The sequence below is a fragment of the Streptomyces sp. KM273126 genome (assembly GCF_004337435.2).
Lineage (GTDB): Bacteria > Actinomycetota > Actinomycetes > Streptomycetales > Streptomycetaceae > Streptomyces > Streptomyces acidicola.
The window spans coordinates 573,642-629,878 of the sequence record NZ_SJXB02000002.1 but is presented as its reverse complement, the minus strand read 5'-3'; the positions used below and the strand labels follow the sequence as shown (position 1 = coordinate 629,878).

54 protein-coding genes and 4 pseudogenes (2 of these 58 cut by a window edge) are annotated in these 56,237 nt (G+C 70.5%); 28 read left to right on the top strand and 30 right to left on the bottom strand.

Annotated elements, in window-relative coordinates; all coding sequences use genetic code 11:
• Together uvrC and E0500_RS33390 are read right to left on the bottom strand one after the other, a co-directional pair.
• Positions 1-972, bottom strand: the 5' end (the start) of a protein-coding gene (uvrC, locus tag E0500_RS33395) for an excinuclease ABC subunit UvrC (protein WP_131562295.1). It extends 1,098 nt beyond the left edge of the window; the window shows 972 of its 2,070 coding nt (coding positions 1-972); the start codon lies at positions 970-972; its stop codon lies beyond the left edge, outside the window.
• A gap of 89 nt (positions 973-1,061) precedes the next feature.
• Positions 1,062-1,256 (bottom strand): hypothetical protein, encoded by a 195-nt coding sequence (locus tag E0500_RS33390; protein ID WP_131562293.1) that lies wholly within the window; start codon positions 1,254-1,256, stop codon positions 1,062-1,064.
• A gap of 223 nt (positions 1,257-1,479) precedes the next feature.
• Here E0500_RS33390 and E0500_RS33385 point away from each other — a divergent pair, with 223 nt between their 5' ends.
• The 3 genes from E0500_RS33385 to E0500_RS33375 all read left to right on the top strand — a co-directional run bounded on the left by E0500_RS33385 (position 1,480) and on the right by E0500_RS33375 (position 4,574).
• A complete protein-coding gene (locus E0500_RS33385) occupies positions 1,480-2,448 on the top strand; it encodes a hypothetical protein (protein WP_131562291.1) in 969 nt (322 codons plus the stop codon).
• A 153-nt stretch (positions 2,449-2,601) separates the two neighbouring features.
• Complete coding sequence (locus E0500_RS33380) at positions 2,602-3,666, top strand: LacI family DNA-binding transcriptional regulator (protein WP_131562289.1); 1,065 nt, start codon at positions 2,602-2,604, stop codon at positions 3,664-3,666.
• Entirely contained in the window at positions 3,663-4,574 is a 912-nt protein-coding gene (locus E0500_RS33375; RefSeq protein WP_131562287.1) for a carbohydrate kinase, read from the top strand. The genes E0500_RS33380 and E0500_RS33375 overlap by 4 nt, the downstream gene beginning before the upstream one ends.
• 123 nt (positions 4,575-4,697) lie before the next feature.
• Here E0500_RS33375 and uvrA read toward each other — a convergent pair whose 3' ends face one another.
• Positions 4,698-7,736: an excinuclease ABC subunit UvrA gene (gene uvrA, locus E0500_RS33370; protein ID WP_131562285.1), complete on the bottom strand. Its 3,039-nt coding sequence runs from the start codon at positions 7,734-7,736 to the stop codon at positions 4,698-4,700.
• A gap of 224 nt (positions 7,737-7,960) precedes the next feature.
• Between uvrA and E0500_RS33365 the strand changes: the two genes are divergently transcribed.
• The 5 genes from E0500_RS33365 to E0500_RS33345 all read left to right on the top strand — a co-directional run bounded on the left by E0500_RS33365 (position 7,961) and on the right by E0500_RS33345 (position 12,285).
• A complete protein-coding gene (locus E0500_RS33365; RefSeq protein ID WP_131562283.1) occupies positions 7,961-8,689 on the top strand; it encodes a maleylpyruvate isomerase family mycothiol-dependent enzyme in 729 nt (242 codons plus the stop codon).
• Between the two features lie 10 nt (positions 8,690-8,699).
• On the top strand, positions 8,700-9,356 hold the full coding sequence (locus E0500_RS33360) for an MBL fold metallo-hydrolase (protein WP_131562281.1): 657 nt from the start codon (positions 8,700-8,702) through the stop codon (positions 9,354-9,356).
• 366 nt (positions 9,357-9,722) lie between these two features.
• A complete protein-coding gene (locus E0500_RS33355; RefSeq protein WP_131562279.1) occupies positions 9,723-10,619 on the top strand; it encodes an ABC transporter substrate-binding protein in 897 nt (298 codons plus the stop codon).
• Positions 10,616-11,524: an amino acid ABC transporter permease gene (locus E0500_RS33350; protein ID WP_131562277.1), complete on the top strand. Its 909-nt coding sequence runs from the start codon at positions 10,616-10,618 to the stop codon at positions 11,522-11,524. Before E0500_RS33355 ends, E0500_RS33350 begins: the two co-directional genes overlap by 4 nt.
• Complete coding sequence (locus tag E0500_RS33345; protein WP_220141439.1) at positions 11,521-12,285, top strand: amino acid ABC transporter ATP-binding protein; 765 nt, start codon at positions 11,521-11,523, stop codon at positions 12,283-12,285. Before E0500_RS33350 ends, E0500_RS33345 begins: the two co-directional genes overlap by 4 nt.
• Positions 12,286-12,317: 32 nt before the next feature.
• Here E0500_RS33345 and aroQ read toward each other — a convergent pair whose 3' ends face one another.
• Positions 12,318-12,791 (bottom strand): type II 3-dehydroquinate dehydratase, encoded by a 474-nt coding sequence (gene aroQ, locus E0500_RS33340; RefSeq protein ID WP_131562274.1) that lies wholly within the window; start codon positions 12,789-12,791, stop codon positions 12,318-12,320.
• Between the two features lie 353 nt (positions 12,792-13,144).
• Here aroQ and E0500_RS33335 point away from each other — a divergent pair, with 353 nt between their 5' ends.
• Positions 13,145-14,428 (top strand): MFS transporter, encoded by a 1,284-nt coding sequence (locus tag E0500_RS33335; protein ID WP_131562327.1) that lies wholly within the window; start codon positions 13,145-13,147, stop codon positions 14,426-14,428.
• 213 nt (positions 14,429-14,641) lie between these two features.
• Here the strand turns inward: E0500_RS33335 and E0500_RS33330 are convergent, their stop codons facing one another.
• The 5 genes from E0500_RS33330 to E0500_RS33310 all read right to left on the bottom strand — a co-directional run bounded on the left by E0500_RS33330 (position 14,642) and on the right by E0500_RS33310 (position 21,904).
• A complete protein-coding gene (locus E0500_RS33330) occupies positions 14,642-15,667 on the bottom strand; it encodes a TerC family protein (protein ID WP_131562272.1) in 1,026 nt (341 codons plus the stop codon).
• Between the two features lie 285 nt (positions 15,668-15,952).
• Entirely contained in the window at positions 15,953-18,046 is a 2,094-nt protein-coding gene (locus tag E0500_RS33325) for a TerD family protein (protein ID WP_131562270.1), read from the bottom strand.
• A 46-nt stretch (positions 18,047-18,092) separates the two neighbouring features.
• The gene (locus E0500_RS33320) at positions 18,093-18,671 is read right to left on the bottom strand and encodes a TerD family protein (RefSeq protein ID WP_131562268.1); all 579 of its coding nucleotides are present in this window, start codon (positions 18,669-18,671) and stop codon (positions 18,093-18,095) included.
• Positions 18,672-18,852: 181 nt separating this feature from the next.
• Positions 18,853-20,982: an excinuclease ABC subunit UvrB gene (gene uvrB / locus E0500_RS33315; protein WP_131562266.1), complete on the bottom strand. Its 2,130-nt coding sequence runs from the start codon at positions 20,980-20,982 to the stop codon at positions 18,853-18,855.
• Between the two features lie 40 nt (positions 20,983-21,022).
• The gene (locus E0500_RS33310; protein ID WP_131562265.1) at positions 21,023-21,904 is read right to left on the bottom strand and encodes an MHYT domain-containing protein; all 882 of its coding nucleotides are present in this window, start codon (positions 21,902-21,904) and stop codon (positions 21,023-21,025) included.
• 279 nt (positions 21,905-22,183) lie between these two features.
• Here E0500_RS33310 and E0500_RS33305 point away from each other — a divergent pair, with 279 nt between their 5' ends.
• Both E0500_RS33305 and E0500_RS33300 read left to right on the top strand, forming a co-directional pair.
• Positions 22,184-23,056, top strand: coding sequence for a glycerophosphodiester phosphodiesterase family protein (locus tag E0500_RS33305; RefSeq protein WP_131562263.1), 873 nt, complete (start codon positions 22,184-22,186; stop codon positions 23,054-23,056).
• Between the two features lie 97 nt (positions 23,057-23,153).
• Entirely contained in the window at positions 23,154-23,708 is a 555-nt protein-coding gene (locus E0500_RS33300; RefSeq protein WP_131562261.1) for a methylated-DNA--[protein]-cysteine S-methyltransferase, read from the top strand.
• Positions 23,709-23,777: 69 nt separating this feature from the next.
• Here E0500_RS33300 and E0500_RS33295 read toward each other — a convergent pair whose 3' ends face one another.
• Positions 23,778-24,206 carry a VOC family protein gene (locus E0500_RS33295; protein WP_131562324.1) on the bottom strand — a complete coding sequence of 143 codons (429 nt, stop codon included), beginning with the start codon at positions 24,204-24,206 and terminating at the stop codon, positions 23,778-23,780.
• A gap of 99 nt (positions 24,207-24,305) precedes the next feature.
• Here E0500_RS33295 and E0500_RS33290 point away from each other — a divergent pair, with 99 nt between their 5' ends.
• Positions 24,306-25,214, top strand: coding sequence for a pseudouridine-5'-phosphate glycosidase (locus E0500_RS33290; protein ID WP_181587316.1), 909 nt, complete (start codon positions 24,306-24,308; stop codon positions 25,212-25,214).
• Positions 25,215-25,261: 47 nt separating this feature from the next.
• Positions 25,262-26,257: a carbohydrate kinase family protein gene (locus tag E0500_RS33285; RefSeq protein WP_399120467.1), complete on the top strand. Its 996-nt coding sequence runs from the start codon at positions 25,262-25,264 to the stop codon at positions 26,255-26,257.
• A gap of 18 nt (positions 26,258-26,275) precedes the next feature.
• On the opposite strand, the gene E0500_RS33280 is transcribed toward E0500_RS33285, so the two are convergent.
• Positions 26,276-27,070 (bottom strand): class I SAM-dependent methyltransferase, encoded by a 795-nt coding sequence (locus E0500_RS33280; RefSeq protein ID WP_131570181.1) that lies wholly within the window; start codon positions 27,068-27,070, stop codon positions 26,276-26,278.
• Between the two features lie 273 nt (positions 27,071-27,343).
• On the opposite strand from E0500_RS33280, the gene E0500_RS33275 reads away from it, so the two are divergent.
• On the top strand, positions 27,344-28,471 hold the full coding sequence (locus E0500_RS33275) for a magnesium and cobalt transport protein CorA (RefSeq protein WP_131570180.1): 1,128 nt from the start codon (positions 27,344-27,346) through the stop codon (positions 28,469-28,471).
• A 174-nt stretch (positions 28,472-28,645) separates the two neighbouring features.
• Here E0500_RS33275 and E0500_RS33270 read toward each other — a convergent pair whose 3' ends face one another.
• Together E0500_RS33270 and E0500_RS33265 are read right to left on the bottom strand one after the other, a co-directional pair.
• Positions 28,646-29,074: a CBS domain-containing protein gene (locus E0500_RS33270; protein ID WP_131570179.1), complete on the bottom strand. Its 429-nt coding sequence runs from the start codon at positions 29,072-29,074 to the stop codon at positions 28,646-28,648.
• A gap of 217 nt (positions 29,075-29,291) precedes the next feature.
• The gene (locus E0500_RS33265) at positions 29,292-29,933 is read right to left on the bottom strand and encodes a uridine kinase (RefSeq protein ID WP_131570177.1); all 642 of its coding nucleotides are present in this window, start codon (positions 29,931-29,933) and stop codon (positions 29,292-29,294) included.
• Between the two features lie 153 nt (positions 29,934-30,086).
• Between E0500_RS33265 and E0500_RS33260 the strand changes: the two genes are divergently transcribed.
• The 3 genes from E0500_RS33260 (at position 30,087) to E0500_RS33250 (ending at position 33,147) form a co-directional block, all read left to right on the top strand.
• Positions 30,087-30,809, top strand: coding sequence for a DUF2293 domain-containing protein (locus E0500_RS33260; RefSeq protein WP_131570175.1), 723 nt, complete (start codon positions 30,087-30,089; stop codon positions 30,807-30,809).
• A gap of 105 nt (positions 30,810-30,914) precedes the next feature.
• A complete protein-coding gene (locus tag E0500_RS33255; protein ID WP_131570173.1) occupies positions 30,915-31,394 on the top strand; it encodes a DUF1772 domain-containing protein in 480 nt (159 codons plus the stop codon).
• Positions 31,395-31,659: 265 nt separating this feature from the next.
• The gene (locus E0500_RS33250) at positions 31,660-33,147 is read left to right on the top strand and encodes a glutamate synthase subunit beta (RefSeq protein WP_131570171.1); all 1,488 of its coding nucleotides are present in this window, start codon (positions 31,660-31,662) and stop codon (positions 33,145-33,147) included.
• Positions 33,148-33,430: 283 nt separating this feature from the next.
• On the opposite strand, the gene E0500_RS33245 is transcribed toward E0500_RS33250, so the two are convergent.
• From E0500_RS33245 to E0500_RS33235, 3 genes are all read right to left on the bottom strand, one after another.
• Positions 33,431-34,234 carry an SAM-dependent methyltransferase gene (locus E0500_RS33245; RefSeq protein ID WP_131570170.1) on the bottom strand — a complete coding sequence of 268 codons (804 nt, stop codon included), beginning with the start codon at positions 34,232-34,234 and terminating at the stop codon, positions 33,431-33,433.
• Positions 34,235-34,335: 101 nt separating this feature from the next.
• Positions 34,336-34,611, bottom strand: coding sequence for a DUF397 domain-containing protein (locus tag E0500_RS33240; protein WP_131570168.1), 276 nt, complete (start codon positions 34,609-34,611; stop codon positions 34,336-34,338).
• Positions 34,612-35,472, bottom strand: a complete 861-nt coding sequence (locus tag E0500_RS33235) for a helix-turn-helix transcriptional regulator (protein WP_131570166.1) — start codon at positions 35,470-35,472, stop codon at positions 34,612-34,614.
• A gap of 248 nt (positions 35,473-35,720) precedes the next feature.
• On the opposite strand from E0500_RS33235, the gene E0500_RS33230 reads away from it, so the two are divergent.
• From E0500_RS33230 to E0500_RS33220, 3 genes are all read left to right on the top strand, one after another.
• Positions 35,721-36,440, top strand: a complete 720-nt coding sequence (locus E0500_RS33230; protein WP_131570164.1) for an ATP-binding protein — start codon at positions 35,721-35,723, stop codon at positions 36,438-36,440.
• Between the two features lie 17 nt (positions 36,441-36,457).
• Positions 36,458-36,892 (top strand): hypothetical protein, encoded by a 435-nt coding sequence (locus tag E0500_RS33225; RefSeq protein ID WP_131570183.1) that lies wholly within the window; start codon positions 36,458-36,460, stop codon positions 36,890-36,892.
• Positions 36,893-37,390: 498 nt separating this feature from the next.
• Entirely contained in the window at positions 37,391-39,253 is a 1,863-nt protein-coding gene (locus E0500_RS33220) for an ABC transporter ATP-binding protein (RefSeq protein ID WP_131572034.1), read from the top strand.
• Between the two features lie 38 nt (positions 39,254-39,291).
• On the opposite strand, the gene E0500_RS33215 is transcribed toward E0500_RS33220, so the two are convergent.
• From E0500_RS33215 to E0500_RS33195, 5 genes and pseudogenes are all read right to left on the bottom strand, one after another.
• Entirely contained in the window at positions 39,292-39,465 is a 174-nt protein-coding gene (locus E0500_RS33215) for a hypothetical protein (RefSeq protein WP_165935261.1), read from the bottom strand.
• 201 nt (positions 39,466-39,666) lie between these two features.
• A pseudogene (locus E0500_RS33210) lies at positions 39,667-40,534 on the bottom strand (amidohydrolase family protein); the annotation flags it as partial.
• A 39-nt stretch (positions 40,535-40,573) separates the two neighbouring features.
• Positions 40,574-42,472 carry an FUSC family protein gene (locus tag E0500_RS33205; RefSeq protein WP_131572033.1) on the bottom strand — a complete coding sequence of 633 codons (1,899 nt, stop codon included), beginning with the start codon at positions 42,470-42,472 and terminating at the stop codon, positions 40,574-40,576.
• A 252-nt stretch (positions 42,473-42,724) separates the two neighbouring features.
• Positions 42,725-43,534 (bottom strand): nucleotidyltransferase domain-containing protein, encoded by an 810-nt coding sequence (locus E0500_RS33200; RefSeq protein WP_131572307.1) that lies wholly within the window; start codon positions 43,532-43,534, stop codon positions 42,725-42,727.
• Entirely contained in the window at positions 43,531-43,959 is a 429-nt protein-coding gene (locus tag E0500_RS33195) for a hypothetical protein (protein ID WP_131572308.1), read from the bottom strand. The genes E0500_RS33200 and E0500_RS33195 overlap by 4 nt, the downstream gene beginning before the upstream one ends.
• 194 nt (positions 43,960-44,153) lie before the next feature.
• Here E0500_RS33195 and E0500_RS33190 point away from each other — a divergent pair, with 194 nt between their 5' ends.
• The 4 genes from E0500_RS33190 to E0500_RS33175 all read left to right on the top strand — a co-directional run bounded on the left by E0500_RS33190 (position 44,154) and on the right by E0500_RS33175 (position 47,103).
• A complete protein-coding gene (locus E0500_RS33190; RefSeq protein WP_181587315.1) occupies positions 44,154-44,918 on the top strand; it encodes a hypothetical protein in 765 nt (254 codons plus the stop codon).
• Entirely contained in the window at positions 44,887-45,240 is a 354-nt protein-coding gene (locus tag E0500_RS33185; RefSeq protein ID WP_131563801.1) for a hypothetical protein, read from the top strand. Before E0500_RS33190 ends, E0500_RS33185 begins: the two co-directional genes overlap by 32 nt.
• A gap of 120 nt (positions 45,241-45,360) precedes the next feature.
• Complete coding sequence (locus E0500_RS33180) at positions 45,361-46,491, top strand: asparaginase (protein WP_181587314.1); 1,131 nt, start codon at positions 45,361-45,363, stop codon at positions 46,489-46,491.
• A gap of 198 nt (positions 46,492-46,689) precedes the next feature.
• A complete protein-coding gene (locus E0500_RS33175; RefSeq protein WP_131563803.1) occupies positions 46,690-47,103 on the top strand; it encodes a RidA family protein in 414 nt (137 codons plus the stop codon).
• A 45-nt stretch (positions 47,104-47,148) separates the two neighbouring features.
• Here the strand turns inward: E0500_RS33175 and E0500_RS33170 are convergent, their stop codons facing one another.
• Positions 47,149-47,910, bottom strand: coding sequence for an aspartate/glutamate racemase family protein (locus tag E0500_RS33170; RefSeq protein WP_131563804.1), 762 nt, complete (start codon positions 47,908-47,910; stop codon positions 47,149-47,151).
• Between the two features lie 2 nt (positions 47,911-47,912).
• Positions 47,913-49,397, bottom strand: a pseudogene (locus E0500_RS33165) (NCS1 family nucleobase:cation symporter-1).
• Between the two features lie 189 nt (positions 49,398-49,586).
• On the opposite strand from E0500_RS33165, the gene E0500_RS33160 reads away from it, so the two are divergent.
• Positions 49,587-50,336, top strand: a complete 750-nt coding sequence (locus E0500_RS33160) for a GntR family transcriptional regulator (RefSeq protein ID WP_258573702.1) — start codon at positions 49,587-49,589, stop codon at positions 50,334-50,336.
• Positions 50,333-50,740, top strand: coding sequence for a (2Fe-2S) ferredoxin domain-containing protein (locus E0500_RS33155; protein WP_131563806.1), 408 nt, complete (start codon positions 50,333-50,335; stop codon positions 50,738-50,740). Before E0500_RS33160 ends, E0500_RS33155 begins: the two co-directional genes overlap by 4 nt.
• A gap of 29 nt (positions 50,741-50,769) precedes the next feature.
• Here E0500_RS33155 and pip read toward each other — a convergent pair whose 3' ends face one another.
• On the bottom strand, positions 50,770-51,738 hold the full coding sequence (gene pip / locus E0500_RS33150) for a prolyl aminopeptidase (RefSeq protein ID WP_131563807.1): 969 nt from the start codon (positions 51,736-51,738) through the stop codon (positions 50,770-50,772).
• 105 nt (positions 51,739-51,843) lie between these two features.
• Positions 51,844-52,563 (bottom strand): uracil-DNA glycosylase, encoded by a 720-nt coding sequence (locus E0500_RS33145; RefSeq protein WP_131563808.1) that lies wholly within the window; start codon positions 52,561-52,563, stop codon positions 51,844-51,846.
• Positions 52,564-52,661: 98 nt separating this feature from the next.
• On the opposite strand from E0500_RS33145, the pseudogene E0500_RS33140 reads away from it, so the two are divergent.
• Positions 52,662-53,230, top strand: a pseudogene (locus E0500_RS33140) (RNA-binding S4 domain-containing protein).
• 46 nt (positions 53,231-53,276) lie between these two features.
• Here the strand turns inward: E0500_RS33140 and E0500_RS44495 are convergent.
• Both E0500_RS44495 and E0500_RS33135 read right to left on the bottom strand, forming a co-directional pair.
• Positions 53,277-53,396: pseudogene (locus tag E0500_RS44495) on the bottom strand (DoxX family protein); the annotation flags it as partial.
• Between the two features lie 60 nt (positions 53,397-53,456).
• Complete coding sequence (locus tag E0500_RS33135; RefSeq protein WP_131563810.1) at positions 53,457-54,149, bottom strand: bifunctional 2-polyprenyl-6-hydroxyphenol methylase/3-demethylubiquinol 3-O-methyltransferase UbiG; 693 nt, start codon at positions 54,147-54,149, stop codon at positions 53,457-53,459.
• A gap of 179 nt (positions 54,150-54,328) precedes the next feature.
• Between E0500_RS33135 and E0500_RS33130 the strand changes: the two genes are divergently transcribed.
• Complete coding sequence (locus E0500_RS33130) at positions 54,329-54,595, top strand: DUF6343 family protein (protein ID WP_131563811.1); 267 nt, start codon at positions 54,329-54,331, stop codon at positions 54,593-54,595.
• Between the two features lie 18 nt (positions 54,596-54,613).
• Here the strand turns inward: E0500_RS33130 and E0500_RS33125 are convergent, their stop codons facing one another.
• The 3 genes from E0500_RS33125 to E0500_RS33115 form a co-directional block, all read right to left on the bottom strand.
• Positions 54,614-54,994: a tetratricopeptide repeat protein gene (locus E0500_RS33125; protein WP_131563812.1), complete on the bottom strand. Its 381-nt coding sequence runs from the start codon at positions 54,992-54,994 to the stop codon at positions 54,614-54,616.
• 50 nt (positions 54,995-55,044) lie between these two features.
• Positions 55,045-55,665 (bottom strand): dephospho-CoA kinase, encoded by a 621-nt coding sequence (gene coaE / locus E0500_RS33120; RefSeq protein ID WP_131563813.1) that lies wholly within the window; start codon positions 55,663-55,665, stop codon positions 55,045-55,047.
• Between the two features lie 103 nt (positions 55,666-55,768).
• Positions 55,769-56,237, bottom strand: partial view of a PAC2 family protein gene (locus tag E0500_RS33115; protein ID WP_131563814.1) — the final stretch only. It continues 470 nt past the right edge of the window; only the last 469 of its 939 coding nucleotides appear in the window; the start codon falls outside the window, past its right edge — the gene reads right to left on this strand; it ends in the stop codon at positions 55,769-55,771.

Here is a 56,237-nt window from a genome sequence, read left to right as displayed (position 1 = left end):
GGGGACCAGCACCTCCTTGGGGACGGCGTCGCCGGTCTCCTCGCCGTAGAGCTGCTGGAGGGCGTGCTCGACGAGGTCACCCGTGGTGACCGCCTCGACCTTGTCGGTGACCCAGCCTCGCTGGCCGCGGACGCGTCCGCCGCGCACGTGGAAGATCTGCACGGCCGCCTCCAGCTCGTCCTCGGCGACCGCGATCAGGTCCGCGTCGGTCGCGTCGGCGAGCACGACCGCGTTCTTCTCCATGGCCTTCTTCAGGGCCTCGACGTCGTCGCGCAGGCGGGCGGCCCGCTCGTACTCCATCTCGTCGGCCGCCTGCATCATCTGCTTCTCAAGCCGGCGGATGTACGTGCCGGTGCGGCCGGTCATGAAGTCGCAGAACTCGTCGGCCAGTTCGCGGTGGTCCTCGGGGGAGATCCGCTCGACGCAGGGGGCCGAGCACTTGCCGATGTAGCCGAGGAGGCAGGGCCGGCCGGTACGGGCCGCGTTCTTGAACACGCCCGCCGAGCAGGTGCGGACGGGGAAGACGCGCAGCAGCAGGTCCACGGTGTCGCGGATCGCCCACGCGTGCGCGTACGGCCCGAAGTAGCGCACGCCCTTTTTCTTGTGACCGCGCATCACCTGCACGCGTGGGAACTCTTCGTTCATGGTGACCGCGAGGTACGGGTAGCTCTTGTCGTCGCGGTACTTGACGTTGAATCGGGGGTCGAACTCCTTGATCCAGGAGTACTCCAGCTGAAGAGCCTCCACCTCCGTGGACACCACGGTCCACTCCACGGACGCCGCCGTGGTGACCATAGTGCGGGTGCGCGGGTGAAGGCCCGCCAGGTCCTGGAAGTAGTTCGCCAGGCGCTGGCGCAGGCTCTTTGCCTTCCCGACGTAGATCACCCGGCGGTGCTCGTCACGGAACTTGTAGACCCCGGGTGAGTCGGGGATCTGTCCCGGCTTGGGGCGGTAGCTGGAGGGGTCGGCCATGTTCCACACCCTACTGGCGGGGACCGACATCGCGGCGGGCCTGTGGACAGAGCCCCGCCGTCCCCGCGGGCACCGCTCACCCGTCTCGCTCACACCCCGTGCCGGCCCGGCTCCGGGAGGGCCGGGGCGGTCAGGACGGCCGTGGCTGCCAGCACAGCCGGGACGGCCAGGACAGCCGGGGCAGCCGGGACGCGGCGGTGGTCGTCGGCGCCGTCCGTGTCCTCGCCTCCGCTCGAACCGCTTCGTCCGACACGGAGTTGGGGGGCCTGGTCGCTCGCCGCCACCGGCCCGGGGTCGCCGACTGCTTGACGAGTGAGCGGGTATTGCGCACCAGGTGTTGTCGGAGCATGGTCAACACGCTTCAATGCGGGGTGGCCCGGCGCGGTGAACAGCCCACATGAGGGCACGAAGTGCCGGCGCACCGAGCCCCGGCGCCCACCGGGCGCCCGGCCGACGCGCGCGAACGGTCCGAGCAGCCGTCGAACCTCCGGACAGAAAGGCCCCTGCATGCGGCACGGCACAGAGCACGCGGACGTCGTCACGACGGAGGCGGACCTCACCGCGGCGGAACTGGAGACGGCCTTGCGATGCGGCCCTTTCCATGTGGCCCTGCGCGCCGCCATCGCCGCGCGCGGACTGCCCCTGCAACGCGTCCAGCACCATCTGTCGCGCTACGGAGTCAAGGTCGGCGTGACCAGCCTGAGCTACTGGCAGCAGGGTGCCCGTCGGCCCCAGCGCCCCGAGTCCCTGCGTGCCGTGCGCGCCCTGGAGGAGATCCTCCACGTCCCCGACGAGTCGCTGATCCGGCTGCTCGCCGAGACCGAGGAACGCCTGGGCCCGGAACGTCCGGCGGGCCGCTCGTACCGCTCCCTCGTGGAGGCGTCGGGCGTACTGGAGCAGCTCCTGGCCGAGCTGGAGGCGCCGCTCGACGGCGGCCTGCACACCATCGGCCACCACGAACGCGTATGGATCGGGCCGAGCCGTGAACTGCTGGCCCGCGAGTCCCACCACATAGTCCGGGCCCATAAGGACGGCGTGGACCGCTATGTGGCCGTACACCACGGCGACCCGGGATGCGCGCCGGAGCGCATGACCGTGCGCGCCCTGGAGAACTGCCGCACCGGGCGTGTGCGGTGGCACCACGACACCGGAGTGCTCGCCGCGGAGCTGCTCTTCGACATCCGGCTGCGTACGGGGGACACCTGCCTGTTCCGGTACCGGGTCGAGGACGGCACGGCCGGGGTGTCCCACGAGTACGTCCGCGGGTTCGGCTGCTCGGGCGGGCAGTACGCGCTCCAGGTCGGCTTCGACGAGCGGGCCCTGCCCGCTCGCTGCCACCGCTTTACCCAGCACACGGCGGCAGCCCCGCGCAGTGGCCACCACGAGCTGGCCCTGAGCCGCCGGCACCGCTCGGTCCACCTGGTCGAGCCCCGCGTCCGCTCCGGGATCCTGGGCATCGGCTGGGACTGGGAGTGACCTGTCCCGGCACCCCCTCCTCCCGCTGAAGCCGTCTGGATGCGCGGGCACCTGCGCCCGGAGACGTAAACGCTTGCGTAAACGTTTACGTCCCTCTCCGAATGCGATAGCTTCCCGCCCAGGCAGCCCACTGGGTCCGGGAAGGGGACACTCTTGGCCACGATGGTCGACGTCGCACAGCACGCGGGTGTGTCCGTGGCGACCGTCTCGCACGTGCTGAACAACACGCGCGCGGTGCGGCCGGGGACCCGCCGACTGGTCCTCGACGCCATCGAGGCGCTCGGCTACACGCCCAACACGCTGGCCCGTTCCCTGGTCACCTCACGGACGCGGTCCATCGGGCTCGCCGTGTCGGCGGTCAGCAACCCGTACTTCACAGAGATCCTCCAGGGCGTCGAGGCCGGCACGCTGGAACACGGTTACAGCCTGCTGATCGCCGATCCGCACGACGACCCGGAGCACGAGCGGAAGGTCGTCCAGCTCCTGCACGAGCGGCGGGTGGACGGCATGATCGTCGCGCCCTCGGCACGCCCGGAGGGGCTCCTGGACTACCTCCGCCGACACGACGTCCCGACCGTGTTCCTGGACCGGCTGGTCGCCACACCGGGCGACCCGTTCCGCTTCGACCAGGTCTGCACCGAGAACACCGAGCCCATGGCACAGCTGGTCAGGCATCTCGCCGGCCTCGGGCACCGGCGCATCGGGCTGGTCTCTGGCCTGCCCGGCCTCAGCACCACGGACGAGCGGACCACCGGCTACCGGCTCGGCCTCCGGGCCACCGGACTCCCCTACGACGAGTGGCTCGTGGCCCGAGGCGACTCCGACGCGGAGGATTCCCGGCGGGTCACCCGTGAGCTGCTCACCCGGTCGAGCCCTCCGACGGCGCTCGTCACCGGCAACAACGCCATGACCATCGGCGCCCTTCGTGCCCTGGGCGAGCTGGGCGTCTCCGTTCCGGACGATGTCGCGCTGTGCTGCTTCGACGACTTCGCGTGGGCGGATCTGTTCCACCCACGGCTCACCGCCATCGCCCAGCCCAGCAAGGAGATCGGCGCGCAGGCCGTGCGGCTGCTGCTGGAGCGGCTGGCCACGCCGGAGCACCCCGCTCGCACCGTCCGGCTCCCGTCCACGTTCGTCCACCGCAGTTCGTGCGGCTGTCCGGAGAACCGCGAGAGCACCACGCGTCCGGAGAGTCCCGAGAAAGGATCCCTCTCGTGATCGTCGTCGCCGGTGAGGCCCTGATCGACCTGGTGCCGCAGGGCGCGGGCGCCCTCGTGGGCCTGCAGCCCGCTCGCGGCGGCGGGCCCTACAACACGGCGGTGGCCCTCGGCCGCCTCGGCTCGCCCACCGCCTTCTGTTCCCGTGTCTCGCGCGACACCTTCGGTGAGGCGCTGCTGGACGGGCTGCGCGCGGCGGGTGTCGACGTGACCCCCGTGCAGCGCGGCACGGAGCCGACGACCCTCGCCGTGGCCTCGATAGACGCCAGCGGCTCGGCCGCGTACTCCTTCTACGTGGAGGGCACCGCGGACCGTTTGTTCGAGGCCCCCGATCGCCTGCCCGCCGGCACGAGGGCGGTGTCCTTCGGCACCTGCTCGCTCGTCCTGGAGCCCGGCGCGAGCGCGTACGAGGAGCTGATGCGGACCGCTGCCGCGCAGGGGGTGTTCACCGCGCTCGACCCGAACATCCGGGCAGGGCTGATCCCGGACGCGGACGCCTACCGCGCCCGGTTCAAGAGCTGGTTGCCGTCGGTGTCCCTGCTGAAGCTCTCCGAAGAGGACGCCAGGTGGCTCGGCGGCACCCCCCGCGAGTGGCTGGCGTCCGGTCCCTCGGCCGTCGTGGTCACCCACGGCGGCGACGGGCTGACGGTCTTCACCCGCGACGGCGCCGAGCACTCCGTACCGGGCGAACGCGTCGACGTCGTGGACACCATCGGTGCGGGCGACACGGTCAACGCGGCCCTGCTGCACGGGCTGTCCACGTGGGACGCCCTGTCCTCGGAGGCGCTGGCGGGTCTGGGTGCCGACGGCTGGAGGCGGCTCCTGCGGTTCGCGGCGCGTGCGGCTGCGGTCACCTGCTCCCGGGCCGGCGCGGAACCGCCGTACGCCACGGAACTGGGCGATCTTTAACCGTCACCACGCTGCCGCACCGCAGGTGGTTGTCAGCGCAACGGGCGGCGTCCCGCGGGGAGTTCCCGCGGGACGCCGCCCGTGTGTGCGTCTCGTCCGCCTCGCGCGTCCCGGTGAGCCCCGTCAGGCCTTGCGAGCCCTCGTGGTCTTCGCCGCCTTCTTCGCGGGCGACGTCTTCTTCGTGGCTGCGGCGGCCTTCTTGCTCGCCGTGCTGTTGGCGGTCTTCGCCGTCGCCGTCTTCTTGGCCGTCTGCGTGGCCGCGACCGTCTTCCTGGCCGAGGCCCTGCGCGGGATCTTCACCTGGGCGGCGTCGCTGACGCGCTCGGCACCCAGAACCTCCCGGAGGAACTTGCCGGTGTGGCTGGCCGGAACCCCGGCGACCTGCTCGGGCGTGCCCTCGGCAATGACGAGGCCGCCGCCGCTGCCGCCCTCGGGGCCCATGTCGACGATCCAGTCGGCGGTCTTGATGACGTCGAGGTTGTGCTCGATGACGATGACCGTGTTGCCTTTGTCGACCAGGCCCGACAGCACCGTGATGAGCTTGCTGATGTCCTCGAAGTGCAGACCGGTGGTCGGCTCGTCGAGCACGTACACCGTGCGCCCGGTGGACCGCTTCTGCAGCTCGCTGGCCAGTTTGACGCGCTGCGCCTCGCCGCCGGACAGCGTCGGCGCGGGCTGGCCGAGCCGGACGTAGCCGAGGCCGACGTCGTTGAGCGTCTTCAGGTGGCGGGCGATCGCGGGCACGGCCTCGAAGAAGCCGAGGGCCTCCTCGATCGGCATGTCCAGGACCTCGGAGATGGACTTGCCCTTGTAGTGGACCTCCAGGGTCTCCCGGTTGTAGCGCGCCCCGTGGCAGACCTCGCAGGGGACGTACACGTCCGGCAGGAAGTTCATCTCGATCTTGATGGTGCCGTCGCCGGAGCAGTTCTCGCAGCGACCGCCCTTGACGTTGAACGAGAAGCGACCGGGCAGGTAGCCCCGCACCTTCGCCTCGGTCGTCTCGGCGAACAGCTTGCGGACGTGGTCGAAGACTCCGGTGTACGTCGCCGGGTTGGACCGCGGGGTCCGGCCGATGGGCGACTGGTCGACGTGGACCACCTTGTCGACGAGGTCGTCGCCGTCCACGCGCGTGTGCCGCCCGGGCACGGTCCGGGCGCCGTTCAGCTCGCGGGCCAGGTGCGTGTACAGGATGTCGTTGACCAGAGTCGACTTGCCGGAGCCCGACACGCCCGTGACGGCCGTGAGGACGCCCAGGGGGAAGGACACGTCGATGTCCTGGAGGTTGTTCTCGCGGGCGCCGTGCACGGTGAGTCCCCGGCCCGGGTCGACGGGGCGGCGGATGTCCGGGAGCGTGATCTCCTTCTTGCCGGACAGGTACTGCCCTGTCATCGACTCGGCGTTGGCCAGCAGCTCCTTCAGGGGACCGCTGTGCACGACCTTTCCGCCGTGCTCGCCGGCGCCGGGGCCGATGTCGACGACCCAGTCGGCGGTCTTGATGGTGTCCTCGTCGTGCTCGACGACGATGAGCGTGTTGCCCATGTCGCGCAGGCGGACCAGGGTCTCGATCAGCCGGTGGTTGTCGCGCTGGTGCAGGCCGATGGACGGCTCGTCGAGGACGTACAGCACGCCCACGAGGCCGGAGCCGATCTGGGTGGCCAGGCGGATGCGCTGGGCCTCGCCGCCGGAGAGGGTGCCGGCCGCGCGGTTCAGCGAGAGGTAGTCCAGGCCGACGTCGACCAGGAACCGCAGCCGTTCGTTGACCTCCTTCAGCACCCGTTCGGCGATCTTCTTGTCGCGGGCGTTGAGCTTCAGCTCGCCCAGGAAGTCCGCGCAGTCGCTGATGGACATCGCGGAGACCTCGGCGATCGACTTCTCCATGACGGTGACCGCGAGGACGATCGGCTTCAGGCGCGTGCCCTCACAGGTGGGGCAGGGCACCTCGCGCATGTAGCCCTCGAAGCGCTCACGGCTCGCGTCGCTCTCGGCCTCGCTGTGCCGGCGCTTGATGAAGCGGACGGCACCCTCGAAGGACGCCATGTACACGCGCTCACGCCCGTACCGGTTGCGGTAGCGGACCTCGATCTGCGTCTTGTGGCCGTGGAGCAGGGCCTTCTTGGCGCGCTGCGGCAGGCCCGCGTAAGGGATGTCCGTCCGGAATCCGAGGGCGTCCGCGAGGGCACCGATCTGGCGGTCGAAGTAGTCCTTGGTGTGCCCGTGCGACCAGGGGTGGATGGCGCCCTCGTCGAGGGACTTGTCCTCGTCCGGGACGATCAGCTCCGGGTCGACCTCCATACGCGTGCCGATGCCGGTGCAGTCCGGGCAGGCGCCGAAGGGCGAGTTGAAGGAGAAGGAACGGGGCTCCAGCTCCTCGAAGGACAGGTCGTCGTACGCGCAGTACAGGTGCTCCGAGTACATGCGCTCGCGCTCGGGGTCGTCCTCGGGGAGGTCGACGAAGTCGAGCACGACCATGCCACCGGACAGGCCGAGGGCGGTCTCCACGGAGTCGGTGAGGCGGCGCTTGGCGGAGTCCTTCACCGTGAGGCGGTCGACGACCACCTCGATGGTGTGCTTCTCCTGCTTCTTCAGCGTCGGCGGCTCCGACAGCTGGATCGTCCGGCCGTCCACGCGCGCGCGTGAGTAACCCTTGGTCTGGAGGTCCGCGAAGAGGTCGACGAACTCACCCTTGCGCTCGCGGACCAGCGGCGACAGCACCTGGAAGCGGCTCCCCTCCGGAAGCTCCAGGACCTTGTCGACGATGGCCTGCGGCGACTGGCGCGAGATCGGGCGGCCGCACTCGGGGCAGTGCGGCTTGCCGATGCGCGCGAAGAGCAGGCGCAGGTAGTCGTAGACCTCGGTGATGGTGCCGACCGTCGAGCGCGGGTTGCGCGAGGTCGACTTCTGGTCGATGGAGACAGCCGGGGACAGACCCTCGATGAAGTCCACGTCCGGCTTGTCCATCTGGCCGAGGAACTGCCGTGCGTACGAGGACAGCGACTCCACGTAGCGACGCTGTCCCTCGGCGAAGATGGTGTCGAAGGCCAGCGAGGACTTGCCCGACCCCGACAGGCCCGTGAAGACGATGAGCGAGTCACGCGGCAGGTCGAGCGAGACGTTCTTCAGATTGTGCTCGCGCGCGCCACGGACGATGAGACGGTCGGCCACGCCGGTCCGCACCTTTCTTGAGTGAAGTAGCAGGGGCGAAGCCCCCGCCCTTCACAGACTAGGGGGAGCCACTGACAGCGCCGGTCCTGTTTCCCTGTTGAACAACAATCCCGGGCCTTCCAGCATGCCCGACGCCGCACCCGACCATATAGCACGTGCATTCGATTTGCTGGGGTGGGCCCACCTCCTTCACCCCATCGAGTGGCGGGGCTAGGGTCGGCCTCATGATGGATCACGCGCGCGACCTGGCATCTGTACGTGACGCGACCAAGCGGCTCCTCACCGCAGCCGCCGAACTGGACAACGCCCGCACCCCGGAGCCGTCACGGCTGCCCGGCTGGACCCGGGGCCACATCCTCGCCCACCTCGCCCGCAACGCCGACGCGCTCGTGAACGTCCTCCAGGGGCGCCCCATGTACGCCTCCGGGGCCGCCCGGGACGCCGACATCGAGCGGGACGCACCGCGCCCCCTGGACGTCCAGCTCGCCGACGTACGCGAGAGCGCGGACCGCTTCCAGGACGCCGCCGCGGTCTTCGCGGACTGGTCGCGCACTGTGGAGCTGCGCAATGGCGTGACCGACCAGGCCGCGAGGGTGCCGTTCCGGCGCTGGATCGAGGTGGAGCTCCACCATGTGGACCTCGGCATCGGGTACGAGCTGGAGGATCTGCCGGAGGAGTTCACGCAGCGCGAGATCAACTTCCTGGCCGCCCGGTTCCGCGGCCACCCCGACGTCCCCGGACTGCTGATCAAGCAGGACGACGGGAGGATGATCCCCAGCGGAGCCGTCGAGTCCGTCTCCGCGGAGCAGCTCGCCGGCGGCTACGAGCCACCGCTTCCCACGCTCACGGTCAGCGGCCACCGGGCCGACCTCCTCGGGTGGCTGGCGGGCCGCCGCGACGGCTCCGCGCTGCACGCCGAGGGAGGGGCGCTCCCGTCGCTGCCCCCGCTATAGGCTTGCAGCCATGACGTACAGCGGAGCGGTGACGGTCGGCGGCCCTGCGGATGTGCACGAACTGCAGGACCTGATGATCTCCAAGGTCGCGGTGGGCCCGATGGACAACAACGCGTACCTGCTGCGCTGCCGGGCCACCGACGAGCAGTTGCTGATCGACGCGGCGAACGACGCGCACACGCTGCTCACGCTGATCGGCGGCGACGGCATCGCGTCCGTCGTCACCACCCATCAGCACGGCGACCACTGGCAGGCGCTCGCCGAGGTCGTGGCGGCCACGGGCGCGCGTACGTACGCGGGCCGGGACGACGTCGCCGGCATCCCGGTGCCGACCGACGTCCCCGTCGATGACGGCGACACGATCCGGGTGGGGCGCGTCGAGCTGACCGCGCGCCATCTGGTGGGCCACACTCCGGGTTCGATCGCACTCGTCTACGACGACCCGCACGGGCACCCCCATGTGTTCACGGGGGACTGCCTGTTCCCGGGAGGTGTGGGCAACACACGTAAGGACGCGAAGGCGTTCGCCAGCCTGATCCACGACGTCGAGACGAAGATCTTCGACGCGCTCCCGGACGAGACGTGGGTCTACCCGGGCCACGGCAACGACACGACGCTGGGCGCGGAGCGTCCGCACCTTCCGGAGTGGCACGCACGGGGCTGGTGACCCCCGGCAGTCCCGCCTCCTGAAGTCCCTCCCTGAAGTCCCCGGTGCCGGGGCGGCAGTTGACGCGCCGCCCCGGCGCGCGCTGTTGAGCACACACCGCACGCACCCCGTGTGAACCGAACACACACGCCGGTGTCATTCGCGCGCTCCCGGCGCAGTCAATGGCGCAGTCCACTGGAAGTGGTCCCGCACAGGATGACGGCTCCTGCGCGGCATGGGCCGCCGGCCGTTCAATCCCCGCCCTCGGCCGGCGGCCCCTCGGGGTTCTCGTCCAGCGTTCACGAAACGGCAACACCCGTTCCCGATATGCGGACAAACGCCTCCGTGATCTCGACAAACGGGAGGCCGCACTGTCACTCTCCCGCCATGCATGCCGTCCCTGGAACGTCTCGCGCCCTGCGCCGCGCCGCGTCCGCCGCCGCCGCTGTCGCCCTGCTCGCCGTCGCCGTGGGCTGCGCCCCACAGCCGGAGGACGACGCCTCCGACAAGGCCTCCGGATCCGCTCAGGAGTCCTGTGCCAAGGGCGAGTTGAGCACCGAGACGTCCGGCAAGCTGACGATCGCGACCGACAAACCGGCGTACGAACCCTGGTTCAAGGACGACGATCCCGCGGGCGGCGAGGGCTTCGAGTCGGCGGTCGCGTACGCCGTGGCGAAGCAACTCGGGTACGACAAGGCCGACGTGGTCTGGCAGACCGTGCCCTTCAACAAGGCCTTCGCGCCGGGTGAGAAGACGTTCGACTTCGACATCAACCAGGTGTCCATCAGCGACGAGCGCAAGAGGGCCGTGGACTTCTCGTCCGGCTACTACGACGTGCGCCAGGCCGTCGTCGCCCTGAAGGACTCCCAGGCCGCGAAGGCGACGAGCATCGACGGCCTCAAGGACGTGAAGCTGGGCGCCCAGGTCGGCACCACCAGCCTCGCCTACATCAACGACGTGGTGAAGCCCCGTCAGGACGCCGCCGCCTTCGCGAAGAACGACCAGGCCAAGTCCGCGCTGAAGAACGGCCAGGTCGACGCCATCGTGGTGGACCTGCCGACCGCCTTCTACATGACCGCGGCCGAGGTGACGGACGCGGAGATCGTGGGGCAGTTCGAGAACCGGGGTGGCACGCCGGAGCAGTTCGGCCTCGTCCTCGACAAGGGCAGCGCGCTCACCTCGTGCGTGTCGGACGCCGTGGACGTCCTGCGCGAGGACGGCACGCTGGCGCAGATCGAGAAGCAGTGGCTGTCCGACGCCGTCGACGCCCCGGTGCTCAAGTGACGGTCGTGAAGGAGGAGTCCGGGCAGGACGACCCGGGTGACATGCGCGACGGGCACGACGCGTACGTCCCCTCGCAACGGCGGATCGAGCGCGAGGCCTACAAGCGTGCCCGTGCCCGCCGCGCGACGGCGATCGCCGCGCTCTCGACCCTGGGCACAGGTGCGCTGCTCTACCTGATCGTCGTCAACGCGCCCGGCTGGCCGCGCACCAAGGAGACGTTCTTCGACTGGGGGTACGCGCGCGAGGCGTTCCCCCAGGTCCTCGAAGGACTGTGGCTCAACGTCCGGCTGCTCCTGGTGTGCGGTGCTGCGGTGCTCGTCCTCGGCATGCTCATCGCCATCGCGCGCACCCTGCCCAGCCCGGTCTTCTTCCCCGTGCGGGCGCTGGCCGCCGCGTACACCGACTTCTTCCGCGGACTGCCGCTCATCATCACTCTGATGATCGTCGTCCTGGGCGTCCCGGCTCTGCGGCTGCAGGGTGTGACCGTCGATCCGGTGCTGCTGGGCGGTACCGCACTGACGCTGACCTACTCGGCGTACGTCGCCGAGGTGTTCCGTGCCGGCATCGAATCCGTGCACCCCTCGCAGCGGTCGGCGGCACGCTCCCTCGGCCTGACCAACCGGCAGGCACTGCGGCACGTCGTCCTCCCTCAAGCGGTGCGCCGCCAGGTGCCGCCGCTGCTCAACGACCTGGTGTCGCTGCAGAAGGACACCGGGCTCGTGTCGATCGGCGGCGCGGTCGACGCCGTGCGCGCGGCCGACATCATCGTGGGCCGCAGCCTCAACTACACGCCGTACATCGTCGCCGGGCTGGTCTTCGTCGCGCTGACCATCCCGATGACCCGCTTCACGGACTGGGTCACGGCCCGCATGGACCGGCGCCGGGCCCAGGGAGGCACGCCATGAGTGAGTCCCCGGAGCAGTCCTCGGTGTTGCGGATGGAGTCCGTCCGCAAGACCTTCGGCGGTACGGTCGTCCTGCGTGACGTCGATCTGGAGGTCGCCCCGCACACGGTGACCGCGCTGATCGGCGCCTCCGGGTCCGGCAAGTCGACCCTGCTGCGCTGCGCCAACCTCCTGGAGGAGATCGACGACGGGGCGATCTGGCTGGACGGCGAGGAGATCACCGACCCACGGGCCGACCAGGACGCCGTGCGCCGCCGGATCGGCGTGGTCTTCCAGGCGTACAACCTCTTCCCGCACATGACCGTCCTGGAGAACATCACCCTCGCCCCGCGCCGCGTCCACGGTGTGGCCCGCGCGGAGGCCGAGGAACGTGCCCGGGAGCTGCTGGAACGGCTCGGGCTCGGCGCCAGGGCGGGCGAGTATCCCGACCGGCTGAGCGGCGGGCAGCAGCAACGGGTCGCGATCGTCCGCGCGTTGGCGGTGCGGCCCCGGCTGCTCCTCCTCGACGAGATCACCGCCGCCCTCGACCCCGAACTCGTGGGCGAGGTCCTCACCGTCGTCCGCGATCTGAAGGGCGAGGGCATGACCATGGTGCTGGCGACGCACGAGATGGGTTTCGCCCGCGAGGTCGCGGACCAGGTGTGCTTCCTGGACGGTGGTGTGGTCCTGGAGCGCGGCACCGCCGAGCAGGTCTTCGGGGAGCCGCGACAGGAGCGCACACGGCGCTTCCTGCGGCGGATCGTGGACGCCGGACGTCTCTGAGGCGGGGCCTGAGGGCGCTGTCCGGGGCCGACTCAGGTGTCCGTCTGCCCCGCCCCCACCAGCGCCGCGACGCGCTCAACCCCGAACACGTACCCCTGGATTCCGCAGCCCGCGATGACCCCGTCCGCGCGAAGCGAGACGTACGAGTGGTGCCGGAACTCCTCGCGCTTGTGGATGTTGGAGATGTGGACCTCCAGCACGGGCAGGCCGTCACAGGTGTTGAGCGCGTCGAGGATCGCGACCGAGGTGTGCGAGTAGGCGCCGGGGTTGATGACGATGCCGACGTGGTTCAGGCGCGCTTCGTGGATCCAGTCGACCAGCTCGCCCTCGTGGTTGGACTGCCGGAAGTCCACCGTGCCACCGTGTGCGGCCGCGGCCTTGGCGCACAGGGCCTCCACGTCGGCGAGCGTGTCGGAGCCATAGATCTCGGGCTGGCGCTGGCCGAGGAGGTTCAGGTTGGGCCCGTTGAGGATCATGATCGGGGCGTTGGCGAGGGTGCGGGGCACGGTTCCTCCGGTCCGGTGGGCGGGAGCGACCCGGTGAAGGCCACTGCTCAGACCCGGTTTATCACGGTGCACTGACACGCCACGGGCCCGGACCACATGCCGACAACCGCTCACCGTTCCCGAGCAGTCAGCGGGAGGCCGTCCTGCGCGCGCAGCGGATCTACGCCCCCGACATGACCGATCGTCATCCTCTATGGGGGGCGCGATTCGCGTGGACGGGCCCGCCCGGCGCATCACGGTGACGTACTGAGACGTACGCACGTCGTACGGGCCACCGTGCGCCCCCGTAACCGCCGATCACCGTGGGTAGTTGTCGCGGCATGCGCCATGCACACACCGTGAAACCGCCCTCCATGTTGCGGATCGCGTCCGCCTCACTGGCCGGGACGGCCATCGAGTTCTACGACTTCTTCGTGTACGGCACCGCGGCCGCACTGGTCCTGGGGCCGCTGTTCTTCCCGACGTTCTCGCCGGTGGCGGGCATGCTCGCGGCCTTCGCGACCTTCGGCGTCGGCTTCGTGGCACGCCCCCTGGGATCGGTGCTGTTCGGGCACATCGGGGACCGGCACGGGCGACGGCCGGTCCTCGTCGCCTCGCTGTTGCTGACCGGCGCGGCGACGGTCGCCGTCGGCTGTGTCCCGACGTACGACTCGATCGGTGTGGCCGCTCCCGCGCTCCTGCTCGGCCTGCGTTTCCTGCAGGGGCTCGGCCTCGGTGGGGAGTGGGGCGGCGCCGTGCTGCTGACGGCGGAGCACGCGCCCGCCGAGCGGCGCGGGTTGTGGTCGAGCTTCCCCCAGATCGGCCCGGCGGTGGGGTTCTTGCTGGCCAACGGTGTGATGCTGCTGCTGTCGTCGACGCTGTCGGACACCCAGTTCGCGGCCTGGGGCTGGCGGGTGCCGTTCTGTGCGGCGGGAGTGCTGGCCCTCGCCGGACTGTGGCTGCGCTCCTCGCTCGCCGAAAGCCCTCAGTTCCTCCGTATCGACGACCCCGCGCGCGTGCCGCTCGCCGAAGTGGCGCGCGGCCACTGGCGGCTGGTGCTGCTGACGGCGGGGGCGCTCGCGATCGGGTATGCCGTGTTCTACGCGGTGACGACCTGGTCGCTCGCGTACGCCACCGAACGGCTCGGCGTGGACCGTACGGTCATGCTGGCCTGCATCATGGCCGCCGTGGTCGTGAAGGGCGCGCTCACGCCGTTGGCTGCAGTCCTCGGTGACCGGTTCGGCCGGCGGCCGATGTGCCTTATCGGCTGTACGGCGTGCGCGCTGTGGATGTTCCCCATGGTGGGTCTCCTGTCGACCGGTGAGCCGCTGCTGATGTTCTTCGGCTTCCTGGTGGCGATGCTCGCGTTCATCACCATGTTCGCCGTGATCGCCGCGTATCTGCCGGAGCTGTACGAGCCCCGTGTGCGCTGCACGGGGGCCGCCGTGGGTTACAACCTGGGCGGAGTGCTCGGTGGTGCGCTGACGCCGATCGTGGCGACTGCCGTGGCCCAGGGCGAGGGGGTTCCCTGGGGCGTGGCCGCGTATCTGACGGGGATCGCTCTGCTGAGCCTGGGCTGCTTCGCGCTGTTGCCGGAGACGCGGCCGGTGCGGGTGGTCGCGGCAGAAACCACCGCTGGTGAGGCGGCAGCCGGCTGACACGGGCGCGGACTGCCGCGGCTGTCGGCTGATGCCAGCACTCGCAGCACCGGCTCAGGTGCCCTGAGGCGCAGCCGCCGGCTTGGCCGTCTCGGGGACTCGCTGTTGCGCCTGGCGTCGTGGCACCTGGTGGCCTCGTACGACTCGAAGACCGGCAAGCACCGGGAGCGGTGGTCGGCATTCGACCAACGGCGCTCCCGGTGCTGGTTGTCGCTACGCCTGAGGCCGTCCGGCCTCGACGCTGTCCTGCGGACCGCCTTCGGTCTCCTTCTGCGCAGTCTGCGCCGCCTCGGCCGCGGCCTGCTTCTTGGAAGCCATCAGGCTGGTGATCGTGGTGACGATCAGGACCGAGCAGATCACACCGAGCGAGACCGGTATGGAGATCACGGGGACATGGACCCCGGACTCGTGCAGGGCGTGCAGCACCAGCTTCACGCCGATGAAGCCGAGGATCACCGACAGGCCGTAGGAGAGGTGGACCAGCTTCTTCAGCAGGCCACCGATGAGGAAGTACAGCTGGCGCAGGCCCATCAGCGCGAACGCGTTGGCTGTGAACACGATGTACGGGTCCTGCGTCAGACCGAAGATCGCCGGGATGGAGTCGACCGCGAAGAGCACGTCCGTCGTCCCGATGGCGAGCATCACGACCAGCATCGGCGTCATGACGCGCTTGCCGTTCCGCTCGATCCACAGCTTGGTGCCGTGGTAGCGGTCGGCCACTCCGAAGCGCCTCTCGGCGGCCTTGAGCAGCTTGTTCTCCTCCCACTCCTCCTCGGACTCGTCGGCCCTGGCCTCCTGAATCAGCTTCCAGGCGGTGTAGATCAGGAAGGCGCCGAAGATGTAGAAGACCCAGGCGAAGCTGGAGATGATCGCCGCACCTGCGGCGATGAAGATCGCGCGGAGCACGAGGGCGATCAGCACACCGATGAGCAGTACCCGCTGCTGGTACTGCGAGGGCACCGAGAACTTCGCCATGATCAGGACGAAGACGAAGAGGTTGTCGACGCTCAGCGACTTCTCGGTGATGAAGCCGGCGAAGAACTCCCCGGAGGGCTGGCCGCCGGAGAAGACGAGGAGGCCGAGCCCGAAGAGCACGGCCAGGACGATCCAGACGACCGTCCAGATCCCGGCTTCCTTGATCGATACGTCATGGGGCTTGCGGCCGATGAAGAAATCGACCGCGATGAGGGCGGCAAGGCCCACGATGGTCAGGACCCACAGGGTCGTGGAAACATCCACTGCGCCTCCGGCAGTACGTAACGGCAAAAGTCAGCGTCGTCGCTGCCGGAGGTCTCTTCCACCCGTGCCACCGCTGGCGTCTGACACGCCTGGTGCCGCCGGGCCGACGCCCCGGGATCTGGCCAGATCCGTATTGACGGGTACGCCGCAACTGGTAGGGAGTACTCCCCTCCGTACGGAAAAGACTACTCGAATCACCAAGGAAAGGTAAAGTGATGAGTAAAAGAAGATCAAAAATGGCTGGTCAGCAGGCTTTGCTCAGGCTTGCCGCATCACTCGGTCGGGTCAACGGTTCCAGGAGCGGCGAGCCGTCGCGACCTGGGTGAGGACGTGCTGCAGGACCTGGCTGCCGGGCGGGACGAGCGCGGGCTCGTACGTCCACGCATGCCCCACCCAGGGGTCGGCGAGGTGGTCGTCGGGCACGGGAGTGAGTCGCATCAGCGAACGCCAGAGCGGGTCGAGCAACGGTCCGTACGCGGCGGCGTCCTGACGGTCGGCGACCATCATCAGATGCACACCCACGGCCGGGCCCTCGTCCGCGAGGTAGCGCAGCTGTGTGACGGCCCGGTCGTCGAAGCCGTGCGGGAAGTCGTTGACGATCAGCAGTTGCTCGGACACGTCGATACCAGGGGGCAGCGCATCAGGTGCGCCGCCGCGCACCGCCATCTGCACCAGGTCGACGCGCTGGGTGAGCCGCGCGAGCACGTCGGCCACGCCCGCGGCGCCGGCGGCGGGCGGAGCCGCGAGCACACCGGTCTGCACCAGCGGCGCGAGCGCGGACGCGCCCGTACCGGCGGGGTCGATGACGTGCACCGAGAACTCGCCCGGCGGGTGGACCGCGAGGATCCGCGCGGCGAGTGCGGCCGCCGTCTCCAGGGCGAGGGCGCGCAGTTCACCGGAGTCGACGAGCGATGCGTGGCCGGATTCCGAGTAGCCGCTGTCGATCCACAGGCCCCGCTCCAGGGGCAGGCGGACCAGCATCGGGATTCTCACGTTCTCGCTCTCGGGCAGGTGGAGGTCGCCCAGGCGCAGGGCCATGGGGATCTCCATCGGGACCCGGTAGCCGTGCCAGACGGGGTTGTCCCAGCGCGCGTATGCCGGGGGCAGCGCGGGCTCGACGACGTCCGCCTCGGCCCTGAGCTGGGCGAGGTCCCGGTCGAAGGCTTCCCTGGCGCGGTCGACGAGCTGGGTGTGCTTGGCCCGGGCCGTCTCGCGCGCGGCGTCGCCCTGACCGCCGATGCGGCTGCGCGGGTCGGACAGGACCGTGTCGAGCTCCTGCTCCATGCGCGAGTCGGCGAAGTCGACGGCGCTGCGGTAGGCGGCCGTGGTGCGGGCCAGGTCCTCGAACATGCCCCACACCTGGTTGTAGAGCCGCTCCTCCATGGACCAGCCGGTGGCGTCGCCGGCGACGGGCTGCGCGGACTGTCCCGGCTGGGCCACAGGCGCTGTCGGCGGAGGCGGCGGAGGCGCCGCGGTCTGTCGGCCGGGGTGCGTGTAGTTGATGGGGCCGCCCGCGGTGGCTGCGGCGGACGGGTCCGTCGGCGCGGGGCCCTGCTGCGATCCCGCACCGTGATCGGTTCGTGTGGCGTCCTGCGGGCCGGCCGCGTAGGGCGACGAAGCGTCCTGAGCGGCTGCCGCCGAGTAGGGGGAGGGGGCGCCCTGGGGGTCCGAGGTGCCGTAAGGGCTCTGCTGCGGCGATGCGCTCCCGGGAGCGCCCTGGGGTGCGGTGCCGCCGTGGGTCTGGTCAGGGCCCTGTGCGGGTGCGGCGGCGGGCCGGTGGCGGTCGGCGTCGGAGGTCCGCGGCGGGGGTGCCGCCACCGAGCGGGCGAGCCCCTGGGCCACCGCCTCGTTGATACTGCCCGCGAGTTGCCGGGCCTCCGGCAGGCCCTGGTCGGTGAGGAGTTCGGCGAGGCCGCCCGCGTAGCCCTGGCCGACCGCGCGGACCTTCCAGGCGTCCTGCCGGCGGTAGAGCTCCAGGGCCACCACGGCCGACTCGGAGTCCAGACCGGTGATGGTGTAACTGGCGACCTCGGTGCCGTCCAGGCCGGTGACGGCGAGGAAGGGAGCGGCGACCGTGCCGAACCGGACCGGGCCCCCGACTCCGGACGGCAGCGCTAGCAGCACGCTCACCCGGTGCACGGCCTGCGGTATGGCGTCCAGGTCGACGGCGAGTCGGTGGTCAGCCGCCGCTTGCCCGGACACCTCGAGACCGGGCAGCGTGGGTGCGCCCGGGTGGGCCACCCAGTCTGCTCCGTGTATTTTGCCGTGCTCGTCGCTGAGCGTGGCACCGGCCACGATCGGCTTGCCGGCCGAGACGCGGACCTCCAGTCGGACCTCGGGGAGCGGATGGTTCTGCCCCCGGACCAGCTCGGCCGTCATCGCCTTCGTCCCCCTGTGTCGCTGTGTGCGCTGTGCGTCGGGCTGCCTACAGGACCGGCAGGATCGCCGGCATCAGGTCCTGGAAGGTGCGGCCGTTGGCCGCGGAGCCGAGGGCCGTCATGTTCCAGCCCTGGCCCACCCTGTGCACCTTCGCCATGATCTGGGCGGTGTAGTTGCCGCCGCCGTCCAGCGTGTAGCGCGCCAGCTCCTGGCCGTTGGTCTCGTCGACCAGGCGGCAGAACGCGTTCTGCACCTCCTGGAAGGTCTGGCCCGTGAAGGAGTTCACGGTGAAGACGATCTGGTCGATGTGCACCGGGACACGCGCCAGGTCGACGAGGATGGCCTCGTCGTCGCCGCCCTGGCCGACACCGCCGACGAGGTTGTCACCGGTGTGACGCACGGAACCGTCGTCGCTGACGAGGTGGCGGAAGAAGACGACGTCGACCGGCTGCTTGTCCGCGAACAGCACGGCCGAGGCGTCGAGGTCGATCTCCCGGGTGCGGGAACCGAACAACCCACGCCGCGGGGCGGCCTGCCAGCCGAGCCCCATGCGCACTGCGGTCAGCGTGCCCCCGTCGTTCTTCTGCAGGCTGATGGCCTGCCCCTTGGTCATGTTGACCGTCACGCGCTGTCCCCTCTCGAACTTTCCCCTGTTGCCGCGGAGTCCGCGGTTGTCCAGCACCCTATTGTTCGGCGCGGACAGTGCCGAACCCTGGGTCGCACTTTGTGTCGGTCTTGCAACACAGCGCGCCCGCGCCGGTGGCGCGGGGCCCTCTCCCGGTACCCTCCTCGCCCCTGGCGGGCTCTCAGGACAGACCCGCCTCCTGCATCTGCCGCAGCTCCTTCTTCATCTCGGACACCTCGTCGCGCAGCCGGGCGGCGATCTCGAACTGGAGGTCGGCGGCCGCCGCACGCATCCGCTCGGTCATCTCCTCGATCTGCTCGGCGAGTTCGGCCGCCGGACGGTCGGTCGGCACGGCTTCCTTGCGCTTGCCCTTGGCGGACTTGGCGCCCTTGGCCGCCTTGCCGGGAACGGGGGTCTTGGCCCCCTTGCCGTCCGCCCCCTTGCGGTAGCCGGTGCCGAGCAGTTGCTCCGTGTCGACGTCCTCGCGGGCGATCTGCGCCACGATGTCGTTGATCTTCTTGCGGAGCGGCTGGGGGTCAATCCCCTTCTCCTTGTTGTACGCGACCTGCTTCTCCCGGCGGCGGTTGGTCTCCTCGATGGCCTTCTCCATCGCCGGGGTGATCTTGTCGGCGTACATGTGGACCTGACCGGAGACGTTGCGGGCCGCGCGGCCGATGGTCTGGATGAGGGAGGTGCCGGAGCGCAGGAAGCCCTCCTTGTCGGCGTCGAGGATCGCCACCAGGGAGACCTCCGGAAGGTCAAGGCCCTCCCTGAGGAGGTTGATGCCGACCAGGACGTCGAACTCGCCGGAGCGCAGCTCCCGAAGCAGCTCGACGCGGCGCAGGGTGTCGACGTCGCTGTGGAGATAGCGGACCTGGATGCCGAGTTCGAGGAAGTAGTCGGTGAGGTCCTCGGCCATCTTCTTGGTGAGCGTGGTGACCAGGACGCGCTCGTCCTTCTCGGTGCGCCCCCGGATCTCGTGCACCAGATCGTCGATCTGGCCCTCGGTGGGCTTGACGACTACCTCGGGGTCGACGAGGCCGGTGGGGCGGATGATCTGCTCCACCGGGCCGTCCGAGCGGGACAGCTCGTACTGCCCGGGGGTCGCCGACAGGTAGACCGTCTGGTCGATGCGCTCCTGGAACTCCTCCCACTTGAGTGGGCGGTTGTCGAGCGCGGACGGCAGCCGGAAGCCGTGGTCCACGAGGGTGCGCTTGCGGGAGGCGTCGCCCTCGTACATCGCGCCGATCTGGGGCACGGTGACGTGGGACTCGTCGATGACGAGGAGGAAGTCGTCGGGGAAGTAGTCCAGCAGCGTGTTCGGCGGGGAGCCGGGGAGGCGGCCGTCGAAATGCATCGAGTAGTTCTCCACGCCGGAGCAGGAGCCGATCTGGCGGAGCATCTCAAGGTCGTACGTGGTGCGCATGCGCAGGCGCTGGGCCTCCAGGAGCTTGCCCTGCTTCTCCAGCTCGGCCAGGCGCTCCCCCAGCTCCTTCTCAATGTCGTTGACGGCGCGCGCCATGCGCTCGGGGCCCGCGACGTAGTGGGAGGCCGGGAAGACGTACAGCTGCTCGTCGTCGCTGATGACCTCGCCGGTGAGGGGGTGCAGCGTGGAGAGCGCCTCGATCTCGTCGCCGAACATCTCGATGCGGACGGCCAGCTCCTCGTAGACCGGGAAGATCTCGATCGTGTCGCCCCGGACCCGGAAGGTGCCTCGGGTGAACGCCATGTCGTTGCGCGTGTACTGGATGTCCACGAAGCGGCGCAGCAGGTCGTCACGATCGATCTCGTCGCCGACCTTGAGGGGGACCATCCGGTCCACGTACTCCTGTGGAGTACCGAGGCCGTAGATGCAGGACACCGAGGCGACCACGACGACATCGCGGCGGGTGAGCAGCGAGTTGGTCGCGGAGTGGCGCAGGCGCTCCACCTCCTCGTTGATCGAGGAGTCCTTCTCGATGTACGTGTCCGACTGCGGGACGTATGCCTCTGGCTGGTAATAGTCGTAGTACGAGACGAAGTACTCGACGGCGTTGTTCGGCAGGAGCTCGCGGAACTCGTTCGCCAGCTGGGCGGCCAGGGTCTTGTTCGGCGCCATCACGAGGGTGGGGCGCTGAAGCTTCTCGATCATCCACGCGGTGGTGGCGGACTTGCCGGTGCCGGTCGCGCCCAGCAGGACGACGTCCTTCTCACCTGCTTCGATACGCCGGGCAAGCTCGGCGATGGCCGCGGGCTGGTCGCCACTCGGCTGGTAGGGGCTGACGACCTCGAAGGGCGCCACCGTGCGTTCGATCTTTGATACGGGCCGCATGGAATCCACCGTACGACCCCGCACTGACAACGGGCCCTGATCACCAGTTCTGCGGGGTGCGGGAGCTCGACCGCCGGGGGCGCCGGTGGTGCTGGCGGGAGCTGGACGTGGGGCGCCTGCCGAGGTGGGCGGCGGTGGCGTGGGCCGGGATACCGGGGCGCTGCTCGGTGGAGCTCCAGGCGGTGGGCTTGCCCATGACCATCAGCGGGTCGAACATCACGACGACACCGGCGAGGAGCAGGAAGGCGAGCGGGCCGATCATCATCGGTGCGAGCAGGGCGGCGGGGGACTCGCCCGCAGGGGTGCCGCCGGCGGCGCCGTGCAGGTGGACGCTGAGGGCGCCCATGCCGGTGTAGTGCATGCCGGTGACGGCGAGCCCCATGACGAGGCTGGCGCCCACGCTCCACAGGAAACCGCGGACCTGTCCGGCCGCCCACAGTGCGGCGGTGGCGGCCACGACGGCTATGACGACCGAGACGGACACGGTGAAGGTGTTGTACGTGAGCTTTCCGTTGAGGCGCATGCCCGCCATGCCCAGGTAGTGCATGGAGGCGACGCCCAGGCCGGTGATGGTGCCGCCGGTGAAGAGGGCCGTTCCGGTCGCCCTCCTGTAGCCGACGATGAAGATCCCGATACCGACCATGACGATCGCGACGGCCAGGCTCGCGAACGTGGTCGGCATGTCGTAGTGGATCGGGGCCTCCCGGACCGTGAAGCCCATCATCGCGATGAAGTGCATGGTCCAGATGCCGGACCCGATCGCCGCCGCGCCCATGGCGAGCCAGCCGGCCCGCCAGCGGCCGGCTACGAGCATGGATCTGGTGGTGCAGCGGAGGCCCAGTGCACCACCGAGGCAGGCCATGAGGTAGGCCACCAGCGGCGTGACAAGTCCGTAGCTGAAGCCGTCGACCGTGCCCTGCATGCGCGGCTGCCCTCCCACCCTGTTGGATCACGAGTTCCCTGAAACGCCCCCCACCCCGGAACCGCCGACAACAGTCAGGGGTGAGGCAGAGAGTATGACCCCCACCGGAATGGTCGAACGATTTTCCGGCAAAGAAACACGGCTCTGCCCCACTTGTGCGGCGCTGGTGAGCGGACTTGGGCAACTCCATTCAATTCGTGGCCATTCTGCACCCCCCTCCTATTGACCCTCTGCTGTCACTCTGGAGCTGTCCGTGATCGCTCGACGCGAGGAGTACGCATGCACATGCGCGCTGTTGCCACCGCGAGCACCGCGCTCATGGGGGCCACCGTCCTCTTTCTTCCCACCTCCCCCGCTCAGGCCTCCAACGCGAGCGACAACCCGCTCGTGGTGGCCCACCGGGGAGCCTCCGCCTACGCGCCCGAAAACACCCTGGCAGCCGTCGACAAGGCGGCCAAAATGGGCTTCCGCTGGGTCGAGAACGACGTCCAGCGCACCAAGGACGGCGAACTCGTCGTCCTCCACGACGCCTCACTGGCCCGCACGACGAACGTGGAGGAGGTCTTCCCCGGCCGGGCGCCCTGGAACGTGCAGGACTTCACCGCGGCGGAGATCGCGCGGCTCGACGCGGGCAGCTGGTTCGACTCCCGGTACGCGGGCGCGCGCGTACCGACCCTGAAGCAGTACATGAACCGTGTGTCGCACAACCACCAGAAGCTCGTCCTGGAGATCAAGAACCCCGCCCTCTACCCCGGTATCGAGCGGGAGACCCTCAAGGTGCTGAGCAACGAGGGCTGGCTCAGCCCGGCGCACCTCAAGAACAGTCTGGTCGTCCAGAGCTTCAGCGCCGACACCGTGCGGACCGTCCACCAGCTGCGTCCGGGCGTCAAGACCGCCTTCCTGGGCACTCCCGCGGTCACGGACCTGTCCGAGTACGCGACGTTCGCCGACCAGATCAACGCGTCGTACACCACGATCTCCCGCGGCTATGTCGCCGCCATCCAGGCGTTCAACGGACCGCACGGCAAGCCGATGGAGATCCTCACCTGGACCGTGGACGACGCGGACAGCGCCCGCCGCGTCGCCGGGTACGGCGTGGACGGCATCATCACGAACAAGCCCGACGTGGTCCGGGCGGCGACGGAGGGCTGACGGAAGCCCGCTGGGTCCGGGTTCCCGCCCGGGGCGTGGATGTGCGCGTGCGTCCTTGCCCCGGGCGTTGTCAGTGGCGCGCCGTACGGTGGGTCGCATGAACAGCCATGGGCAGAACGAACAGCAGGTCGTGTGGGCCGTGGTCGGCACGGACATCGGCCCGCTGCTGCTGGCCGCGACCCGCGACGGCCTGGTGAACGTCGTGTTCCACGCCACGGACGCGGTCCGGGACAAGGCGCTCGACCGGCTCGCGTCCCGGCTCGGCACCGAGCCCACCGAGGTGCCGGACTCCCCGCTGCTGACCGAGGCGATACATCAGGTCGCGGCCTACTTCGCGGGCGAGCGGCACGACTTCGACCTGCCCCTGGACTGGTCGCTGATCTCCGGCTTCAACCGCCAGGTGCTGCGTGAGCTGGCGTCCGGCGTGCCGTACGGCACGGTCGTCGGCTACGGCGACCTTGCCCGGCGGGTGGGACAGCCGGGCGCGGCCCAGGCGGTGGGCGTGGCCATGGGCTCGAACCCACTGCCGGTGGTGGTGCCGTGCCACCGGGTCGTCGAGAGCGACGGTGGGATCGGCGGGTTCGGAGGGGGTCTGGAGACCAAGCGGCAGCTGCTGGCGCTGGAAGGGGTGCTTCCGGAGCCGTTGTTCTGAGGTTCCGCGCGGATGGAGGAGTACCCGCACGCATGGGCGCCCTTTTGGCGCGCCCTGGCACCGCGTGACCTACTCGTAGTGCCGCGCCTCGAACACATTGCCGTCCGGGTCGCGGAAGTAGAAGCTGCGGCGGGCCATGCCACGGGCGCCGAACGCGTCGTACGAGAAGTCCGAAACGGGAACGTCCCGCTCCTCCAGCCGGGCCCTCAGTGCCTCGAAGCCGCCGGCCTTGTAGGAGAGACACACGTGGTTGACGGGGTGGCCGGCGCTGTCGGCCGCCCCGGGCACCATGGTCATGTGCTCGGCCACCGTGCGCGGCATGAGGTCGAGGATGGTCTCCTCGTTGACCCTCACCGAGGGGAACGGCACCTGGCCCGCGGCGTACTCGGTGAGCCTCACGGGCCGCAGTCCGATCGCCTTCTCGTAGAAGTGGGCCGCGGCGATCGGGTCGCGGACCCAGAGGACCACATGGTCGAGACGTGTCGTGTCGTCCGTCATGTGGGCCAGGCTGGTGGTGTCCCCCACGAGCCGCAAGGGTTTGGCCGGGCGCGCCGCCCGCCAGAGATGAGGGAGAACCGGAAGACAGGAGGCAGGCACGTGGTGCTGGTGGTGTCCGAAGAGGTGCGGGAGGCGCTTTACGCGCGGCGTCCCGTGGTGGCCCTGGAGTCCACGATCATCGCGCACGGGCTGCCTCGCCCGCGCAACCTGCAGGTCGCGCTGGAGCTGGAGGAGGTCGTGCGACGGGAGGGCGCCGTCCCGGCGACGATCGCCATGCTCGACGGGCGGCCGCACGTCGGCCTGGACAAGGTGCAGCTGGAGCGGGTCGCGAACGAGGACGGGATCCGCAAGCTAGGCCATCGGGACCTGCCGCTCGCCGTGGCCTCGGGGGTGAGCGGTGCTACCACCGTGTCGGCGACCGCGCAGCTCGCGGCCCTCGCGGGCGTACGGGTGTTCGCGACGGGTGGGCTGGGCGGGGTGCACCGGCAGTGGACGGTGACCCAGGACGAGTCCGCCGACCTGGGGTTGCTGGCGCGTACCCGGATCACCGTGGTGTGCGCGGGCGTGAAGTCGATTCTGGACGTGCCGGCGACACTGCAGCGACTGGAGACGCTGGGGGTCGCCGTCGCCGGGTACGGCACGGACCGCTTCCCCGGCTTCTACCTGTCCGACTCGGGGCATCCGGTGGACTGGACGCTGGAGTCACCGGAGCAGGTGGCGGAGGTCATGCGCGCTCAGGACGCGCTCCGCGGGCCGGAGTCGGCGCTCATCGTCGCCAACCCCGTGCCCGAGGAGGAGCAGCTCGAACCCGGACTCCACGCGCGCGTCCTCGCCGACGCACTGCACGCGTGCGAGGAGGAGGGCGTCACGGGGCAGGCCGTCACGCCGTTCCTGCTCGACTATCTGGTGCGGCACACCGACGGCGCTTCGCTGAGCGCGAACCTGGCGGCGGTGCGCGGGAATGTCCGTCTCGCGGCCCGCATCGCGGCGGCCTGGGCCGGGGTGTGACCGGTCCCGGCGGGCAGGAGGGGAGACGGGGCGGGGAAGGGCCCTGCGTGGTTCCGGTGCCTGCCGAGCTGGGCGAGGAGCCGTCTGGTGCGGGCACGTCTCCTTCCGGTGGGGCCCTGCTGGTCGTCGGGGACGTCGTCACCGACATCGTCGCCCGGCACCGTGGACCGCTGGCGTCGGGGACCGACACCGCCGCGTCGGTGCGGACGCTTCCCGGTGGTGCGGGCGCCAACGTGGCGTGCTGGGCGGCTCACTGGGGCTGTGCGGTGGTACGGCTGCTCGGGCGGGTGGGCACGGATGGGGCCGCGTGGCACGAACAGGAGCTGACGGCCTGTGGGGTACGGCCGCACCTCGTCGTCGATCCGGTGGCGCCGACCGGAACGGTGATCTGCCTGGTCGACACGGACGCGGCGGCCGAGCGGACGTTTCTGACGGACAGCGGGGCGTCCCTGCGGCTCGACCCCGGCGACTGGTCGGACAGCCTGCTCGACGGAGTCGCCCGGCTGCATCTCTCGGGCTATCTGTTGTTCTCCGAGCCGAGCCGGGCGCTGGTGGCGGCCGCTTTGGACTCGGCACGTGCGCGTGGCGTGCCGGTGAGCCTGGATCCGGCATCGGCAGGTTTTCTCACGGAGCTGGGTGTGGACCGTTTCCTGGCGCTCGTCGAGGGGATCGACGTACTGCTGCCCAGCCGCGACGAGGCGTGTCTGCTCACGGGCCTGCCCGATCCGTCGGACGCGGCGGCCAAGCTGAGCCGTCATGTTCCCCTGGTGGTCGCCAAGCAGGGTGCTGACGGAGCGCTGGTGGCCCGGTCCGGCACCGTCCACGCGCGCGTGCCCGCCGCCCCCGCGACGCCTCGCGACACCACGGGCGCCGGCGATGCCTTCACGGGTGCCTTCCTCGCCACCCTGCTCGCGGGCGCCGGGCCCGAAGAGGCGGCGGGCGAGGGGTGCCGCGCCGGGGCGCTGGCGGTGCAACGGGTGGGTGGGCGGCCGCCCGTGGCGAACCGGCAGCGACACGCTGGACCCACCGGGCCCATGGCTTGAGGGGCTCCGGCTCCCGCCCTATGCCTTCCTTCCCCACGCGGAGATCATCGGCGCCGTGGCGAGGTCCATCGTGCCGGTGGCCACGTTCGCGAGGTGCTGGTCGATCTCCTGTTCGGTAGCGAGGCCCGACGAGACGAGCTGGTCGCGGACCTGCCGGATCGTCGCGGACTCCAGGGCGGCGCAGGCAGGCGAGGCGACCGGGAAGTACGCGTCGGCCTGGACGCCGCACAGACCGGCCTCCCGGAGCAGCCGGGGCAGTGTGCGGCCGTACCCGAGGTCGGCGCCGCGCTCGGAGAGCAGGCTGCGGAATCCCTGGCGCAGCCGGTTGGCCAGTTGTTGCTCCGGGCCGTACTCATCGGGGCAGAGCAGGGGCTGCAGGGCCGGGTCGGCGTCCTCGATCAGGATCCGCCCACCGGGCCGCAGCGCGTTGATCATGGAACGCAAAGCTCGCTCCCGGTCCCGCACGTGGACCAGGACCAGCCGGGCGTGCACGAGGTCGAAGCCCTCCCCCGGCGCTTCGTCCGCGCCCACGTCGTGGACGCGGACCTCGACCGGCGGGCGGGCTGCCGGGGCCATCAACGAGGTGTCGATGTCGGTCGCGAGGACCTTGCCGGTCGGACCGACCTTCTTGGCGAGCCAGGAGATCACGGAGGTGCCGCCCGCGCCGACCTCCCAGCAGCGCCAGCCCGACCCGACGCCAAAGCCCTGGAGGTGCCGGAACGTGATGGGATCGAAAAGTGTGGCGAAGGCGTCGAAGCGCTCACCGGCCTCGGCCTGCTGGTTGTCGAGAAGATACCCGTCGGTTCGCGTCATGGCGCGATCATCCCATTTGACTGCCATGTCAGCACATTGACGCCCTCACGACTCCCGCCCCCGCCCCAGCAGTAATTCGGCAGGCACGCACCCACGCCGGAACCAGCGACACGACCAGTCGGCCGGCCGGAAAACGAAGCGGAATGTTCCGTTCCCACAGGCTTACGCGTCACTCGATTCATGCTGGCAGACTGGCCACGGCAAGGCACGGAGTGCGGCGCGTCCCGGAGACGAACTGCGCACACAAGGGGAGATCCACGCGAGGAGATCCAGATGTCCATGGCAGGGAATCTGCGGAAGGTCACGGGCCTCGACAAGGTCGGCGGCCTGCGCGGGGTGGCACGGCTGACACGGCGCCGCGTCCGTGTCGATCTCAGCCACCCGGCCCGTTCCCCGCTGGGCTCCGCGGTGGTCAACTGTGTGACGTACCAGGACGGGGTGCGTGTACCCGGCAGCCGTGACCTCGTCGACGCCGTCGAGCATGTCCGCAAGACGGACGAAGGCTTCGTCTGGCTGGGGCTGCACGAGCCGACGGCGCGCGAGTTCGCGGGCATCGCCGAGTTGTTCGGGCTGCACCCACTGGCGGTCGAGGACGCGGTCGAGGCCCATCAGCGCCCGAAGCTGGAGCGCTACGGCGAGACGTTGTTCGCCGTGTTCAAGACCGTCTGCTACGTCGAGCACAAGGAGCTGACGGCGACCAGCGAGGTGGTGAACACCGGCGAGATCATGGTCTTCGTCGGCACTGACTTCGTGATCACGGTGCGGCACGGCCGGCACGGCTCACTCGGACCGCTGCGCGAGGAGCTGGAGGCGAACCCCGAGCAGCTCACCAAGGGACCGGCCGCGGTGCTGCACGCGATCGCGGACCACGTGGTGGACGACTATCTGACCGTCACGGACTCGGTCCAGGCGGACATCGACCAGGTCGAGACGGACGTGTTCGCGGAGAACGGCGCGCGGGTGGACCCGGGTCGCATCTACCAGCTCAAGCGCGAACTGCTGGAGCTGAAGCGGGCGGTGGCCCCGCTCGCCCGCCCGGTCCTGGAGCTCGCCACCCGGCCCGAGCGGGTGGTCGCCCCGGAGATTCAGGCCTACTTCCGGGACGTCTCAGACCACCTTTTGCGGGCCACCGAGCAGATAGCCGCGTTCGACGAGTTGCTGAACTCGATCCTGCAAGCGCATCTCGCGCAGGTCAGCGTCGCGCAGAACGAGGACATGCGGAAGATCACGGCGTGGGCGGCACTCATCGCCGTCCCGACGATGGTGTGCGGGGTGTACGGCATGAACTTCGACTACATGCCGGAGCTGCGCTGGAAGCTCGGCTATCCGATGGTCTTGGTGGTCATAGCCGTCGCCTGCACCGCCCTGTACCGGGGCTTCAAGCGCAACGGCTGGCTGTGACCTCCCCCGCCCGGAGCGGAGGGGTCGTACCTCGACCCGTCCGGAAACCGGGCGAGGGCGCGCCCTCAGTGGACCGACATGGACCGAACCGACGTGGACCGCGTGAACCGAACTGAACTGACGGAGTCAGTCCGGGGCGAACCGGCGGAGTCAGCCCGGGGCGAACCGGCGGAGTCAGCCCGGGGCGCCCTTCGCGTAGACGCTCTCGACCCAGACCCCGATCTGCTCCTCGGGCAGGTGCTCGGCCAGGTCGGCCTCGCTGATCATGCCGACGAGGCGCTTGTTCTCGATGACCGGAAGCCGGCGGATCTTATGCCCGGTCATCTCCCGGAGCACTTCGCTGACATCGGCGTTCGCGTCGATCCAGCGCGGTGTGCCCTTGGCCATCTCGCCCGCCGTGACGCGTGACGGGTCGTGGCCCATGGCCACACAGCCCACGACGATGTCGCGGTCGGTCAGGATGCCACAGAGCCGTTCGTTCTCGTCGCTGATGGGCAGGGCTCCGACATTGAGCTCGCGCATCAGCTGCGCGGCACGGTCCAGGGTCTCGTGGGCGGGGATCCACTGGGCGCCACGGTGCATGATGTCTCCGGCGGTGGTCATGAAGTACCTCCCGGTGCCGGACGGCCGGCGCGGTGCGGGGACGCACCGCTAGTCCCGACCCCCTACATTCTCGCCGCGCCGCCGGGCGGACGCACCCGGAGCACCACGGCTCCGGCCGACCGCCCGCACCCCTCGGGACTCCCTCGGGCCAGGGCTGGGGGCCTCAACCGGCCCGAGGGAGTCAGGCCGAGAAACCGATGCGGAGTGCCGCGCCGGCTCAGCCGCTCCATGCGGGGTGCCGTGGGTCGTCGGCGCGTACCAGGACATCGGCCGTCGCCGCCGGGTCGGTTTCCGCCGCGTAGCGCTCGTAGGCGGGGAGGGTCCAGTGCTCGGCCTCGGGGGTACGGCGGCGGAGGGCGCCCGCCGAGAGGAGGACGTGGACCGACAGGTCGAAGGGGAACCAATGCTTCAGGAGGAGGGGACCGTGCAGCAACAGGAGCCCGCCAGGCGGGAGTTGGACGTAGAAACTTCGGGAAGCGCGGTCAGTCGCGGGATCCCAGAGGTCGGGCAGGACACGGCCGTCGCCGCCGGGTTCGAGGGGGCCGAAGACCTCGCGCCACAGGGCGGCCGTGTCGAACCAGCCGCCGTAGTACGACTCCACGTCCTCGTGCCCGTACTCGAACCGGAGGGACGCCGGGCGCAGGAAACCCTCCGTGCCCACGACGAGCGAGGGCCGGCCGCGCACGCGCAGTGCATCGGAAACGCGCTGGGCGAGATCGCCGGGGCCAGCGGCGGGAGCTCCGTCGAAGGCGATGCGGGGCCAGGCGCTGCCGTCGTCCGGCTTCAGGTCGAGCAGGCGGTCGGCGAGGAGGTCGCCGAGCCGCTCCCAGGTGATCGCTTCGAGTCGCACACGGCCCATGATGCCCCGCGAGGCCACCCAGCCCTGAGAGCGGTCAGGGACGGAAGACGGACTCCTCGGGTGCGGCACGGGCGGAGAGGAGCCGGGGAACGAAGACGCGCCAAGGGGGCGCGAACCTGGTGACGTGCAGGTCGAGCCGGGAAGGAACCGCATATGGAAGCACCAGCAACTCCCCTGTATCGCACCGGCCTTGTCGTGATCCAGGCACTCAGGAAGAAGCACTGCGCAGAGTGCCGCAGCGGGCCGCTGGCGTTGCTGGTGCTGGAGGAGGGTGTGCCGCGGTGTCTCGACTGCGTGGATCTCGGGCATCTGGTGTTCCTGCCGCGGGGTGACACCGCGCTGACGCGGAGGTCGCGGGAGGAGAGCTCGCTGTCCGCGGTGGTGGTGCGGTTCGACCGGCGGAGGAGCCGGTACGAGCGGCAGGGTGTCCTCGTCGAGGAGGCGGCGCTCGCCCGGGCCGAGGATCGGTGCCTGGCGGACGCGGAGGCGAGGCGACGGCGCCGGGTGCGGGACACGCGGCGGCGGGCGGCGGAGGACGTGCGGTTCACGGACGCGTTCGCGGCGGAGATCCGGCGGCTGTTTCCCGGGTGCCCCGCCGGGCGGGCGGGGGCCATCGCGGCGCACGCCTCGGTGCGCGGCAGCGGGCGGGTCGGACGGAGCGCCGCGGGGCAGGCGCTGTCCGAGGCGGCCGTGACCTCGGCGGTCATCGCCTCCGTGCGGCATCTGGACACGCCGTACGACCGGTTCCTGATGAGCGGGGTGCCCCGGTACGAGGCACGGCGGCGGATCGCGCCGGTGGTGGAGATGACATTGCGGGAGTGGCGGGAGGCCGGAGAGGGCAAGGAGGCCAGGGATGAAAGGGATAACGGGGAGTGAGTTTGGGGAGCAAGAGCAGTACGGGGAGTGATGTCAGGGGCCGGTCGGGCTCTTGGATTCGGGGGATGAGGCGGGAGTGCTTCGGGGGATGAGGCGGGAATGGACATGATCGATGGACCATACTTTGTGCTGACGGTGCTGGGGGTGCTCGGTACGGGTCTGGTCGCCGGGGTGTTCTGCGGGTTCTCGACGTTCGTGATGAGAGGGATCGCCGCGCTGCCGCCCGCGCAGGGGGTGGCAGCGATGCAGTCGATCAACGTCGCGGCGCTGAGGCCGGCCTTCATGCTCGTGTTCGTCGGGTCGGCCGTACTCTGCGCCGTGCTGGCGGTGGTCACGTTCGTGCTGTGGCCGGACGAAGGGACGGTGGAGCTGCTGCTGGGGAGTGTGCTGTATCTGTTCGGGTGCTTCGGGGTCACGGTGGTGGCGAACGTCCCGCGCAACGACGCCCTGGCCAAGCTGGACGCGGGCACACCGGAGGCCGCAGCGTACTGGCCGACGTATGTGAGCGAGTGGTCGACGTGGAACCACGTCCGAGGCGTCGCCTCGGCCGCCGCGGCGATCTCGTACATACTCGCCCTGACCTGATTCGGATACGCGGGCGCCACCCGGGCGGCCTGAGAGGGACAGGCTCGCGTGCCTGGAGCGAACAGGCCTGCGCCCGGCCGGGGCGTATGCGACGACCGCGACGTATCGTGGCGGGAAGTAGAGAGTGCCGCCCGAAGGCGAACGGCCTCGCGCAGTCCGCAGTCCGCAGTCCGCAGTCCGCAGTCCGCAGTCCGCAGTCCGCAGTCCGCAGTCCGCAGGTCGTACGGCCATGCCGTACACGTATGTGATGTAAGGGGACACGGCCATGGCCGATCCCAAGGGTTTTATGAACACCCCACGTGAGGAATGGCCTCGTCGGCCCGTCGAGGAGCGGGTGCGGGACTGGGACGAGGTGTACGTTCCCGGGGCCCTGCTGCCGATCATCAGCAAGCAGGCCGACCGCTGCATGGACTGCGGCATACCGTTCTGCCATGACGCCTGTCCGCTGGGGAACCTGATACCCGAGTGGAACGACCTGGTCTCGCGGGAGGACTGGCGAGCGGCGAGCGACCGGCTGCACGCCACGAACAACTTCCCGGAGTTCACCGGGCGGTTGTGCCCCGCGCCCTGCGAGGCCGGGTGCGTGCTGGCGATCAACCAGCCCGCGGTCACCATCAAGAACGTCGAGGTCGCCATTGCCGACCGTGCCTGGGAGGAGGGCTTCGCGCCACCCCGGCCGCCGGACCGGCTCACCGGGCGGACGGTCGCGGTGATCGGCTCGGGGCCCACGGGGCTCGCGGCGGCCCAGCAGTTGACGCGGGCCGGGCACACCGTGGTGGTGTTCGAGCGGGCCGATCGGATCGGCGGGCTGCTGCGGTACGGCATCCCGGCGTTCAAGATGGAGAAGCGGCACCTGGACCGTCGGCTGGAGCAGATGCGGGCCGAGGGGACGAAGTTCCGTACGTCGACCGCGGTCGGGCGGGACATCGGGGCGGCCGAACTGCGGGCACGGTACGACGCGGTGGTGATCGCCACCGGGGCCACCGCGTGGCGGGAACTGGACGTGCCGGGGCGGGAACTGGACGGTGTCCATCAGGCGATGGAGTACCTGCCCCTGGCCGACCGGGTGTGCGAAGGGGACCTGGAGGTGTCACCGCTGTCGGCCGCCGGCAAGCACGTGGTGATCGTCGGAGGCGGTGACACCGGGGCGGACTGCCTGGGCACGGCCGTGCGGGAGGGCGCGGCGTCGGTGACCCAGCTGGACATCTACCCGCTGCCGGGGGCCGAGCGGGACGAGGACGCCGAGCCGTGGCCGACGTATCCGAAGATCTACCGGCTCTCGGCGGCGCACGAGGAGGCGCGCGATCTGAGGACGGCGCCCGCGGCGGACGCGGACGCGCGGTTGTTCGCGGCGTCGACACTCCGCTTCACGGGTGACCCCGACGGGCATGTGAGGTCGCTGCACCTGGTCGAGGTGGACGCGCAGCGACGCCAGGTGCCGGGCAGCGGGCGCACGCTCCCGGCAGACCTCGTCCTGCTCGCCCTGGGCTTCTCCGGGCCCGACCGGGCGGACGGGCTGATCGACCAGCTCGGTCTCGCGCTCGACCGGCGCGGCTTGATCGCCCGTGACGCGGACTTCGCGACCGGCGTACCCGGTGTGTACGCCGCCGGAGACGCAGCCCGTGGGCAGTCCCTCATCGTGTGGGCGATCGCTGAGGGACGGGCGGTGGCAGCCGCCGTGGACCGCCATCTGACGGGTGCGATGCGGCTTCCGGCGCCGATCGGGCCGTATGACCGGCCCATGACGGCGTAGCCCCGGGGACCGGTGCCAGGGCTGGATCGCGCCGACCGGTGCCAGGACTGGTGGAAGGGGTGGTGGAGGGAGTGGTGGAAGGAACGGTGTGCACCCTTCGCCAGGTCGCCCCAGCCGTCACGGCCGTCCCCGACCGCCCCGGGTGCACTGCCGCCCCGACCGTCCCAGGTGCATTGTCGCAGCGGCCACCGCGCGCGGTGATCGCGTTCGGTCGCCCGGCGGAACACACCGCGCCGCACACGGAGCCGTCAGAGCCGACTCCGCATACGGCGCGGGCCCGACGTCACGCCTTGCGGCCCACCGCCCCGTACCCCGGGATGACGTCGTCGTCCTGCCCCGGCACGGGCTCGCCCAGCTCGGGGTGCCAGTCGGTGACCAGCGAGACACCGGGATCGACGAGTTCGAGGTTCCGGAAGAAACGGCCGACCTCGTCGCGGGAGCGAAGCGCCAGGTTGATGCCACCGGCCCGGTAGGTCTCGACCGCCGCCTTCGACTTCTCCGGGGTGAAGTCCGCCGTGGCGTGCGACACCGTCAGACAGCTGCCCGGGGGCAGCTGGGACATCAGTCGCTCCACCAGGTCGTACGCGCCGTCCTCATCGGTGACGAAGTGCAGCAGCGCGACGAGCGAGAGCGCCACGGGCCGGCTGAAGTCCAGGACCTCCTTGGCCCGCTCCACGATGGCGTCCGGCTCCCGCACATCGCCCTGTACGTACTCGGTCACGCCCTCGGGCGTGCCGCGCAGCAGGGCCGCCGCGTGGGCCAGCACGATCGGGTCGTTGTCGCAGTACACGACGCGGGCGTCGGGCGCGACCTGCTGGGCGATCTGGTGCAGGTTGGGCTCGGTCGGGATGCCCGTGCCGATGTCCAGGAACTGGCGGATCCCGTTCTCGGCCAGCCAGCGCGTGGCGCGGTGCATGAACGCGCGGTTGACCTTGGCCATCACCGGTGTCCGCGGGTCGAGGGCGAGCATCTTGCGGCCCAGTTCCTCGTCGACGGGGTAGTTGTCCTTGCCGCCGAGGAACCAGTCGTACGTCCGTGCCGGATGTGGCTTGCTCGTGTCGAGCTTCAGGGGGCCCTGCCCGGTCATGAGGCACTCCATAAGTTGTCGGTGCGGCAGTTGGTGATCAATTCCACCAATCCCACGCTCAATTCACTATCAAAATTAGGAAAGTTGAGTAAACAAAGGACTCAAGACAGCAGGAAGTCGGCCTCCCCCGCCTTCGCACCCTCGATGAACGCGTTCATCTCGTCGGGCGTGTAGATCAGCGCCGGACCATCGGGGTCGGTGGACTGGCGTACGGCGATCCGGCCGTCGGCGAGCTTCATCGCCTCCAGGCAGTTGCCGCCGTTGCCCCCGCTCCAGGGCTTGTGCCAGCCCTCACTGCCCAGTTCCCGGGCGGGCATGCCGTTGTAGGCGCGCATGTGCGACTGCTGCTTGCGGGACTGGGGCTTGATGCGATCCATTCACAGCTCCTTGCGGAGATCCCGGAGGATCTCCTTCGTGCGATGTGCTGTGGCGGCCTGGGCCGCCATGCGGTCCATGACTTCGAGGTGGGTTGCCACTTCGTGGCGCGCGTCCAGATAGACGGCGCCGGTCAGGTACTCGCTGTAAACCATGTCGGGAAGCTCCGGCACGGCGAATCGGAACAGCACGAAGGGCCCGTACGTGCCGGGGTGCGGCCCCCGGTCGAACGGCACGATCTGCAACGTCACGTTGGACAACCTCGTGGCGTCGAGCAGCCTGTCGATCTGGGCGCGCATGACCTCGGGGCCGCCGACGGGACGGCGCAGGACCGTCTCCTCCATCACGGCCCAGAAGCGGGGCGCGTCCTCACGCGTGAGCAGTCCCTGCCGCTGCATCCGCAGCGCCACATGACGCTCGATGTCCTCGGGGCTGGTCTGCCCGATGGCGCCCGACTCCAGGACGCCACGGGCGTACTCCTCGGTCTGCAGCAGTCCGGGCACGAAGTGGGGTTCGTACGAGCGGATGGTGCTGGCCGCGCCCTCCAGGCTGACGTACATCGAGAACCAGCCCGGCAGGATGTCGTGGAACCGCTGCCACCAGCCGGGTCTGTTGGCCTCCTCGGCCAACTGGACGAAGCCCTCGGCCTCTTCGTCGGAGATGCCGTACGCCTTCAGCAGGAGCTGGAGGTACGGGATCTTGAGCGCGACCTCCGCCATCTCCATACGGCGGACCGTGGCGGGTGCGACACGCAGGATGCCTGCGGCCTCCTCGCGTTTCAGGCCCGCCCGCTCCCGCAGATCCAACAGGCGTCGGCCGAGGACGACCTGACCGACCGTCGGTGCGGACCGCGGTTCACTCACCGCGCACCTCCTCCTCTGACCCCGTAAGCCCTGTTCCTCCTGGTCTCGACAGCCCTGCGGCGCCCGTCCGAAGCCTTGCCGTGCCCGTGCGTGTTGACGTGCTCACACACCTGTGCACTCGTGCAGGGATCCAACTGGCGCCGCGTCACGTGCTGTTACCGAGCAGTGTGCCACGACCGTTCAGAGAGTCACACCGCACTCTGCAATTTTCAAAGTGACACTTGCCAAGTGTTCGAGGCGAGGAGATAGTGGCAAGCGTGATTCCGCCTGCGCCCTTAGGAATAGAAGCCGCCGGGGACCGGTTCGGTCCCGGACCGGCGGCCCTGGTGCACCCCGGCACGGCCGCGGGGCGCCGGTTCCGCTTCGAGCTGGCCGCACACCCGGGTTCCGTGGCTCACGCCCGGCGGTTGACGCGCGCCCGGCTGTCCGGCTGGGCCCTCTGCGAGGACACCTGCGACACGGCCACACTGGTCGTCTCCGAGCTGGTCACCAACGCCATCGTGCACGCGGCCGGCCGTCGGGTCGTCTGCGAGCTGCACGACCGCGACGACCTCGTCCGGATAGCCGTACGTGACGAGGGGCGCGCTCCGGGTGAGCCGCACCCCGCGTCGCAGCGGCCCGAGGAGGAGCACGGACGGGGTCTTCTTCTCATCGAGGCCATGTGCCGGGCCTGGGGCGCGCAGGACGCGGGCCCGGGGCTCCTGGTCTGGGCGGATGTGCCCCGTGGTGTCATCCCGGCTCAGCACTCCTCGGAGGCGTCGCACCCGGCGGACTCCGCGCTTCCCCTGAACACGGTGCCGCCCCCGGCGGACCGCCGCAGCCGGGACACGGCCGCCCGGTCCGACCTTGGCTGGAGCGCGAAGAAGCCACCGGCCGAGGACCGCGGCAACGGGGCGGAGGCGGCGCACAGGACGGGGACCGTGGGGGTCCCCGCGGCCCGGCGAGGCCGAGAGCGGGGGACTGTGTGACGACGTCGACCGGTGCGATTTCGGCGGGTCGTACGGCCCCGGTGGTATGCCTGGACACCCTGGTCCGCCTCCGGCGCTCTCAGCGTCCCCCCGAGGCGCTCCGGCGGCTCGTGCTGCCCGAGGGCATGACCGCCCCCATGGGCTGCGACGCGGTCGGGGTGCCCGCGGAACTGGGCCCCGAGGTGCTGCCCCGGCTGCCGCGCGTGGGATGCGTGTACGCCGACGGGACGCACTGGTGGTGGCTGGTGCCATCCGACTCCGACTACGCCCTGAAGTGGCCGGAGCCCGTCCGGTACACCACGGGCGCGGTCCTGCCCGACACCCCGGCCGCCCCCGACCTCATCCACAAGCCCACCGGCACGATCCCGTACACCCCGCCGATACCGCTCTACCTGGCCCTGTGCCGGGCGACGGGGACGACACCCACCTGGTCGCGGCCGATCAGCGCGTGACCGGAAACCTGCCGCGGGGCGCGTGAGCGCTGTTCGCCGGGCCGGTGGTGGCGGGCGGGTCTCGGGTCGGGGGCGTTCCGGTCCTCCGAGCCGTGCGACCGTCACCACCTTCCGGCTCACCGCTCTCTCCCTCATGAACGTCCCACGGATTCCCCCGAGCGCTCCCTGCTTCCCCCCCCCCCCCCCGACCGCCCCACCGCCCCACCGCTTCCCCCGACCGCCCCACCGCTCCCCCGTCCCGGCCCGCACTCCCCGCGCACATACGTACGGCGGCTCGCGCCCGGCGCGCCCCGTATGAGCCGCCGCGAGACGGCCACGCGCTCTGGTCCCCCGCGGTCCGCCCCGCGATAGTGGCCCTCCGTCGACGATCGGGGGAGGCCCAGGGTGGGGAAAGCGCCCGGCTCGGACAAACGCGCGACACACACAGGTGGCAAGGACGGCCGACCGGAGACCTCCGACTCCGAGGTGCTCCTCTTCGGCGGGCCGCTCCGGTACGACATGGGCTGGTCGCAGCACGCCGACGCGTTCCTGGAGCTGAACCTCCGCGCCATGGTGAGGCGGCTGCCGTCGCTGCTCGCCTCCAGTTTCCGGCTGGCCTGGCAGGCGGACCAGCGCGCCGCCCGCACCGTACTGGCCGCCGAGGTCGGCCGGGGCCTGGCCCAGGCGGTGAGCCTGCTGGCGGTCAACACCATCCTGGCCCGGCTGATGGCCGGCGGTCCGGTCGAGGACCGGCTAAAGGGCGCCGCTCCGGCTCTCACCGCCCTCGCCGCCGTCATGCTGCTGGCCGCGCTGCTGCGCGCCGCCTCGACGTACGGCACCGGCCGCCTGGAGCCGAAGGTCGAGCGCGTGGCGACCGAGCTGTACCTGGAGCGGGCGGCGGCCGTGGAGCTGGCCGCCATCGAGGACGACGCCTTCCACAAGCTGCTCGACACCGCGAAGTACGGCGCCCAGGCGGCCCGCCGGATGATCTCGTACTCCGCGCGCGTGGTGAACGCGATGATCTCGCTGGTCGCGGCGGCGGGCGTGCTGACCGTGCTGCATCCGGCCCTGCTCCCGCTCCTCGTCACCATGACGCTGCCGAGCGCCTGGAGCGCCCTGACCATCGCCCGGCGCCGTTACGAGTCCTTCCACACATGGGTGCAGCACACGCGCGCGGGGCACCTGATCAGCAGCCTGCTGACCGAGCCCGAGGCGGCCCCGGAGGTCCGCGTGCACGGCGTCGGCCCGTTCCTGCTGCGCCACTTCCGTTCGATGTCGGAGTCGGCGGAGGCCGAGCAGGAGCGCCTGGCCCGCCTGGCGGCCCGTACCGGACTGATCGCCGCGGCCTGGACGGGGATCGCGACCGTGGCGACGTACGCGACCCTCGGCGGCCTGCTGCTCGCCGGTGCCATGGCGCTCTCCGTGGCGGGGACGGCGGTCATCGCGATCCGTACCGGCTCCGCCAGCCTCGACACCCTCGTCCTGGAGGTCAACTCCCTGCACGAGGAGGCCCTGTTCGTGGGCGACATGCAGCGCCTGTACGTGGAGGCGGCCAAGCGCGCGATCCCGGTGGGCGGGGATCCTCTGCCCACGAATCCGCGGGAGATCCGCCTGGAAAACGTCACCTTCACATACCCGGGCAAGGCGACCCGGCCCGCTCTGTCCGATGTGACGCTGACCGTGCCCCTAGGCAAGATCGTGGCACTCGTCGGCGAGAACGGCTCGGGCAAGACCACCCTGGTCAAGCTGCTCGCCGGGCTGTACGCGCCGGACCGGGGCCGCATCCTGTGGGACGACGTGGACGCGGCGACCGCCGACCGGCAGCAACTCGCCGAGCGCATCGCGATGGTGGCGCAGGACTTCAAACGGTGGCCGTTCACGGCCCGTGTGAACGTCGCGGTGGGCCGCCCGTCGGCGGCGCCGACCGACGAGCACGTCTCCTCGTCGGTCGCCGAAGCGGGGGCCCAGGACGTGGTGGCCGATCTTCCGCGGGGCCTCGACACCCTGCTGGCCAGGGGCTTCAGCGGCGGGCACGAGCTCTCCGGGGGCCAGTGGCAGCGGCTCGGCATCGCGCGCGCGGCCTACCGGCGCGGGCACGTCCTGATCGTGGACGAGCCGACCGCGGCCCTCGACGCCCGCGCCGAGCTGGAGGTCTTCGAGAAGATCCGCGCCTTGGCGGGCACCGGTCAGACGGTCATCCTCATCACGCACCGTCTGGCCTCGGTGCGCCATGCCGACCTGGTGCACGTCCTCGACCAGGGCCGCCTGGTGGAGTCCGGTTCCCCCGAGGAGCTCCTGGCCACGGGCGGCGTCTACGCGGAGCTGTACTCGCTCCAGGCGGAGCAGTTCACGGCGAAGGTGCCGACGAGGAAGGCGGGCTGACGGATCCGCCACCGTGCTGCCCCGACGGCACAGAAGGGTCACTCTCCGGAGTCGGCTCCGCGCACGATCACCAGGAACGTGTCGGTGGCGAGGTCCATGACGACCTCCGCGGCCTGGCCCTCCAGGCGGCGCGCCTGCGCGAACTCCTCCGCCGGCCACGATCCGCGCGGCCCGCCGGCGGGGAAGCGCCCCAGCACTGTTCGCCCGTTCACTCTGCACCTCCATGTGAAGCCAGTAGTCCTAGAGTTAAACGCCCTCCATGGGGTGAACGGCTCTTGACGTGACGGTACTGAGACGTAGTTGACACCTGGTCAACGCCGTACGGTGAGGGAGCTCTCGGAAACCGCCCCGCTGGGTGACTTTCCGCGCCGGACGCGGTTCGTACCGCGTCCCGCCAGTGCGGGGTCCGAGGGTCACTCCGGCGGCTTGTCGTACTCCTGGATCCGTGTCCCGTGGCTGCGGTCGACGAGCGCGGGCAGGCGCTCACCGAGCTCCCGTACGGTCGCGGGGACGTCGATGGTGAGGAGCTCCCGGTCGCGCATGAGGACGCGCCCGTCGACGATCGTGGTGCGGACGTCGGAGGAGCGGGCGCTGTGCACGAGAGTGGCGGCGAGGTCGTGAACGGGCTGGGTGTGCGGGCCCGTGACGTCGACGAGGATGATGTCGGCGCGCCTGCCGGGGGCGAGACTGCCGATATGCTCCCCCAGCCCGGGCGCTCTGGAGCGTGGCGTGGTGCAGCGCCTGCCGTGACGTCAGCCAGCGCGGGTCGCCCTCGGCCGACTTCTGCAGGAGCGCGGTGAGCGCCATGGACTCCCACACGTCGAGCGAGTTGTTCGAAGCGGCCCCGTCCGTGGCGAGCCCGACCGGGACACCGATGCGACGCAAGGCCCGTACCGGAGTGGTGGTCCAGGCGAACTTCAGGTACCCGCGGGGCGCGGACGCGACGGCGACCGGCCCCGTCGCCCGCTCCAGGACGGGCAGATCGCGCTCGATGATGCCGGTGCCGTGCGCGATGAGCACCCCGGCGTCCAGCGCGAGGAGCCCGGTGCGTTCCAGCACCTCGATCGGAGTGACACCGTGCCGGGAGAGGCTGTTGTCGGTCTGGTCGCGGCTCTCCGCGGCGTGGAGGTGGACGGGCAGGCCGTGTTCGCGGGCGAGTTCGGCGGTCGCGGCGAGGTCCGCGTCGTCGACGGTGTAGGGCGCGTGCGGCGCGAGCGCGGTGGTGATACGACCGTCCGCGCCACCCCGGTGCCGTAGCGCGAACTCCAGTGACTTCTCTCGCTCTGTGCGGGGGCCTGGGCCCAGGGCTGGGCGATACGCCTAGCCCGCCGCACGCAGTCCCGGCAGTGTGTCCTGCTCGGCCGCCGGCAGCAGGCGGCCCAGCCCCGCCCGCTTGCTGCGCTCGGTGAGCTCGTCCAGGAGTTCGGTGAGCCGCTTGGTCTGCTGGGGGGCGAGGTGTCCCGCGTCGTCGAGGTGGACGGCGTAGGCGGTGGTCGTGTCGACGATGCGTTCGAGCGTGGCCGCGACCTCGCCGGCGCCCTGCGTGTGCCGGGCCAGGGCGGGGAGTTCGGCCGCAGCGAGGTCGATCGCGGCGTGGGCCTCGGCGAGCGTGCGGTAGGCCTCGCGGCGCAGGGTCCACCGCCGGGCGCGGTCGTCGGACTCACTGAGCACGTGCGCGAGGTAGGCGTACGCGGCGTCCCCGGCCTTGGCCAGCCGGGCCCGCACACCGCCACCGCGCTGCCCGGGCATCGGCAGATGGCCCACGATCAGCACGATGGCGCAGGCCAGCAGCGTCTCGCCGATCCGGCTCCAGGACGCCTGCGGCTCCCCGCCGACCATCACCAGGGCGAGCACGAGCACGGTGACAACGGCGGTCTGCGCGGCGAAGTGCCGTGTGGCGACGGGAATCAGCGCACCGCTGACGGCGACGAGCGCGATCAGCCCCTCGGGCCGCGGCAGCACGGCGGCGAACCCGGCGAAGACGACCGCCCCCAGCACGGTCCCCGCAGCACGGTTCAGCACGCGCGAGGCGAGCGGCCCGAGGTCGGGCTTGACCAGGAAGACAGCCGTGGCGGGAAGCCAGTACCAGTGGACGTGGTGAAGAGCCTGCGCCACGGCGGCACTGGCCCCGAAGGACAGGGCGACCCGCATCCCGTACTCACGCCCACCGGACCCGAGGGCAAAGCGGACGAGTGACGTGGCGGTACGGCGCCGACGGTGCAGGCGCCCGTTCTCCTGGGTGTCGCCCTCGCGGTCGAACGCCTCGGCGGCCTGCAACAGCGCGTCGTCCAGAGCGCGCAGGGCGGGCGCGGAACGAGCGGGCGCGGGCAGCGGTCCCGTGTGCGCGTTGGCCCGTACGGCGGCGGCGAGGCGCCGTGGCCCCTCCGCGGCACGCCCGGGCACGGCGTCCCCCGCCCAGGCGAGCGCGGTCGCCGCCTCGGCGAGCGGCAGCGCCGCGGCGTACTGGGCGTGCAGTCGCCGCTCGGTCGCCGAACTCGCGTACCGCCGCAGCCGGGGCCCGGCGAGGGCATCCTGGGCATGATCAAGAGCGGCCGTGAGGGCGGCCCGCCGGCCGGTGGCTTCGGGCGTACCCGTGGCGACAAGCAGTTCCGCGATGGCGTCGTACACCTTGGCGACGGCGTCCCGCTCCCCGTCGAACCGGAAGTCGAGCCAGAACTCCAGCCGCGCGTCCCCGGCGACGGCTCCGGGCGTGGGCAGCACGAGCCGCAGGGTGAGCAGCCACCCCGCACCGGCCACAAAGGCGAGCGCCCGCTCCCACCCACTCTCGGGCAGGGGCATCCCGGCCCCGATGGCCGCGGCGACGAGCAACTGCGTTCCGGCTCCCGACGCCACGGGCCCGATGGCACTGACACTCCCGGCGAGTAGCCCGAGCAGGGTGAGCACAACAGTCAGCACCACGGCGTGCGCATGCTCCCCGGTGTACGTCCCGACGAGCAGTCCCCCGGCGCCGGCGAGCGCCGGCACCCCGATCCGCTTGACCGAGGCCCTCCGGCTCCCGGGCCGGTCGTTGATCCCGGCGAACATGGCCCCGAGCGCGGCGACGACCCCGACGGAGGTGCGTCCGCTCAGCATGGCCCCGAGCAGCAGCGGCCCAGCGGCCAGGGCTCCCCGCACCACCGCGTTCCAGGGCACGGGCCCCCTTTGCGCACGCAGAGCATGAGCAAGCCAGGGCGGCACGGCAAGCACGGGGCGGGACACGTGTCTGGCTCCTGTCGGGACGAGGGCGGGGTGCGCCTTCGGGCGACGGTGGCCGGGCGGGGGTTGGTGATTCCACGGTAGGGGGTGGGGCGGGAGGGAGCGGGACATGTGTGTTACCGCAATGTGACGATGCCCGGAATCGGCATGTTCTTTATGAACGCAACCAGCAACACGACCGCTGAACACAACCGTGAAGGCGTCCGAGCGGTAGCCCTTCGAAGAGGTCCGGGGCGTTCCGCGTCAGGGAAGGACTCAGCTCCGAAGGTCCCTGAAGAGACTCTCCGCCTCGGTTACGGCCCGAACCAATGCATCCGGTTCCGCTGCTCGCAACGTTTCCAGGATGCCGTCGACCGCCCGCAATCCCGCCCGCTCCAGCAACCGCTTCTCGTTCGTCACCCACTCCCCGCGTGCCGCGAGGAGCGCGTGCCCGGCCTGTACGGCGGCGGTGGCGACGGCACCGGCGACTTCTGTGAGGCGGCCTTTGGGGGCGTGGTTGGCCTTCGCGTAAGCGAGGGTGGCCTGGGCCGTGCCGTACCAGCGGTCGGCGGCGGAGGTACGGAGCTTCTCCGGGTACGTGGCCGGGCGGGGCAGCTCTCCGTGCAGTATGCGGTTGACGGCGAGCTCGGCGACGAGCAGGTAGCTCGGGATGCCGGCGAGGTGGAAGAGGAGGGGCTCCACATGGAACCGGCCGTCCTGGGCCTCGGAGAGTTCGTGTTCGACGACGTCGAGGTCGCGGTAGTGGACGTCGACGCGCCGGCCGTCGATGGTGAGCCACGCTCCGCCGTTGAAGATCCCTCCGCCCCAGCCACCGATCTCGGAAACCTCGCCTTCCCAGCCGACGGCACGGAGGTCGGCGGGGTCGAAGGGGCCCCGGTAGTAGATCGCCAGGTCCCAGTCGCTCTCCGGAGTGTGAGTCCCCTGGGCCCGGGAGCCGCCGAGGGCGACGGCGCGAACGGTGGGGAGGGCGGCGAGGCGGTCGGTGACGTGGGTGAGGAAGGTGTCGTCGTCCTCGGTGCCCGCGGAGCCTGCGCGCACGGGCTCGTCACCCGTGTCCCGGCTCATTGCCGGGGCTCACCGATGGTCAGGTCACGGATCGTGTGCGCCTGAATGACGGTGCCGTGTTGCACGCCGCCACTGATGGTGTTGTGGACGGCGCCCTTGGGCTGGTCCTCCGGGGGCCTCAACTCGTCCAGCAGAGCCTGAAGTTCCGCGGCGGCCGACGGGTCAGTACGCAGGATGCGGCGGAGGCGGAGGCGCCACTCGTCGCGCACATCGGCCGCCATCTCCTGATCATCGGCCTCCCGCGCGGCGACGAGATCCGCTCGGGACTCCTCCAGTTCTGCCTGGACGACTTCGCCTTCGCCGTCCCTGCCCCGCGTGAAGAAGGCGACGACGCGGTCACGTGCCTGTTCCCACCCGTCGGTCACCATCTGGGTCACCAGCGCCGTCGCGCCCGCCACCGCCAGACTCGTCAACTCGGCTTCCATTTGGCCCCCTTCGTCGCACGTCCGAATGCCAACGGTAACTTGCGGCCCTCGTTACGCGAGCCAATAAGTCACGCTCAGCCAGCATGACTCCGCCACCCGGCCGATTGTCAGTGGTGCGCGCTTCAATGGGAGATGTCGTCACAGAGCGTGACGGTCGAGGTGTTGAGTGCTGCTGTGTTACGGGGGAGCTAGCCATGGGTGATTACGAGGAGGACGGGCGGCGTTATGTGTCGCTGACCGGGCTGCGGGCGCGCGGGTGGACCGGAGGGATGATTCACCGTCTGTTGGGGCCGCCGGATCGGCTCGCTCTCAATCCACGGTTCAGGGCGGCGCCGCCCAGGCGGCTGTATCGGATCGAGCGGGTCGAGGCCGCCGAGCGAAGTGAGGAGTTCCGGGTGGTGGCGGAGGCAGCCGCGCGGCGGTCGGAAGCGGTACGGGCCGCGTTGCGGCGGCGGCAGGAGGAGGTGCTGGAGCGGATCAGGGCCGAGCCCCTCGACGTACCTCGGCTGAACCCGGACAAGCTGGAGCTGCGCGCCGTCGAGCACCGGACGCGGAGCGAGACGAAGGCGGGGCCGGCCGAGGGCGCGGGGGCCGTTGGCGGGCACGAGACCACACCAACGGTCGGCCGACCCACTTCCGGGCCAGGTGAACACCCCACACCCACCCCCAGCCTCGACCCCAGCTCCGGCCCCGGTCCCGATCCCGATCCCACAGACCTCACGTCCCTCGACGCCTGGAAGGTCGACTACCTGCGACAGCGGCTGTTCAAGCAGTACGGCCGACTCCTCGACGGAATTCCGGGAGGCGCCTCGGCAGCACTCAGGCGGGCGGAGGCGGTGGCATTGCTGAATCAGCGGATCCACGCGGCCATCGCGGAGGCACATCCCGGCCTCGCACAGGAATGCGAGAAGCGAATGAGCTCGGGGCATGGTCCCGCTCCTGGTGGCCGACAGCGGTGACGGACGGCTGCGACTGCAACTGCGGGCGACCGAGCCGTACCGGCGTATGGCGGACGACCGCAATGCTGTACGCCCGTATGCACGATCGACATTGGCCCTGCATCTAGCCATGCAGGGGCGGCCGTTGGTGCGAGGGGAGGAGGAGCGAGCCAGGGCCCATCAGTGGTGTGACATTGGTGAGCCGGAAGGGTTCGCGTACAAGATCGGCGTGTTCGAGCAGGTGGCACGCAAGGGCGAACAGTTACTGACACGTGCATGCAATGCGCAGGAAAAACCCACTTCCTACGGTCAGCGGACGGACGGCGGCGGACCGGGGGCCTGATGAGGGACGCCCCATAAGGGACGCCCGATGACGGATGCCCGGTGACGGATGCCGTCCATCGGTCACCACCATCAGCCGCCGGCCCATTCGCAACATGTCGACGTATGAGGGATACCGAACGTGAGAATCGTCCATCGCACCGCCGCTCTGTTCAGTACGTTCGCCGTGGCCGCCGTGACGGCGTTGTCGAGCGCGAGTGCGCAGCCCGGGAACGGCAAGGAGGAGCTGCCCGAGGTCGCCGTGATCGGGACGGGGGGCACCATCTCCGGGGTCAGTACGGACCGTGTGTCGTTCCAGAACTACCAGTCGGGCAAGCTCGCCATCTCGAAGATGGTGGACGAGTTGCGGCCAGAGGTGGACGGGCTGGCGAAGGTCACCACGGAACAGTTCGGGAACAAGGGATCGGGCGGGTACTCGATAGCCGACTACCGCAAGCTCACCGCCTCGGTGGACGCCGCGTTGAAGAAGAGCGACGCGGTGGTGGTGACGACGGGCACGGACACCATGGAGGAGTTCGCGTACTGGCTCGACCTCACCGTGCGCAGCGACAAGCCCGTCGTCCTGACGGGGTCCATGCGCCCGTGGACCGTCATCGGCACCGATGCGCCCGCCAACCTCTACAACGCGATCAAGCTGGCCGCGAGCCGCAAGACCAAGTGCTACGGGACCGTCGTGATGCTGAACGACGAGGTCCAGGCCGCGCGTGAGGTCCGCAAGACCGACGCGCTCCGCATGGACACGTTCACCAGCGGCTCGTCCGGTCGGCTCGGTGCCATCGACCAGGACAACATCCGCCTCAACCGGGCACCGGCTCGCGTCGAGTCGTGCGGCAGGCCGAGTTGGCGCACGCCCTTCGACCTGAACCGGATCACCAAGGACGGCCAGGCGCTGCCCAAGGTCGAGATCGCGTACTCGTACCAGGACGCGGGTGGCGAGGCGGTCAAGGCCTTCGCGGACTCCGGAGCGGACGGGATCGTCACGGCGGGCACCGGTGCCGGTGGCATCTCGCCCGCGATGTCGACGGCACGCACGGAGGCCGTCAAGAAAGGAGTCACCTTCGCCTCGACGACCCGCACCGGCTCCGGGGCGGTGTACGGCTCGACGAGCACCACGGGCGTCATCGGCGCCGAGGACCTGACCCCGCAGAAGGCCCGGCTCCTGCTGCTCCTCTCGCTCGCCGCGACGGACGACGAGAAGCAGATACGCGAGTGGTTCGCGACGCTGGGGACGGCGCAGTTCACTGAGGGGTGACGAGGCAGAAGGTAGAAGGCAGGAGGTGGGCGGCGGGTCATGCCGGGCTGCCGGGCTGCCGGGCTGCCGGGCTGCCGGGCTGCCGGGCTGCCGGGCTGCCGGGCTGCCGGGCTGCCGGGCTGCCGAACGAAAATCGGATGCGGTGATGTCACTGGGCTCGCATGATCGGAAATTGACCTTTCGACCCTGGGAGCTTCCATGATTCAGCGCGTCACCGTCCCCGGCCTCTTCCCTCCGCCCGTCTACTCCCACACGTCCGTCGTCGAGGCGGGGACGAAGCTGGCGTTCCTGGCCGGTTCCGTCCCCCTCGACGCCGACGGGAACCTCGTTGGAGCGGGCGATCCCGTGCGGCAGGCCGAGCAGGTGCTCGCGAACCTCGGCGAACAACTGCGCGCGGTCGGCAGCGACTTCGCGCACGTCGTGTCGACGGACGTGTACGTCGTGAGCAGCGAGACCGCGGTCCTCTCCGCGGTCTGGGACGTCGTCGAGGCGTCCGGTCTCAGCACCGGTCCGCACTCCTCGACCCTGCTCGGCGTGGCCTGTCTCGGCTATACGGGCCAGCTCGTGGAGATCACGGCGACCGCGGTCGTGCCCGAGCACGCCGGGGAATGACCGAGTCCTCCCCAGGAGCCGACCTCTGAACTCGCCGACGGCCCCTCACTCGCCGGTGCGCCCGATGCCCCCAGTCCGCCCGATGCGCCCAGTCCGCCCGTTGCGCCCCCAAGTCCGCCGCTTGGGCAGCGGCTTGGCATAGCTTCCCACCCGGCTGGTGGTGAGCCCGAGTGTCACCAGCGACTCGGCGAGCTTCACGGCCGCGCCCACCCCGTCGACGACGGGGAGGCCCAGCTTCTCCCCGACCGTCCGCTGGAGCCCGGTCATCCCCGCGCAGCCGAGCACGAGGACTTCGGCACCCGCCTCGCGCGCCCGTCCGGCGGCGGCCACGAACGCTTCCTCCGTGCGTCTGTCATCCCCCAGGTCGAGGACGCCGAGCCCGGTGCCGACCACGGCGGCGCAGTTCCGCCCCACCCCGGCCGTCTCCAGGCTGTCCTCGATCTGTCCACAGGACCGCTCCAGCGTGGTGACGACCCCGTAGCGCCTTCCGAGGAGGCACGCGAAGTGGGCGGCGGCCTCGGTGATGTCGACGACGGGCACGTCCACGAGTTCCCGCGCGCCCTCGCGTCCGTGCTCGCCGAACCCGGCCATGACGACGGCGTCGTACGGCTCTTCGTACGTCCGCAACATGTCGAGGACGGCGGCGGCCGAGAGATAACTGTCCAGCCAGCCTTCCGCGGACTCGGGTCCCCAGTCCGGGGTCAGTCCGGTCACGATGGTGCCCGGGCCTGCGGCGGCCCGGGCACCTCGTACGATCTCCTCGGTCATCTCCTGCGTGGTGTTGCAGTTGGTGACGACGATGCGCACGCTCAGCCCTCCGTGGTGGCGGGCTCGGCGGCGGGAGACGCTTCGGCCGCGGCGCGCTCCGGGCGGCAGAGCAGGGCGTACAGTCCGGCGGCCAGGGCCGTTCCGATGAACCAGGAGTACGGGGCGACGGCGCTGAAGTCCTTCACCAGCGCGAGCACCGCCGACACCACCGCGGCCGGCAGGAACGCCCACAGGGCCTTGGGGTTGACGCCCTTGCGGTAGTAGTAGCGGGAGCCGGGCTCGGCATTGAAGAGCTCGTTGACGTCGATGCGGCCGCGCTTGACCCAGAAGTAGTCGAGCATGATCACGCCGAACAGGGGGCCGAGGAAGGCGCCGAGGCCACCGAGGAAGTAGTTGACGACGGTGGGATTGGAGAAGAGGTTCCAGGGGGTCACAACCAGCGCGGCGACCGTGCTGATCATGCCGCCGACCTTGAACGTGATCTTCTGCGGCCAGACGTTGGCGAGATCGTACGCGGGCGAGACGAAGTTGGCGACGATGTTGACGCCCATGGTGGCGATGGCGAAGGTCAGGGCGGCCAGGACCAGCACCCAGGTGTTGCCGACCTTGGCGACGAGCTCCGCCGGGTCGGTGATGGCCTCGCCGAACACCTCCAGAGAGCCGGCCGTGACGATGACGGACACGACCACGAAGGCCGTGGAGTTGATGGGCAGGCCCTAGAAGTTGCCCCGCTTGACGGTCCGGTGGTCGGGCGCGAAGCGCGAGAAGTCGCAGAAGTTGAGCATCAGGGTGCCGTACGTGGCGAGGATCAGCCCGATCGCGCCGAACCACTGCCGCCACTGCTCACCGACGGAGACCGGGCGCGGGGTCGAGGTCAGCGAGATGGTCCAGCCGGCCTTGGCCAGGATCCACACGGCGAGGGCGATCATCACGATCCAGATCGCCGGACCGCAGAAGTCCTGGAACTTCCGCACCGACTCCATGCCCTGGCTGATGATCAGCGCCTGAAGGAGCCAGAGGGAGATGAAGGAGACCCAGCCGAGCGCGTCCAGCCCCAGGAAGGAGCTGTGCGTCCAGGACTCCAGGCCCGGCCAGGCGGCCAGCAGCATCACGTTGACGGCGACGGACGCGAGGTAGGTCTGGATGCCGTACCACATGATGGCGATGACGGCCCTGATCAGCGCGGGGATGTTGGCGCCCCAGACGCCGAAGCTGATGCGGCTGACGACAGGGAAGGGCACACCGTGGCGCTGGCCTATGCGCCCCATCCGGTTCATGCCGATGTAGATGAGTACGAAGCCGACGAGCAGGGACGTGAAGACCTGCCACACGTTCATACCGAGGACCAGCAGGCCCGCGGCGAACGTGTAGTTGCCGAGGTTGTGGACGTCCGACATCCACATCGCGAAGAGGTCGAAGACCTTCCAGTTGCGTTTGCCCGCGGGCGCCAGGTCTTCGTTGGTGAGCCGGGGATCGGGGACGAACGCGGCTGTGCCGGTTGCTTCGGCAGGGTCGGCGAGGGACACGGGGGCCTCCATGAGCGAGGGGGACGGAGGAGGACTGGCTGTGGGACTACTGCTTGCGGGGACCGCCTTTGAGGAGCTGGCCGTGCGGAAGTTTGGTATACCAAACTCCTGTCATGGTGCCCCCGTCAACAGTTCCGACCGATGTCGCTCCTGTTACCGCTTCGTAAATCACCCCCGGAGTCGACGAAGATGGAGTCCATGACGAAGATCGAACCCCTGGGCGCCGTGCGGGAACGCGTCCTGGCGAACCTGCGGCAGGAGATCATCGCGGGCCGCCTCCGCCCCGGTGACCGACTCGTCGAGCGGGAGCTGGCCGACCGCTTCGGGGTCTCCCGCGTCCCGGTCCGCGAGGCGATCCGCGCACTGGTCGGCGAGGGGTTCGTCCACTTCGAGACGCCGCGCCGCACGGTCGTCCGCCGCCTCACCGCGAACGACGTCAAGGAACTCTTCGAACTGCGCGAGGCACTGGAGGTCTACGCCGCCGGACTCGCCGCGGCACGCGCGACGCCCGAGGACCTGGCCGAGGTCCAGGAACTCCTCGACCTGGCGGCCGCCGCGACGGAGTCGGGTGACGCCGAGACGATCACCGACGTCAACAGCCGCCTCCACGACCGCATCGTGGCGATGGCGGGCAACCACCTTCTCATCGCCTCGCTGGAACCCGTCGCGGGCCGCCTGCGCTGGATGACTCGCCGGAACGAAGAATGGCCCCAACTCCTCGTCGAACACCGTGAGTTGTACGAGGCCATCGCCTCCGGCGACCCGGCACGGGCCCGGGCGCACGCGCTGACCCACGTGCGGACGAACTACCGGTCGACGATGCGGCATCTCTTCGGCACGGAACTCGACGGCGACGGGCACACGACCGAGGACGACGACGGTCACGCGCGGGGCGAAGGCGACGCGGGCGCGGAGCCCGGCCCGGAAGGAGACCGATGACCACCCGTACGGTGATCGGCGCCGCCCGGACCCGCCCCTGCACACTCGTCGTCTGCCGTGGCTGTTGCTGCGGTGATCCGCGCAAGTATCCCGGCTACGACCACGAAGGCCAGCTGGACCGGCTGCGTGCCGCGGCCGCGGCGTCCGGCGGGCGCCTCGCGGTCCGTACGGCGGACTGCCTCGGCCCGTGCGACCAGGCGAACATCGTGGTCGTCCAGCCGTCAGGGGAAGGGCGAAGGCGTGGCGGCCGTTCCGTCTGGATCGGCTGGTCGATGGGGGACGACTGCACGGACGAGATAGTGGAGTGGGCCGAGGCGGGCGGCCCGGGTGCCGCCTCGGCTCCGCCCACGCTGGCGCTGCAGTTCGTGCAGTCGGCGGGCGAACGGGCACGCGCCCGCCGGTAGCGTGGGGTGCCCCTCAAGGGCTGCAGCGGTCAGACACCCCGGGCCGCGTACCTGTCCGTGGCCGCCACCAGCGCGTCCACCATTCCCGGCGCGCCCGCGTTGTGCCCCACCTCGTCGATGAGGACCAACTCGCTCCCGGGCCAGGCCTGGTGGAGGAGCCACACGGTGCCGAGGAGGTTGCCGGGGTCGAGGCTGCCCTGGACGATGGTGCCAGGGATGTTCTTCAGGAGCGGGGCGTCCCGCAGGACCACGCCCTCCTCGTTGCCCTCGCCGAGAAAGTGGTCGTTGCCCCAGTAATGCGTGACCGTGCGGGCGAAGCCCATGCGGTACACCGGGTCCTCGAAGCGGGGGATCGAACGCGGCGGGGCGGGTGCCATGGCCGTCTCCCAGTCGGTCCAGGCCCGTGCCGCCCGCGCTCGCACCTCGGGGTCGGGCGAATCGATCAGCCGGTTGTACGCCGCTGCCAGGTTCCCGTCGCGCTCGCCCTCGGGCAACTCGGCGAGGAACTGTTCGAAGGCCTCGGGGTAGAACTGCCCGAGCCCCCTGGTCATCAGGGCCACCTCACGATTGGCTCCGGTCCCCACGGCGGTCAGGACCAGTTCGGACACGGCGCCGGGGTGCGTCTGCGCATACCGAAGCCCGAGCACCGACCCCCACGACACGCCCCACACCAGCCATCGCCCGATCTCCAGGTGCTGTCGCAGCCGCTCCAGGTCGGCGATGATGTGCGGCGTCGTGTTGACGCTCATGTCGGTGTCGTACGCGCTCGCGTGCGGCGTGGACCGCCCGCAGCCGCGCTGGTCCAGCAGGACGACCCGGTACGCGGCCGGGTCGAAATAGCGCCGGAAGTAGGGGTTGCTGCCCGTACCGGGTCCGCCGTGCAGCATCACCGCGGGCTTGCCCCGCGGATTGCCGCAGACCTCCCAGTACACGTGGTTGCCGTCGCCCACGTCGAGCATGCCCTGGTCGTACGGTTCGGTCTCCGGATACTGGCCCATCGCGGGAGCCTAACCGTGCGCGGTCAGCGTCAGCAGCCCAATATTTCGCGGTGCCGGGCCGTCGCCACGGCTCGTACGGCGCCGCTGCCACCGCTCGTGCCGCCGCTACCGTTCGTACGGTGTGGTGGGCAGCCCCGCCGCCTCGGCCGCCGTCCGCAGGACGTCCCGCAGCATCGCGGGGGTGAGGCGGCCCGTGAACGTGTTGCGCTGGCTGACGTGGAAGCAACCGAAGAGGTCCAGCGGGCCGGGCCGTCCGTCCAGCGTGATCCGTGCCCCGTGCGCGAAGGCGGGTCGTGGCCGTGGCACGTCCCATCCGGCGCCGATGAGCGCCGGCAGCACGGCCTGCCAGCCGAAGGCCCCGAGCACCACGACGGCCCGCAGCGTCGGCCGCAGCAGCTCCAGCTCACTGATCAGCCAGGGGCGGCAGGCGTCCCGCTCCCTGGGCGTCGGCCGGTTGGCGGGCGGGGCGCAGTGCACGGGTGAGGTGATCCGCACTCCGTACAGCTCCAAGCCGTCGTCGGCGCTCACCGCGGTCCCGCGCGACGCCAGCCCCACATCGTGCAGCGCCGCGTACAGCACGTCCCCCGACCGGTCGCCGGTGAACATCCGTCCCGTCCGGTTCGCCCCATGCGCTGCGGGTGCGAGGCCCACGATCAGCAGGGATGCGTCAGCCGGCCCGAACCCGGGCACCGGACGCCCCCAGTACGTCCACTCGGCGAAGGCGGCCCGCTTCGTGCGGGCCACCTCCTCCCGCCACGCGACCAGCCGCGGGCACGCCCTGCACCCGCTGATCCGCGCGTCGAGTTCGGCCAGGCCGCTGTCCATGCCACCACGGTACGGCCGTGATCGGCGAACCCGACGACGGCGTCGTACCGGCGGAAATTCCGCCGAGCGGCCTGCCCGCCGGCGTTAAGGTCGGAGACATGGCTTCTGAGGGTGCGGACGAGAACACGAGCGCCGCGGGCGCGGACGGCGCGTCCGGCGAGCGGGGTGCGCGCGGCTCGGCGGAGACCGCGGCCGATACCACCGCCGACACCTCGGCCGCCGCCGAGGCCGCGCGCCCGGCGAGTGGCGAGAGCGTGCGGATCGACAGCTGGATCTGGTCCGTCCGCCTCGTGAAAACCCGCTCGATGGGTGCCACCGCCTGCCGCGGTGGGCATGTCCGCGTGAACGGCGAACGCGTCAAGCCCGCCTACTCGGTCCGCGTCGGCGACGAGGTTCGGCTGCGTCACGCGGGCCGCGAGCGGATCGTCGTCGTCAAACGCCTGATCCGCAAGCGGGTCGGCGCCCCGGTCGCGGTGGAGTGCTACGTCGACAACAGCCCACCACCCCGTCCCGCGAGGCCACGGCCCCCGCCGGCATCCGCGACCGTGGCACGGGCCGCCCCACCAAGCGCGACCGCCGCGAGATCGAACGCCTCCGCGGCCTCGGCGGACCGGGCGCACTCGGCGGCCAAGGCGGCGAACCGAACAGTTCCCCGGGCCCTCGCTGAACCGGACCGAGCAGTTCCCCCGGCCCTCGCTGAACCGGGCCGGGGCGCCCCCAAGCCCCTCCTGGAGCCCGCAGTACATCCCCGCGCTGCCCCAGCCCATCTCGCCGAAGCCCTCCGAGGCCGACCGGTGCGCGATCAGCTTGGGCAGCGCACTGGCGATCCCGTAACTCGGGACTTCAGCCGCGACGAAACCGTGGCTGCCCAAGCCCACCGCAAACCCGGAGTGCTACTCCATCGGCACCGCCTTCACCCAGATCCTGTCCTCCGTCACATACCGGTCCACCTTCAGCCCCACTTCCCCCAGCGCCTCCTCGAACTGTTCCTTGGTCAGGGGTCGTGCCCGGAACGTGTGGGTCCAGACGGCGTCCGGGAAGACGTACTCCACGTGCACCGAGTTCACCCCGTCGCCCGCCGGCTCGGACGACAGGATCCGCACGGTGAAACCGCTGGGATCGACCCGCTCGCGGGGCACGTTCGCGTGGTAGTCCTCCCCCTCGCGCTGGATGAGCACGAAGCCGTCGTCCGCGACGTGCCGCAGACAGGTCCTGAGCAGCCCCCGCCGCACCTCGTCGTCCCCGCTGTGTACGAGGAACGACGCGAGCAGCACCACGTCGAATTTCTCGCCCAGGTCGAGCTTCTCGACCGGGCTGCATATCGTGCGGGCCTCACGCACCCGCTCCAGCATCTCCGCCGACTCGTCCACGGCCGTGACGGTGAATCCCCGCTCCAGGAGCGGGTGGGTCATCCGGCCCACCCCGCTGCCCAGTTCGAGAATGCGCGCCCCGGCGGGCGCCACGCCGGCGATCACCTCCAGCTCTTCCCCCACCGGCAGCCGCGAGTAGAGCTCGACCGCACAGCCGTCCGGAGTGATCGCTCCGGGACCAGTCCCCTCGTATCCCTCACGCATCTGAATGGTCATGCCCGTTCAACGGACCGTCTCCGCCCACCCGTTCCCTCAGACGGTCGCTCGATAGAGTGAATCCGTTCGATGTGAGCCGCCCGCGAAACCGAACTCCATCGCCCCCACTCGATCGGGCACCGTCTCCTGGAGAACATGCCGGTCGAAGAGTACGTTTCCGAGTAGGAGCAGTGATCCGGATGCGTACGGGCAGTGAACCGACGACAGCGCGCAGTGCCCTGCGGCTGCGCCTCGGGCTGAGTGTGTGGGGGCTGATCTGGGCGATCGTGGGGACCGCCGCGTTCTCGCTCGCAGGACGGCCCGGCTGGGCGATCGCCTGCGGTGTGCTGTGGCTGATCGTCACCGTCGACCTCACCATGATCGTGCGGCACATCCGCCAGGGGCCGCACTATCAGCCCGGCCGCGACGTACCGCCGTACCGGCCTCCGGAACACCACCACCGTTAGGCCGGCGTCAGGCCGCCGTCACGAGTCGAAGCGGGCCGCTTCCAGGTACTCGGGGTTCGGGTCCAGTGCCGCCGCGAGGCGGAAGTGACGCTTGGCCGGGTCGGGCCGGCTCTGGCGCTGATAGGTGCGGGCGAGCGCGAAGTGCGCGAACGCGTTGTCCGGCTCGCGCTCCAGGACGATCGTGAACTCCAGTTCAGCGGGACGCAGCTGCGCGGCGGCGAAGAAGGCACGCGCGCGCAGCAGCCGGGCCGCTGTGTTCTCCGGGTGTACGGCGATGACTTCGTCGAGCAGCTTCACCGCACCCCGCGGGTCACCGGCCGCGAGCAGTTGCTCGGCGGCGCGGAAGTCGATGACGTGCGTCTCCGGAGTACGTCCGCTGGAACCGCTGTTCTGGGGCACGGCTGATCCCTTCCCTTACTGCCACGGTTCAACGCACCCGTCGAGGGGCGCTATTCCTGGGTCTGCTGTCGCGGCTCCCGCGCCCTGCGGACGAGCTCGGCCCATACGTCCCGGACGCGCCGCCGCAGATCCTCCAGGGGTACATCGTTGTCGATCACGATGTCCGCGATCTCCAGGCGCTTCTCGCGGGTCGCCTGGGCGGCCATCCGCGCACGGGCGTCCTGCTCGGTCATGCCACGCAGGCGTACCAGCCGGTCGAGCTGGGTCTCGGGGCTCGCGTCGACGACGACCACGAGGTCGTACAGCGGGGCGAGTCCGTTCTCGGCGAGGAGCGGGACGTCATGGACCACGACCGCGTCCTCGGGGGCGGCCTCTTCGAGTTCGCGGGACCGTGCACCCACGAGGGGGTGCACGATCGCGTTCAGCACGGCGAGCCGCTCCGCGTCCGCGAACACGATGGAGCCGAGCCGGGGGCGGTCGAGGCCCCCGTCCGGGGCGAGCACGTCCTCGCCGAACGCGTCGACGACCGCCGCCAGCCCGGGAGTTCCGGGCGCGACGACCTCGCGCGCGATGCGGTCCGCGTCGATCAGCACGGCACCGCACTCGACGAGCACCCGCGACACCTCGCTCTTGCCGGTGCCGATACCCCCGGTCAACCCCACCTTCAGCATGACCGGAAGCTTAGGCCCTGCGACCGCCGCACCGACATCGCGCCCGGCCCTGCTGTCAGAGCTCGCCCGTGTCAGCCAGTGCCGTGGTCAGCGGTTGCCGCTGTCAGCCCTCGCCCTCCCGCTCCGCCAGGAACTTCTCGAACTCGCGCCCGATCTCGTCCGCGGACGGGATGTCGGCGGGCTCGGCCAGCATGTTGCCGCGTGTCTCGGCGCCCGCGGCGGCGTCGTACTGGTGCTCAAGGCCCTGGACCAGCGAGACGAGCTCCTCGTCGCCCTCGCGGATCTGCCGGTCGATCTCGGTCTGCGTGCGGTACGCCTCCGTGCGCAGGGCGTGCGCGACGCCGGGCAGCACCAGTCCGGTCGCTCCGGTGATGGCCTCCAGCACGGTCAGCGCGGCGTCCGGGTACGCGGAGCGGGCGATGTAGTGCGGCACATGCGCGGCGACGCCCAGGACGTCGTGCCCGGCCTCCATGAGGCGGTACTCGACCAGGGACTCCGCGCTGCCGGGGACCTGCGCCTCCTCGAAGGGGCTGCGGTGGCCGGGGACGAGCTCGACGCGGTTGCCGTGCGGG

Coding starts and splice junctions, on each gene's coding strand:
- E0500_RS33385 (WP_131562291.1), top strand. CDS start 1,480: ATGCGGCACGGCACAGAGCACGCGGACGTCGTCACGACGGAGGCGGAC.
- E0500_RS33365 (WP_131562283.1), top strand. CDS start 7,961: ATGATGGATCACGCGCGCGACCTGGCATCTGTACGTGACGCGACCAAG.
- E0500_RS33360 (WP_131562281.1), top strand. CDS start 8,700: ATGACGTACAGCGGAGCGGTGACGGTCGGCGGCCCTGCGGATGTGCAC.
- E0500_RS33355 (WP_131562279.1), top strand. CDS start 9,723: ATGCATGCCGTCCCTGGAACGTCTCGCGCCCTGCGCCGCGCCGCGTCC.
- E0500_RS33345 (WP_220141439.1), top strand. CDS start 11,521: ATGAGTGAGTCCCCGGAGCAGTCCTCGGTGTTGCGGATGGAGTCCGTC.
- E0500_RS33335 (WP_131562327.1), top strand. CDS start 13,145: ATGTTGCGGATCGCGTCCGCCTCACTGGCCGGGACGGCCATCGAGTTC.
- E0500_RS33325 (WP_131562270.1), bottom strand. CDS start 18,046: ATGACGGCCGAGCTGGTCCGGGGGCAGAACCATCCGCTCCCCGAGGTC.
- uvrB (WP_131562266.1), bottom strand. CDS start 20,982: ATGCGGCCCGTATCAAAGATCGAACGCACGGTGGCGCCCTTCGAGGTC.
- E0500_RS33310 (WP_131562265.1), bottom strand. CDS start 21,904: ATGCAGGGCACGGTCGACGGCTTCAGCTACGGACTTGTCACGCCGCTG.
- E0500_RS33305 (WP_131562263.1), top strand. CDS start 22,184: ATGCACATGCGCGCTGTTGCCACCGCGAGCACCGCGCTCATGGGGGCC.
- E0500_RS33300 (WP_131562261.1), top strand. CDS start 23,154: ATGAACAGCCATGGGCAGAACGAACAGCAGGTCGTGTGGGCCGTGGTC.
- E0500_RS33295 (WP_131562324.1), bottom strand. CDS start 24,206: ATGACGGACGACACGACACGTCTCGACCATGTGGTCCTCTGGGTCCGC.
- E0500_RS33280 (WP_131570181.1), bottom strand. CDS start 27,070: ATGACGCGAACCGACGGGTATCTTCTCGACAACCAGCAGGCCGAGGCC.
- E0500_RS33275 (WP_131570180.1), top strand. CDS start 27,344: ATGTCCATGGCAGGGAATCTGCGGAAGGTCACGGGCCTCGACAAGGTC.
- E0500_RS33270 (WP_131570179.1), bottom strand. CDS start 29,074: ATGACCACCGCCGGAGACATCATGCACCGTGGCGCCCAGTGGATCCCC.
- E0500_RS33265 (WP_131570177.1), bottom strand. CDS start 29,933: ATGGGCCGTGTGCGACTCGAAGCGATCACCTGGGAGCGGCTCGGCGAC.
- E0500_RS33260 (WP_131570175.1), top strand. CDS start 30,087: ATGGAAGCACCAGCAACTCCCCTGTATCGCACCGGCCTTGTCGTGATC.
- E0500_RS33255 (WP_131570173.1), top strand. CDS start 30,915: ATGATCGATGGACCATACTTTGTGCTGACGGTGCTGGGGGTGCTCGGT.
- E0500_RS33250 (WP_131570171.1), top strand. CDS start 31,660: ATGGCCGATCCCAAGGGTTTTATGAACACCCCACGTGAGGAATGGCCT.
- E0500_RS33245 (WP_131570170.1), bottom strand. CDS start 34,234: ATGACCGGGCAGGGCCCCCTGAAGCTCGACACGAGCAAGCCACATCCG.
- E0500_RS33240 (WP_131570168.1), bottom strand. CDS start 34,611: ATGGATCGCATCAAGCCCCAGTCCCGCAAGCAGCAGTCGCACATGCGC.
- E0500_RS33220 (WP_131572034.1), top strand. CDS start 37,391: ATGGGCTGGTCGCAGCACGCCGACGCGTTCCTGGAGCTGAACCTCCGC.
- E0500_RS33200 (WP_131572307.1), bottom strand. CDS start 43,534: ATGAGCCGGGACACGGGTGACGAGCCCGTGCGCGCAGGCTCCGCGGGC.
- E0500_RS33195 (WP_131572308.1), bottom strand. CDS start 43,959: ATGGAAGCCGAGTTGACGAGTCTGGCGGTGGCGGGCGCGACGGCGCTG.
- E0500_RS33190 (WP_181587315.1), top strand. CDS start 44,154: ATGGGTGATTACGAGGAGGACGGGCGGCGTTATGTGTCGCTGACCGGG.
- E0500_RS33185 (WP_131563801.1), top strand. CDS start 44,887: ATGGTCCCGCTCCTGGTGGCCGACAGCGGTGACGGACGGCTGCGACTG.
- E0500_RS33175 (WP_131563803.1), top strand. CDS start 46,690: ATGATTCAGCGCGTCACCGTCCCCGGCCTCTTCCCTCCGCCCGTCTAC.
- E0500_RS33160 (WP_258573702.1), top strand. CDS start 49,587: ATGGAGTCCATGACGAAGATCGAACCCCTGGGCGCCGTGCGGGAACGC.
- E0500_RS33155 (WP_131563806.1), top strand. CDS start 50,333: ATGACCACCCGTACGGTGATCGGCGCCGCCCGGACCCGCCCCTGCACA.
- pip (WP_131563807.1), bottom strand. CDS start 51,738: ATGGGCCAGTATCCGGAGACCGAACCGTACGACCAGGGCATGCTCGAC.
- E0500_RS33145 (WP_131563808.1), bottom strand. CDS start 52,563: ATGGACAGCGGCCTGGCCGAACTCGACGCGCGGATCAGCGGGTGCAGG.
- E0500_RS33135 (WP_131563810.1), bottom strand. CDS start 54,149: ATGACCATTCAGATGCGTGAGGGATACGAGGGGACTGGTCCCGGAGCG.
- E0500_RS33130 (WP_131563811.1), top strand. CDS start 54,329: ATGCGTACGGGCAGTGAACCGACGACAGCGCGCAGTGCCCTGCGGCTG.
- coaE (WP_131563813.1), bottom strand. CDS start 55,665: ATGCTGAAGGTGGGGTTGACCGGGGGTATCGGCACCGGCAAGAGCGAG.